Source organism: Micromonospora sp. NPDC051924 (assembly GCF_055586005.1).
The window spans coordinates 1-56801 of the sequence record NZ_JBVJJA010000019.1; the positions used below are offsets into that span (position 1 = coordinate 1).

51 protein-coding genes (1 of these 51 running past the window's edge) are annotated in these 56801 nt (G+C 73.0%); 19 read left to right on the forward strand and 32 right to left on the reverse strand.

Features of this window, described 5'->3' with window-relative positions; genetic code table 11:
* Nucleotides 1-165: 165 nt before the first annotated feature.
* The 3 genes from pulA to ACZ6S5_RS16890 form a co-directional block, all read right to left on the reverse strand.
* Complete coding sequence (pulA, locus tag ACZ6S5_RS16880) at nucleotides 166-5664, reverse strand: pullulanase-type alpha-1,6-glucosidase (RefSeq protein WP_466001293.1); 5499 nt, start codon at nucleotides 5662-5664, stop codon at nucleotides 166-168.
* 161 nt (nucleotides 5665-5825) lie between these two features.
* Complete coding sequence (locus tag ACZ6S5_RS16885) at nucleotides 5826-6476, reverse strand: cellulose binding domain-containing protein (protein ID WP_466001295.1); 651 nt, start codon at nucleotides 6474-6476, stop codon at nucleotides 5826-5828.
* A 97-nt stretch (nucleotides 6477-6573) separates the two neighbouring features.
* Complete coding sequence (locus ACZ6S5_RS16890; protein ID WP_466001297.1) at nucleotides 6574-7239, reverse strand: cellulose binding domain-containing protein; 666 nt, start codon at nucleotides 7237-7239, stop codon at nucleotides 6574-6576.
* 473 nt (nucleotides 7240-7712) lie between these two features.
* Between ACZ6S5_RS16890 and ACZ6S5_RS16895 the strand changes: the two genes are divergently transcribed.
* Entirely contained in the window at nucleotides 7713-9110 is a 1398-nt protein-coding gene (locus ACZ6S5_RS16895) for an APC family permease (RefSeq protein WP_466001299.1), read from the forward strand.
* A 57-nt stretch (nucleotides 9111-9167) separates the two neighbouring features.
* Here the strand turns inward: ACZ6S5_RS16895 and ACZ6S5_RS16900 are convergent, their stop codons facing one another.
* Complete coding sequence (locus ACZ6S5_RS16900) at nucleotides 9168-10592, reverse strand: hypothetical protein (RefSeq protein WP_466001301.1); 1425 nt, start codon at nucleotides 10590-10592, stop codon at nucleotides 9168-9170.
* A gap of 290 nt (nucleotides 10593-10882) precedes the next feature.
* Here ACZ6S5_RS16900 and ACZ6S5_RS16905 point away from each other — a divergent pair, with 290 nt between their 5' ends.
* Nucleotides 10883-12139: a histidine decarboxylase gene (locus ACZ6S5_RS16905; RefSeq protein ID WP_466001303.1), complete on the forward strand. Its 1257-nt coding sequence runs from the start codon at nucleotides 10883-10885 to the stop codon at nucleotides 12137-12139.
* Between the two features lie 85 nt (nucleotides 12140-12224).
* Here the strand turns inward: ACZ6S5_RS16905 and ACZ6S5_RS16910 are convergent, their stop codons facing one another.
* The gene (locus ACZ6S5_RS16910; RefSeq protein WP_466001305.1) at nucleotides 12225-12614 is read right to left on the reverse strand and encodes a hypothetical protein; all 390 of its coding nucleotides are present in this window, start codon (nucleotides 12612-12614) and stop codon (nucleotides 12225-12227) included.
* A gap of 40 nt (nucleotides 12615-12654) precedes the next feature.
* Nucleotides 12655-13314, reverse strand: coding sequence for a hypothetical protein (locus ACZ6S5_RS16915; protein WP_466001307.1), 660 nt, complete (start codon nucleotides 13312-13314; stop codon nucleotides 12655-12657).
* Between ACZ6S5_RS16915 and ACZ6S5_RS16920 the strand changes: the two genes are divergently transcribed.
* On the forward strand, nucleotides 13313-13525 hold the full coding sequence (locus tag ACZ6S5_RS16920; protein ID WP_466001309.1) for a hypothetical protein: 213 nt from the start codon (nucleotides 13313-13315) through the stop codon (nucleotides 13523-13525). The two genes, ACZ6S5_RS16915 and ACZ6S5_RS16920, sit on opposite strands and share 2 nt — an antisense overlap.
* A 174-nt stretch (nucleotides 13526-13699) precedes the next feature.
* Here the strand turns inward: ACZ6S5_RS16920 and ACZ6S5_RS16925 are convergent, their stop codons facing one another.
* Nucleotides 13700-14068 carry an ArsC/Spx/MgsR family protein gene (locus ACZ6S5_RS16925; RefSeq protein ID WP_466001311.1) on the reverse strand — a complete coding sequence of 123 codons (369 nt, stop codon included), beginning with the start codon at nucleotides 14066-14068 and terminating at the stop codon, nucleotides 13700-13702.
* Between the two features lie 143 nt (nucleotides 14069-14211).
* On the opposite strand from ACZ6S5_RS16925, the gene ACZ6S5_RS16930 reads away from it, so the two are divergent.
* Together ACZ6S5_RS16930 and ACZ6S5_RS16935 are read left to right on the forward strand one after the other, a co-directional pair.
* A complete protein-coding gene (locus ACZ6S5_RS16930; RefSeq protein ID WP_466001313.1) occupies nucleotides 14212-14883 on the forward strand; it encodes a dienelactone hydrolase family protein in 672 nt (223 codons plus the stop codon).
* A gap of 599 nt (nucleotides 14884-15482) precedes the next feature.
* Nucleotides 15483-16142, forward strand: coding sequence for a C39 family peptidase (locus tag ACZ6S5_RS16935; RefSeq protein ID WP_466001315.1), 660 nt, complete (start codon nucleotides 15483-15485; stop codon nucleotides 16140-16142).
* A 59-nt stretch (nucleotides 16143-16201) separates the two neighbouring features.
* Here ACZ6S5_RS16935 and ACZ6S5_RS16940 read toward each other — a convergent pair whose 3' ends face one another.
* Both ACZ6S5_RS16940 and ACZ6S5_RS16945 read right to left on the reverse strand, forming a co-directional pair.
* The gene (locus tag ACZ6S5_RS16940; protein ID WP_466001317.1) at nucleotides 16202-16855 is read right to left on the reverse strand and encodes a DedA family protein; all 654 of its coding nucleotides are present in this window, start codon (nucleotides 16853-16855) and stop codon (nucleotides 16202-16204) included.
* A gap of 60 nt (nucleotides 16856-16915) precedes the next feature.
* The gene (locus ACZ6S5_RS16945; RefSeq protein WP_466001319.1) at nucleotides 16916-17278 is read right to left on the reverse strand and encodes a VOC family protein; all 363 of its coding nucleotides are present in this window, start codon (nucleotides 17276-17278) and stop codon (nucleotides 16916-16918) included.
* 157 nt (nucleotides 17279-17435) lie between these two features.
* Here ACZ6S5_RS16945 and ACZ6S5_RS16950 point away from each other — a divergent pair, with 157 nt between their 5' ends.
* Entirely contained in the window at nucleotides 17436-20288 is a 2853-nt protein-coding gene (locus ACZ6S5_RS16950) for an aconitate hydratase (protein ID WP_466001321.1), read from the forward strand.
* Nucleotides 20289-20419: 131 nt separating this feature from the next.
* Nucleotides 20420-21316 carry an aminoglycoside phosphotransferase family protein gene (locus tag ACZ6S5_RS16955; RefSeq protein ID WP_466001492.1) on the forward strand — a complete coding sequence of 299 codons (897 nt, stop codon included), beginning with the start codon at nucleotides 20420-20422 and terminating at the stop codon, nucleotides 21314-21316.
* 34 nt (nucleotides 21317-21350) lie between these two features.
* Here ACZ6S5_RS16955 and ACZ6S5_RS16960 read toward each other — a convergent pair whose 3' ends face one another.
* The 7 genes from ACZ6S5_RS16960 to ACZ6S5_RS16990 all read right to left on the reverse strand — a co-directional run bounded on the left by ACZ6S5_RS16960 (nucleotide 21351) and on the right by ACZ6S5_RS16990 (nucleotide 29171).
* Nucleotides 21351-21959, reverse strand: coding sequence for a GTP-binding protein (locus tag ACZ6S5_RS16960; RefSeq protein WP_466001323.1), 609 nt, complete (start codon nucleotides 21957-21959; stop codon nucleotides 21351-21353).
* Nucleotides 21940-22329: a DUF742 domain-containing protein gene (locus ACZ6S5_RS16965; RefSeq protein WP_466001324.1), complete on the reverse strand. Its 390-nt coding sequence runs from the start codon at nucleotides 22327-22329 to the stop codon at nucleotides 21940-21942. The genes ACZ6S5_RS16960 and ACZ6S5_RS16965 overlap by 20 nt, the downstream gene beginning before the upstream one ends.
* Complete coding sequence (locus ACZ6S5_RS16970) at nucleotides 22326-22751, reverse strand: roadblock/LC7 domain-containing protein (protein ID WP_466001326.1); 426 nt, start codon at nucleotides 22749-22751, stop codon at nucleotides 22326-22328. Before ACZ6S5_RS16970 ends, ACZ6S5_RS16965 begins: the two co-directional genes overlap by 4 nt.
* Nucleotides 22752-22817: 66 nt before the next feature.
* The gene (locus ACZ6S5_RS16975; protein ID WP_466001328.1) at nucleotides 22818-25256 is read right to left on the reverse strand and encodes a sensor histidine kinase; all 2439 of its coding nucleotides are present in this window, start codon (nucleotides 25254-25256) and stop codon (nucleotides 22818-22820) included.
* A gap of 92 nt (nucleotides 25257-25348) precedes the next feature.
* Complete coding sequence (locus ACZ6S5_RS16980) at nucleotides 25349-26968, reverse strand: prenyltransferase/squalene oxidase repeat-containing protein (RefSeq protein WP_466001330.1); 1620 nt, start codon at nucleotides 26966-26968, stop codon at nucleotides 25349-25351.
* Entirely contained in the window at nucleotides 26965-27861 is an 897-nt protein-coding gene (locus ACZ6S5_RS16985) for a terpene synthase family protein (RefSeq protein ID WP_466001332.1), read from the reverse strand. Before ACZ6S5_RS16985 ends, ACZ6S5_RS16980 begins: the two co-directional genes overlap by 4 nt.
* Entirely contained in the window at nucleotides 27858-29171 is a 1314-nt protein-coding gene (locus ACZ6S5_RS16990; protein WP_466001494.1) for a cytochrome P450, read from the reverse strand. Before ACZ6S5_RS16990 ends, ACZ6S5_RS16985 begins: the two co-directional genes overlap by 4 nt.
* Nucleotides 29172-29616: 445 nt before the next feature.
* Between ACZ6S5_RS16990 and ACZ6S5_RS16995 the strand changes: the two genes are divergently transcribed.
* Nucleotides 29617-29865, forward strand: a complete 249-nt coding sequence (locus tag ACZ6S5_RS16995; protein ID WP_466001334.1) for a DUF2630 family protein — start codon at nucleotides 29617-29619, stop codon at nucleotides 29863-29865.
* A gap of 78 nt (nucleotides 29866-29943) precedes the next feature.
* Here ACZ6S5_RS16995 and ACZ6S5_RS17000 read toward each other — a convergent pair whose 3' ends face one another.
* From ACZ6S5_RS17000 to ACZ6S5_RS17010, 3 genes are all read right to left on the reverse strand, one after another.
* Entirely contained in the window at nucleotides 29944-30873 is a 930-nt protein-coding gene (locus ACZ6S5_RS17000) for a serine protein kinase RIO (RefSeq protein WP_466001336.1), read from the reverse strand.
* Between the two features lie 154 nt (nucleotides 30874-31027).
* Nucleotides 31028-31672 carry an HAD-IA family hydrolase gene (locus tag ACZ6S5_RS17005; protein ID WP_466001338.1) on the reverse strand — a complete coding sequence of 215 codons (645 nt, stop codon included), beginning with the start codon at nucleotides 31670-31672 and terminating at the stop codon, nucleotides 31028-31030.
* 61 nt (nucleotides 31673-31733) lie between these two features.
* On the reverse strand, nucleotides 31734-32588 hold the full coding sequence (locus ACZ6S5_RS17010; RefSeq protein ID WP_466001340.1) for a carbon-nitrogen hydrolase family protein: 855 nt from the start codon (nucleotides 32586-32588) through the stop codon (nucleotides 31734-31736).
* 106 nt (nucleotides 32589-32694) lie between these two features.
* Between ACZ6S5_RS17010 and ACZ6S5_RS17015 the strand changes: the two genes are divergently transcribed.
* From ACZ6S5_RS17015 to eccCb, 8 genes are all read left to right on the forward strand, one after another.
* The gene (locus tag ACZ6S5_RS17015) at nucleotides 32695-33267 is read left to right on the forward strand and encodes a TetR/AcrR family transcriptional regulator (protein WP_466001342.1); all 573 of its coding nucleotides are present in this window, start codon (nucleotides 32695-32697) and stop codon (nucleotides 33265-33267) included.
* Nucleotides 33268-33367: 100 nt separating this feature from the next.
* Nucleotides 33368-34294, forward strand: coding sequence for a TIGR04222 domain-containing membrane protein (locus ACZ6S5_RS17020; RefSeq protein ID WP_466001344.1), 927 nt, complete (start codon nucleotides 33368-33370; stop codon nucleotides 34292-34294).
* Complete coding sequence (locus tag ACZ6S5_RS17025; protein WP_466001346.1) at nucleotides 34291-35166, forward strand: MbnB/TglH/ChrH family RiPP precursor modification enzyme; 876 nt, start codon at nucleotides 34291-34293, stop codon at nucleotides 35164-35166. Before ACZ6S5_RS17020 ends, ACZ6S5_RS17025 begins: the two co-directional genes overlap by 4 nt.
* Entirely contained in the window at nucleotides 35163-35690 is a 528-nt protein-coding gene (locus ACZ6S5_RS17030; RefSeq protein WP_466001348.1) for an SCO6045 C-terminal-like domain-containing protein, read from the forward strand. Before ACZ6S5_RS17025 ends, ACZ6S5_RS17030 begins: the two co-directional genes overlap by 4 nt.
* A 68-nt stretch (nucleotides 35691-35758) precedes the next feature.
* Complete coding sequence (locus ACZ6S5_RS17035) at nucleotides 35759-36520, forward strand: SDR family oxidoreductase (RefSeq protein ID WP_466001350.1); 762 nt, start codon at nucleotides 35759-35761, stop codon at nucleotides 36518-36520.
* A gap of 179 nt (nucleotides 36521-36699) precedes the next feature.
* Nucleotides 36700-37197, forward strand: coding sequence for a G/U mismatch-specific DNA glycosylase (mug, locus tag ACZ6S5_RS17040; RefSeq protein ID WP_466001496.1), 498 nt, complete (start codon nucleotides 36700-36702; stop codon nucleotides 37195-37197).
* 39 nt (nucleotides 37198-37236) lie between these two features.
* Entirely contained in the window at nucleotides 37237-37674 is a 438-nt protein-coding gene (locus ACZ6S5_RS17045) for a hypothetical protein (RefSeq protein WP_466001351.1), read from the forward strand.
* A 2-nt stretch (nucleotides 37675-37676) separates the two neighbouring features.
* On the forward strand, nucleotides 37677-42017 hold the full coding sequence (eccCb, locus tag ACZ6S5_RS17050; RefSeq protein WP_466001353.1) for a type VII secretion protein EccCb: 4341 nt from the start codon (nucleotides 37677-37679) through the stop codon (nucleotides 42015-42017).
* A gap of 45 nt (nucleotides 42018-42062) precedes the next feature.
* Here eccCb and ACZ6S5_RS17055 read toward each other — a convergent pair whose 3' ends face one another.
* The 3 genes from ACZ6S5_RS17055 to ACZ6S5_RS17065 all read right to left on the reverse strand — a co-directional run bounded on the left by ACZ6S5_RS17055 (nucleotide 42063) and on the right by ACZ6S5_RS17065 (nucleotide 45202).
* Complete coding sequence (locus tag ACZ6S5_RS17055) at nucleotides 42063-44045, reverse strand: ABC transporter ATP-binding protein (RefSeq protein WP_466001498.1); 1983 nt, start codon at nucleotides 44043-44045, stop codon at nucleotides 42063-42065.
* 115 nt (nucleotides 44046-44160) lie between these two features.
* Nucleotides 44161-44928, reverse strand: coding sequence for an enoyl-CoA hydratase/isomerase family protein (locus ACZ6S5_RS17060; protein WP_466001355.1), 768 nt, complete (start codon nucleotides 44926-44928; stop codon nucleotides 44161-44163).
* 46 nt (nucleotides 44929-44974) lie between these two features.
* Nucleotides 44975-45202, reverse strand: coding sequence for a helix-turn-helix domain-containing protein (locus ACZ6S5_RS17065; RefSeq protein WP_302763103.1), 228 nt, complete (start codon nucleotides 45200-45202; stop codon nucleotides 44975-44977).
* Between the two features lie 213 nt (nucleotides 45203-45415).
* Here ACZ6S5_RS17065 and ACZ6S5_RS17070 point away from each other — a divergent pair, with 213 nt between their 5' ends.
* Nucleotides 45416-46018 (forward strand): cadmium resistance transporter, encoded by a 603-nt coding sequence (locus ACZ6S5_RS17070; protein ID WP_466001357.1) that lies wholly within the window; start codon nucleotides 45416-45418, stop codon nucleotides 46016-46018.
* A gap of 19 nt (nucleotides 46019-46037) precedes the next feature.
* Here the strand turns inward: ACZ6S5_RS17070 and ACZ6S5_RS17075 are convergent, their stop codons facing one another.
* A complete protein-coding gene (locus tag ACZ6S5_RS17075) occupies nucleotides 46038-47645 on the reverse strand; it encodes an ABC-F family ATP-binding cassette domain-containing protein (protein ID WP_466001359.1) in 1608 nt (535 codons plus the stop codon).
* Between the two features lie 248 nt (nucleotides 47646-47893).
* On the opposite strand from ACZ6S5_RS17075, the gene ypfJ reads away from it, so the two are divergent.
* On the forward strand, nucleotides 47894-48808 hold the full coding sequence (gene ypfJ, locus ACZ6S5_RS17080; RefSeq protein ID WP_466001500.1) for a KPN_02809 family neutral zinc metallopeptidase: 915 nt from the start codon (nucleotides 47894-47896) through the stop codon (nucleotides 48806-48808).
* A gap of 104 nt (nucleotides 48809-48912) precedes the next feature.
* Nucleotides 48913-49347, forward strand: a complete 435-nt coding sequence (locus ACZ6S5_RS17085) for an NUDIX hydrolase (protein WP_466001361.1) — start codon at nucleotides 48913-48915, stop codon at nucleotides 49345-49347.
* A gap of 332 nt (nucleotides 49348-49679) precedes the next feature.
* Here ACZ6S5_RS17085 and ACZ6S5_RS17090 read toward each other — a convergent pair whose 3' ends face one another.
* The 9 genes from ACZ6S5_RS17090 to sufB all read right to left on the reverse strand — a co-directional run.
* Entirely contained in the window at nucleotides 49680-50342 is a 663-nt protein-coding gene (locus ACZ6S5_RS17090) for an acVLRF1 family peptidyl-tRNA hydrolase (RefSeq protein WP_466001363.1), read from the reverse strand.
* A 48-nt stretch (nucleotides 50343-50390) separates the two neighbouring features.
* Nucleotides 50391-51023 (reverse strand): LysE family transporter, encoded by a 633-nt coding sequence (locus ACZ6S5_RS17095; RefSeq protein ID WP_466001365.1) that lies wholly within the window; start codon nucleotides 51021-51023, stop codon nucleotides 50391-50393.
* A 210-nt stretch (nucleotides 51024-51233) separates the two neighbouring features.
* The gene (locus tag ACZ6S5_RS17100) at nucleotides 51234-51596 is read right to left on the reverse strand and encodes a metal-sulfur cluster assembly factor (RefSeq protein WP_466001367.1); all 363 of its coding nucleotides are present in this window, start codon (nucleotides 51594-51596) and stop codon (nucleotides 51234-51236) included.
* Nucleotides 51593-52069 carry a Fe-S cluster assembly sulfur transfer protein SufU gene (gene sufU, locus ACZ6S5_RS17105; RefSeq protein WP_466001369.1) on the reverse strand — a complete coding sequence of 159 codons (477 nt, stop codon included), beginning with the start codon at nucleotides 52067-52069 and terminating at the stop codon, nucleotides 51593-51595. The genes ACZ6S5_RS17100 and sufU overlap by 4 nt, the downstream gene beginning before the upstream one ends.
* A complete protein-coding gene (locus ACZ6S5_RS17110) occupies nucleotides 52069-53373 on the reverse strand; it encodes a cysteine desulfurase (RefSeq protein ID WP_466001371.1) in 1305 nt (434 codons plus the stop codon). Before ACZ6S5_RS17110 ends, sufU begins: the two co-directional genes overlap by 1 nt.
* Nucleotides 53374-53384: 11 nt before the next feature.
* Complete coding sequence (gene sufC, locus ACZ6S5_RS17115; RefSeq protein WP_466001373.1) at nucleotides 53385-54158, reverse strand: Fe-S cluster assembly ATPase SufC; 774 nt, start codon at nucleotides 54156-54158, stop codon at nucleotides 53385-53387.
* Nucleotides 54158-54484 carry a non-heme iron oxygenase ferredoxin subunit gene (locus tag ACZ6S5_RS17120; protein ID WP_466001375.1) on the reverse strand — a complete coding sequence of 109 codons (327 nt, stop codon included), beginning with the start codon at nucleotides 54482-54484 and terminating at the stop codon, nucleotides 54158-54160. The genes sufC and ACZ6S5_RS17120 overlap by 1 nt, the downstream gene beginning before the upstream one ends.
* Nucleotides 54484-55626 carry a Fe-S cluster assembly protein SufD gene (sufD, locus tag ACZ6S5_RS17125; protein WP_466001376.1) on the reverse strand — a complete coding sequence of 381 codons (1143 nt, stop codon included), beginning with the start codon at nucleotides 55624-55626 and terminating at the stop codon, nucleotides 54484-54486. The genes ACZ6S5_RS17120 and sufD overlap by 1 nt, the downstream gene beginning before the upstream one ends.
* Before the next feature lie 94 nt (nucleotides 55627-55720).
* Nucleotides 55721-56801 carry the 3' portion of a Fe-S cluster assembly protein SufB gene (gene sufB, locus ACZ6S5_RS17130; protein WP_154227702.1) on the reverse strand. It continues 350 nt past the right edge of the window, so the window shows 1081 of its 1431 coding nt (coding positions 351-1431); its start codon lies beyond the right edge, outside the window; its stop codon occupies nucleotides 55721-55723.

Here is a 56801-nt window from a genome sequence, read left to right on the forward strand (position 1 = left end):
ACAACGACGGCAAGGTCACCCTCGACGACGAATCCACCATCACCGACAACGACCCCACCAACTGCGCCAACACCGTCGACGACTGCTTCGACTGACAGCGAACAGCCGGATGGAAAAGGTCGGCCCCCTGCCACCAACGGTGGCAGGGGGCCGACCCCGCGCAAACTACTCCTGGACGAAGACCGCCACGCTCCGGGCCGGCACGGTGAACGTGCCGCCGGCCTTGTCGAACGAGGCCGTACGCAGCACCGGGTCGGCGGAGTTGCGCAGCACCGGGTGCAGCTCGACGTTCGCCCCGCGCAGGCTGGTCACCGTCTGCGTCGCCGCCTCCGGGGTGGCGTTGAAGACCACGGTCACCGACCTCCACTCTCCGCCCAGGCCCCGGGCGTCCAGGGTCATGGTGATCACGCCCGGGGTCTCCTGCTCCCCGGAGAGCGGGAAGGCCACCCGCTGCTGCACCTGGTCGGCGGTGGTCAGCCCGAACACCGGCGAGGACTGCCGGATCCGCACCAGCTCCGCGTACCGGGCGTCGGCCAGGTCGACCGCCGCACAGTCCGGCACCAGCTTCGGGTCGGCCAGCAGCGGCTTGGCGTACGCCCACTTGCTCTCGTTGTCCGCCGCCGGCGGGAGACCGGCGCCGAACCCGTTGCCCTGGGCGCAGTCCCAGCGGATCTGGTTGAACCAGTCACCGGAGTTGAACGAGTTGCGGTCCAGCGACTTCGACCGCAGCCGCTCCGAGCCGGCGGTGACGAAGCCGGGGCCCTGCCCGAGCGCGGTGGCCGACAGCGCGAGCACCTGCATCCGCGCCCGGTCCTGCGCCGAGGTGCCCTGCGGCAGCTTGTACGCCAGCGCGTCGTAGAGGATCTCGTTGTCGTGCGCGTCGACGTAGGTGACCGCCTCGCCCGGCGCGGCCGTGTAGCCGGCCGGCGCGCCGTTGTAGTCGACCTGGGCGCCGGTGACCACCTTGCCGGCGGAGTCGGTGAACCGGTAACCGCGCAGGTTGCCGGTCAGGCCCACCTTGATCAGGTCCTGCTGGTGCAGCAGCCGGGCCTTCTGCTCCGCCGCCGAACCGTTGACGGCGTCCCCGTTCGGGTCGGTGTAGAGCCCCGACGCGAAGCCCTGCAGCCGCGGGTTGCCGTCGAACGGGCCGCCGCCGCGGACCGCGTCGCGCAGCCGGTCGTTGAACGTGCCGATCCCGGTGCCGGCCATGTTGGCCTGGGTGGCCTGCACGAACCGGGCGTCGTTGGCGACCTCGCCGAAGTTCCAGCCCTCCCCGTAGAGCAGGATCTTCTTCCCGTCCACCCCGTCGCGGGCGACGGTGAGCTGGTCCAGGGCGGCCCGGACGGCCAGGATGTTCGCCTTCGGGTGGTGCCCCATCAGGTCGAACCGGAAGCCGTCCACCTTGTACTGCCTGGCCCAGGTGACCAGGGAGTCCACCACGAGCTTGCCCATCATGGCGTGCTCCGGGGCGGTGTTGGCGCAGCAGGTCGAGTTGGCGACGCTGCCGTCCTCCAGCAGCCGCTGGTAGTAGCCCGGCACCACCTGGTCCAGCACCGACTTCGGGTCGACGCCGGCGGCCGAGGTGTGGTTGTAGACCACGTCCATGACCACCCGCAGGCCGGCCTGGTTGATCCCGGCGACCATCTGCCGGAACTCGGCGGTCCGCTCCGCACCGGCCGGGTCGACGGCGTAGCCGCCCTCCGGCACCGTGTAGTGCAGCGGGTCGTAGCCCCAGTTGTAGCCGTCCTTGTCGGCCACCGCCGCGACGCACTTCTGCTGCTGGTCGGAGTCCGGCGGCAGCGCGGCCAGGTCGCAGTCGGGCCGGGCCTGGTCGGCCCGCTGCTCGGGGATGGTGGCGAAGTCGAACGCCGGGAGCAGGTGCAGGTAGTTGACCCCGGCGCCGCCGAGCGCCGTCAGGTGCTTCATCCCGGCGGTGCCGGGGTCGGTGAAGGCGAGGTACGTGCCACGCCGCTCGGCCGGCACGGTGCTGTCGGCGATGGAGAAGTCGCGGACCGACAGCTCCTGGATCTGCGCCTTGGACGACGGCACCGCCGCCGGCTTGCGCAGGTTCGCCCAGCCGGCCGGGGCCAGCGCCGGGTCGTTCAGGTCGACGATCTGGCTGTGCGTCGAGTCCGGCGCGAGCGCCACCGAGTACGGGTCGGTCACCGAGGCGGTGACCATCTTCTGCACCGCCGGCTGCCAGGCTTCGACCCGGTAGCGGTAGTACTTGCCGTTCCACGCCTTCGTACCGCGCACCGACCAGACGCCGGTGCGGTCGTTACGGCTCATCGACACCGTCCTCGGCTCGGCCGTCGGCGAGTCGAAGAGCTGGAGCGACACCGTGCGGGCGGTCGGCGCCCAGACCGCCAGGGTGGGCACCCGGCCGGCGAACGTCGGGCCCAGCCGGGCCGAGGTGGCGGCCTGGTAGACGTCGTCGAGCACGCCCGGGATCTGCACCCCGGTGGCGCCGAGCAGGTGCCCTTCGGCGTCCCGCTCGGTCACCACGAGCTGGCTGCGCAGCGCCGCCGGCACCTTGGCCAGGTCGGTCCGGTCCAGGCTGAAGGCCTGGTAGGCCCAGAGCTGCGGGTACGCCTGCCGCTGGGCCTCGGTGAGCCCGTTGCGCTGCGCCCGCAGCGGCAGCATGGTGTACGTCCCCGCCAGCTCCCCGTCGGCGATGCTCAGCCCGCCGGTCGGGGCGGCGACCAGGTCGTACCGCTTGCCGTCGGTCGGGCCGGTCTGCCAGGCGACGGTGGACCGGTCGATCCACTGCGCCTTCTGCTTGGTGATGTCCAGGTCCTTCGCGGCGCCGGAGGTGGTCGCCGGCAGCAGCCGCCCCTTGACCCCGGCCAGCAGCCAGATCTCGTGTCCGGCGGTGGCGAGGTCGAGCCGCTGGTCGTCGGGCTGGTCCTTGGTGTCGCCGTTGTGGACGATGTAGCTCAGCCCGGTGGCGCCGGCGGCCAGGGGCACCCGGAACACCGCGCCGTACGAGTCGATCTTCTCCGGCTTGAGCGGGTTGCCCCAGTCGGTGGGATTGGCCGCGCCGTCCCAGAGGTGCAGGCCCCAGCCGTCGTAGTTGCCGTCCGCCTTGCGCCAGTGGATGACCGCGGTGCTCTGGTCCACCGGCGGGTCGGGCTCGCCGGTGGCGGCCTGCCTGGTCGGGTAGAGCGTCGGGTCGCCCTGCTTGACCCAGACCTCACCGGTCTGCGTCACGTCGATGGTGCGGTCGTTCGGGACGTCCTTGGTCCCGTCCTTGTCGACCACGAGGAAGCCGACGGACTTGGCGCCCGGCTTCAGCTTGACCCAGGCGAACCGGCCGAAGGAGTCCTCACCCGCGAACGGCTGCCCTTTGGGCCAGTCGGTCTGGTACGCCGGGTCGATGTCGCCCCAGGTGTAGAGGCCCCAGTCGGCGTAACCGCCGGCCGGGCGCTGGTAGTGCACGATCGCCCAGTCCCGCGAGGCGCTCTGCGCCGGGGTGCCGACGGTGCCGGTGGACCGGGCCTCGGCGATCCGGCCCTTGCCGTCCCGGACGACGGCCTTGTACTCCACCTTCGTCCCGCCGGCCAGGCCGGTCAGGTCGTGGTAGACGGTGTACGGGGCCTGGTGCGCGCTGCCCAGCAGGGTCCACTTGCCGCCGGGGACCCGGGCGGCGAAGGTGACGGTCGCCAGCGGGTCACCGGTGACCTGCGCGGTGACGGCGACCTTGGTGGGGACCGGGGCGTCGCCGGGCTCCGTGATGGTGACCTGCGGGGCGGCGTCGGCCTGCGGGATCGGCGTACCGGCCCGGAGGACCACCGCGGACATCGCCGGCACGGTCAGCGACAGCTTGCCGTCGGCACCGGCCACCGTGGTGGCCGAACCGCCGTAGATGCCGGTGAAGGTGGCGCCGGGCGACCAGGTGTCCACGGTGACAGTCTGCGCGGTGCCGGCGTTGTTCACCGCCACCACGTACTCGGTGCGGTCCTGCGGCAGGATCCGGGAGAAGGCGAAGGCGCCGGGGCCGTCGGCCGCGTACCGGGTGACCTGGATGCCGTCCCGCAGCGCCGGGTGGGCCTGCCGCAGCCGGCCCAGCTCGGCGATGGTGCGGTAGAGCGGGTGGGTGGTGTCGTACTGGTCGCTGGCGTGGGTACGGGTGGTGCCGATCAGGTCGTCGTCCAGGTAGTCCGCCGTCTTCGTGGCGAACATGTCCTGCCGGGCGTCCTTGTCGCCGCCGGGGCCGGTGAAGCCCTGTTCGTCGCCGGAGTAGACGACGGGCTGGCCGCGGGTGAGGAACATCAGCTGGTGGGCGAGCTGGTCCCGGCGCAACTGGCCGGCGTCGTCCCCGCCGGCCGCCGCGATGAACGAGCCGATCCGGCCCATGTCGTGGTTGCCGAGGAAGGTGGTCAGCCGGTTGGCGTCGGTGTTCCGGGCCGAGTACAGGTCGTCCTTGGCGTACACGTCGGCGAGCGCCTTGGCCGAGCCGTCGGCGGCGGTGTAGCTGCGAGCGGCCTCCTGGAAGGAGAAGTCGAGGGTGGCCGGCAGCCCGCCGCGCCGCACGTACGTCGACTCGATCTCCTGGTCGGCGCTGTAGACCTCGCCGAACATGAAGAAGTCCGGCTTGCCGGCCTTGGCGGCGGCGGCGTTGATGCCCTGGGTGAACTGCGGCCAGAACTCAAGGTTGGCGTGCTTGACGGTGTCCAGCCGGAAGCCGTCGACCCCGGCCTTGCCGATCCACTGCCCGTAGATGTCGGTCATGCCGCGGACCACCTCGGGCCGCTCGGTCCAGAGGTCGTCGAGGCCGTAGAAGTCGCCGTACTCGCTGTTCTCGCCGGCGAAGGTGGAGTCGCCGCGGTTGTGGTACATGGTCGGGTCGTTCAGCCACGCCGGGACCTTGACCTTCGCGTCCGCGAGGGTGGCGAACGTCGGGGTGTACGGGAACGACTTCTCGTTGACCTGGGGGAAGTCACGGGTGCCGTCGGCGTAGTTGCGGTCCTCGAAGGCCCGGCCCTGCGCGTCGCGGTACGGCGCGGTCTTCTTGTCGACGTAGCCGTACTTGTTCTCGGCGTACCGGATGACGTCCGCGGTGTGGTTGACGATGATGTCGAGGTAGACCTTGATGCCCCGCCGGTGGGCGAGGTCGACCAGCTTCTTCAGCTCCTCGTTCGTGCCGAAATGCGGGTCGACCTGGGTGAAGTCGGTGATCCAGTACCCGTGGTAGCCGGCGGAGGCGTCCGCGCCGGTGCCCTGCACGGGCCGGTTCTTGAAGATCGGCGCGAGCCAGATGGCGGTGGTGCCGAGGCCCTGGACGTAGTCCAGCTTGTCGATGACGCCCTTGAGGTCACCGCCGTGGTAGAAGCCCTTGTCCGTCGGGTCCAGGCCGGTGGTGAGCCGGTCGCCGGTCAGCCCGCCGGTGTCGTTTCGCTTGTCGCCGTTGGCGAAGCGGTCCGGCAGCACGAAGTAGAACTGCTCGGCCCGGGCGCTGGTGCTGCCGGCCTTGAGCAGCGTCTCGGCGGACGGCTCCTGGCCCCACTGCGGGGCGCCCGCGGCCGCGAGCACGTCGGGGGTGGCGGAGCGGTCGGCGGCGTCGGCGCCCAGTTGGTGGATGGCCACCGGCACGCCGACGAGGGTGAGCACGAGCGAGGAGACCAAGGCGAGCAGCGCCTTGCGAGATATCGGCGGGGGTTTCATCGACGGCCTTTCTCTGGTCGCTGATTCGCCCGCACGCTAGCCCTTGCCGAAACATTCTGCAATACCTTGCAAACCGAGTCGCAACAAAGCAGTTGTCTTGCGAAACATGACAGCACCGATCGGCGTACCCGGCCGTCGCCCAGGGTGACGGCGCGTCGGGCTCAGCGGCCGGAGCAGGCCGATCCGTCGACCGTGCAGCTGGCCGGCCGGGTGGTCCCGGTGCCCTCGAAGTGGAACCGCAAGGCCACCGACGCTCCCGGCCGCACGTCCACCCCGCTGCGGTAGGTGAAGACACCGCCGGTGAAATCGCCGCTGCCCTGCTCGGCACTCTCCACCCAGGACGCGGCTAGGCGTCCGCGCGGGAAGGTCAGCCGCACCGTCCAGCCCTGGGCCGCGGCGGCGGCGTTGACCAGCCGCACCTCACCGATGAAACCGCCGTCGAAGGTGTTCACCACCGCGCACCGCCCGGTCATCGGGGACGCCGGCGACGGGGACGGCCGCCCGCCGTTAACCACGGCGCCCGACCGGGTGGGCGTCGGCCGGCTGGGCAGCAGGGTGGACCGGGGTGACAGCCCGGGCGCCGCCGGGGCGGCGGACGTCGGGGTGCCGCCCGACGTGGTGGGCGGCAGCCCGGGCAACGACATCGTCGGGGCCGGCGGCGGCACATCGGCGTAGGTCCTGCGGCCCCGGGCCGCGCTCAGCGCCACGACCAGCAGCGCCACCATGACGATCACGCCGATCGAGACCACTATCCAGGGCGACGAGGCGATGGCGGCGCCGGGCGACCGGCGGACACGACGCGTGCCGGACATGTCCCTCCCCTGTCGGTCCCGGTGAGCGTATCGATCGGGAACAGTGCCGGAAAGTGTCCGACCCGTCACCCGGCGCCACCACCGGCGCGGTGCGCGCTCAGGCGATGACGCAGTTCGCCCCGTTGACCGTGCACTGGCCCGGCCGGTCGCCGGTGCCGGTACGGGTGAACCGCATCGAGACCACGGCGGAATCGCCGGACGGCAGCGACCCGGTGCCGCGCAGCACGAACACCCCGCTGCCCTGGGTGCTGACCGACGCCCCCGACGCCTGGATGCTCTTCACGTTGCCGGTGAAGTACAGCTGCACCTCCCAGCTCTGGCTACGGCCGGAGCCGTTGGTCACCGTGAGTCGGGCCTCGAACCAGTCCCGCTCGCTCGCGGTCGCCTGGTAACGGGCCGTGACCGTGCCGGTCCGGGGCGCGCCGGGGGCGACGAGCGTGGACGCCGCGGGCGCCGCGGAGCTGGCCTTCGCCGACGGGGTGGCGCCGGGCGAGCTGGCGGACGGCGACGGCGTGTCGTCGACCAGCGGGGCGTCGCTCGGCGGGGCGGAGGTGGGGGTGTTCACCCCGATCGTCGGCAGGTAGATCGGCGGGTCGAGGGCCGCCGGTACGGCCCCGCTCTCCTTCGGGCGCGCGGAGAACAGAGCAAAGACCAGCAAGCCGGCCAGCAGACCGACGCCGAGCATCACCACGATCCACGGCACCGAGGTCAGCATCCGCGGTGCTGACCGCGCCTCGGCCGGCCGCCCCTGCTCGTCACTCATCAAATTCCCCCTCGCCCCAGCCCCGACGGGCCAGCGTAGCCAGGGTTCCGGCGATTCGCAGCGCGACCGTCGCGTTCCGCCCGTCCGGTCAACGGGACGCGCAGAACGGCTGAGCAAACGCGGCGGTTCGGCCCCCGGGCCGCCCCGGTCCGACGCGGAATCCCCGACACGAGGCGCGCTTGAACGAACGCGGGGCGTCGTCGGCTAGTCTGTCCGGGCTCATCGATTGGAGTTCCTAAATGGCTCAGAACTGGGCAATGCCGCTCAAGATCCTTGAAGCGGTCCATGGTGGAGGTCCCGTCGCCGAGCGCCACCCACCACGCCACGACCACTGAACGGGGACCGCGCCGAGCCGCGTCCACCCGTCCCAGTCCACCCTCAGCCCCTCACCCCGACTCGGAGCACCCTCCATGCAGATTGCCAGTGCGCCAACCGGGCTCATCCGAAAGTCCCTCGGGACCGGTGCCCTGTTGGTGTTCAGCGCGACCGCCTCCTCCCCGATGGCCGTGCTCGCCGGTGCGATCGTCGCCACGTACGCCTCGACCGGCGTCACCGGCACGCCGCTCGGCTTCGTCGTGATCGCGGCCGCGTTGCTCTTCTTCTCCGTCGGTTACCTGGCGATGGCCCGCTACGTGTCCAGCGCGGGCGTCTTCTACGCCGCCCTCGCGGCCGGCTTCGGGCGCTTCTGGGGAGTGGTCGCCGCCCCCGTCGTGCTGCTGGGCTACAACGCCATCCAGATCTGCCTGTACGGGCTGCTCGGGGCGGTGGTCAGCAGCAGCATCGGCGGCACCTGGTGGGTCTGGTCCCTGGTGGCCTGGGCCGCCGTCGCGTCGGTGGGCGTGCTGAAGGCCCGGATCAGCGTCGGTCTGCTCGGCGCGGTGCTGGCCGTCGAGGTCGCGGTGATCCTGCTGTTCATCGTCATCTCGTTCACCCACCCGGCCGGCGGCTCGGTGAGCTTCGCGCCGTTGAACCCGGGCAACCTGCTGGTGCCCGGCATCGGCGGTGTGGTCGCCTTCTGCGCGGCGTCCTTCGTCGGGTACGAGTCCGCCGCGGTCTACTCCGAGGAGTCCCGCTCCCAGCAGGCGGTGTCGAAGGCCGCCTATTCGGCGCTGATCCTGCTCGGCGTCCTCTACGCGCTCGCCGCCTGGGCGATGGCCGTGGCCGTCGGCCCGAACCGGGTGGTGGACCAGTCCCGTGACCCGTCGACCGGCCTGCCGTTCTCCATCCTCGAGACGTACGCCAGCCCCCTGCTCGGCGGCGTCGCGACCACCCTCGTGGTGACCAGTGTCTTCGCCGCGATGGTCAGCTTCCACAACTCGATCGCCCGGTACACCTTCAGCCTGGGCCGGGAGCGGGTGCTGCCCGCGGTGTTCGAGAGGATCGGCCGGGGCGGCGCGCCGGTTGCCGGCTCGGTGCTCCAGTCGGCCATCGCACTGCCGGTGATCCTGGTCTTCGCGCTGAGCGGAGCGGACCCGGTCGCCATCATGTTCAGCTGGCTCTCCGGCGTCGCGGCCATCGCGGTGCTGCTGATGATGGCCGTCACGTCGCTGGCCGCGATCGCCTTCTTCCGCAAGGGCGGGGGCACCACCGAGACCGCGTGGCAGCGGACGGTCGCCCCGCTGATCGGCGCGGTGCTGGTCGGCGCGGCCCTGCTGACCACCCTGCTCAACCTGTCCGCCGTGCTCGGCGCGCCGGAGGACTCGACGACGAAGTGGCTGGTCCCCGGGGCGGTGCTGGCCGCGGCGGTGGTCGGCCTGATCTGGGCGGCGGTGCTGAAGGCCAGCCGCCCCGAGGTGCTGGAGAACGTCGGCCAGGGACAGCCGCGTCCGCTCGCCGTGATCGAGCAGGACCTGATCGGGCGCGCGCTCTAGGTTCTCCGCGCGACACGACGGCCCGCCCCCGCACCCGGGGACGGGCCGTCGTCCGTCTCAGCGGCGGCGCCGGCCGCCATTCGTGGCCGCCGCGGCCGCCCCGGCCTTGCGCTCCTGGCCGGTCATCACCAGCTGGTTGAGGTGCTGCAACCAGCGCCAGGCCGGATCCGTCTGCTGCTCCGGGCTGAACGACCGCCAGCTGCGGTACTCCACCCCACCGCCACTGGTGTACGGGAAGGTGGAGTAGACCTCGACCTGCTCGTGCGCGCGCGCCGGCCGCTCGACCACCAGGAGGTTGTTGTCCGCGAGGACCACCAGGGCGCGGCCGGGAATGCCCATACCGCCGACGGCGGCCATCGGATCGTCGCCGACCTCCTCGGCCCCGCCGAGCAGGGTGGACACGGCGACCCCCACGTACCTCGCCTCGGCGGGCATCTCGTCGGCCGACTGGGTCATCTGGGCCACCGGGTCGAAGACCCGGCCGTCGGCGAGGTAGCCCTTGGCGATCTCGGTCAACTCGTGCAGCAGGGCCGGCAGGTCCTGCACGTCGCCGCCGTCCCGGAACAGCCGGGACGCCGCCTTGATCTCGTAGTACGGGCGGCGCGGGTCGGAGAACCTCGGGTCCAGGCCGGCGTACATGAAGACCAGGGCGTGCGGCCCCACCGGCTTGGACCGGCGCAGGTCCCAGTAGTGCGAGGCGTGCAGGGCGTTGGCGTACTGCACCCGGTGCACGACCGCCTGCCGGATCTGGTTCTGCACGGCCTGGCTGGAGTAGCCGTCGGCGGCCGGCTCGGCCCCGCCGGCGACCGGGTGCCCGCCGACCGGCTGCTGGCCGCTCGGGGCGGGCGACTGCCAGGGCGTCGGGCCCCCGTGCCCGGCGGTCTCCGGGGCGGCGCCGTAGCGCGGCGCCTCCCGGAGGCGGTAACCGGTGTTCTCCGGCGCGGGGTGGGCCGGAACGTTCGGCGCCGGGAAGGTCGGGGTCTCCGGGACGCCGTAGCGGGGCGCCTCCCGCCCGGGGTACGCGGAGGTGTCCGACCCGGCGTACCCGGCCGCGGACTGCACGGGAAAGCCGGAGGTGTCCGACCCGGCGTACCCGGACGCGGCCTGGGCGGGGTGACCGGGGCCCTCCGTCCCGGCGTACCCGGGCCGCCCGGCCGGGACCCCGTACGCCTCGGCGGGCGGTGCCCCCAGCGGGGACGTCGGCGTCGGGACGCCGTAGCGGGGCACCTCCGCGCCGGCCAGCCCGGCGGCGCCCGGCGCGGTGCCGTAGCCGGGCGCCTCCGTGGCGCCGTAGCCGGGCGCGGCGTAGCCGTGCTCCGGGTTGCCGACCGTCGGGAATGGCTGACCACCGGTGCCGGCCCAGCGTGCCGGCGGCCTGACCGGTGACGCCGTCGGCGGGTAGCTGGGCCCGTTGGCCGCGCCGTGGTCACGGGGGTCCTCGTAGGACGGGCGTGACAACGGCGATCGGTGATCCTGCGACACGTGGTAGCTCCTGGCTAGCTGGAATTCGCCCGGCCGATGATTTCACTGTGTGCACGGGTTATCAACCGTCCGCACACAATGCCCAGGCCGGAGCGATCTGACTCACAACTCAGCAACGGCCGCCGGTGTCGAGTGTGGTCGGAAGGCTCGCCACCCGGCCAGCTCAGGGCAGGCGGCACGTCGATTGTGGACATTTGGTGGCCAAGTTCGTAACGCTTGCCTGCTCTCCGTGACTCATGGTCCACTCTTTGCGCCCGTGCACCGTGCACCGGATGATGAGGAGCGTCGCGTTGTCAGCCGACCCGTGTCATGACGGTTCCGTCGCCGATCCGGAGGACCTCCTCGCCGAACTCGCCGCGGTACGCGCGGCCGCCGCGGCCGGCCGTGCGACACACGTCGGCTTCCCGGTCGCCACCGACATCGACTACAGCCCGCTCGCCCCCCTCTTCGGCACCCTGCTGAACAACATCGGCGATCCGTGGACCGACCCGGCCGGGGCCAACCACACCAAGCGCTACGAGCGGGAGGTGCTGAACTGGTTCGGGGACCTGTTCCAGGCACCGGCCGACGACCGGTGGGGCTACCTCACCTCCGGCGGCACCGAGGGCAACCTCTACGCCCTCTACCTGGCCCGCGCCCGGTTCCCCAAGGGGCTGGTCTACCACTCCGCCGACGCGCACTACTCGCTGCCGAAGTGCGTCGACATCCTCGGCATGGACTCGGTGGTGATCCGCAGCGACGAGCGCGGGGAGATCGACTACGACGATCTCGCCCGAATGATCGACCAGCACCGGGACCGGCCGGCGATCGTCGTGGCCACCTGCGGCACCACGATGACCGAGGCGGCCGACGACGTGCCGCGCATCCGGGGCATCCTGGCGCGCGCCGCGGTCCGGCACCACCTGCACGTCGACGGGGCGCTGGCCGGCGCACCGCTGGCCCTCGCCGACGGCCGGAGCACCCTGCGGCTGGACTCGACCGTCGACAGCATCTCCATCTCCGGTTACAAGTTCCTCGGCACCCCCGTCCCGTGCGGCGTGGTGCTCACCCGTCGCACCCTTCAGCAACAGCTCGGCCAGACACCCAACTACACCGCCACGGTGGACACCACGATCAGCGGCTCGCGCAGCGGCCACCTCGCCCTGCTGCTCTGGTACGCGATCCGCACCCTCGGTCACGCCGGCCTGCGGGAGCGCGCGGACCGGGCCCGCGAGCTGGCCGCGTACACGGTGGACCGGCTCAACGAGGTCAACTGGCCGGCCTGGCGGCACGACCACGCCTTCACCGTGGTCTTTCCCACCCCGCCGGCCGAGGTGACCGCGAAGTGGGTGCTGGCCAGCAGCGCCGGGCGCAGCCACCTGATCTGCATGCCCGGGGTGACCAAGGAGGTCGTCGACGAGTTCGTCGCGGACCTGGCCGCCGCCGTCGACCCGCGCCCCCGGACGCGCGGACGACGGGCCCCGGTGCAGCGGGCCCGGCGGCCGGCGGACGGGACGTCCCCCACGCCGTCGGCCGACGTGGTCTACTCGGCACCGTGCCCGAGCTGATCGCGCCCACCGAACGGGTACGTACCAGCTTCCTCGCCGAGATGGCCGAGTTCCGCGCCGAGGGGCGGGGACCCGACCGCAGCCGTCAGGCGGTCCGGATGACGGTGCAGATGGCCGGGCCGTCGTCGGTGGCTCGCAGCAGGTAGCGGTAGCGCTCCCCGGGCACCGCACCGCCCTGGCTGTCCAGGAACTCCCACCGCACGGCGACCTCGGTGAGCAGCGCGGAGAGCTGCTGCACGTCCTCGATCTGCGCGTTGGCCGCGACCAGTTCCCGCTCCTGGTAGTCGGGGGCCGCCCCGACGAAGCTGAGCGCCACCGCGGCGGGGGAGGTGAACGAGAAGCTGTAGGTGTCGGCGACCACCAGCCCGGGCAGGGCGTAGCAGGCGGCGATCGCGGGCACGTCGCCGGTGGTCAGGGCGACGCCGTACCGGTCGAAGAAGTCCGTCAGCGCGTCGAGATCCGTGGAAGCCGTCACAGCGCTCTCCTTTGCCGCGCCGGCGGCCCGGCAAACCTGCTCAGCGCGGTGGGATCCGCACCTCGATCTCGGCGCCGAGCTGGGCCCCACCGGCCAGGGCGAGGTCGTCGCCGCTCCAGAACCGGCCCGGGTCGTACCAGTTGGGCCGGCGGCCGGCGGGCAGCAGCCCCATCGCCTCGTAGGTCACCGCCACCACCTCGGCGCAGTACGCGGTCTCCAGCGCCCGGTCGCGCACCGGCACACCCCCACCGTCCGGGGTGGACCGGCGCCGGCGCAGGTCGGGCACCCGGCCCCGGGCCCACCGCCAGGCGAGCTGGGCGGTGGACGGGAACGGGGTGCCGTCGAGGCGCGCCACGGTACGCAGCACCGACTCCTCCATCGCCGTGTCCACCGGCGGTTCCAGCTGGCGCAGCCAGGCCCGCTGGCCGTACCGGTTGGCCCAGACGCAGACCGCGTCCCGCAGGTCGTGCAACTGGACGCCGCGCTGGTGGGTGCCGGTCCACATGTCCGGCAGCGAACGGCCCAGCTCGGCGTGCCACATCAACGGAGGCATGTCGTCCAGCACCAGCGCCATGCCGACGTGGTTGACCGGACTGTTCGTGGTGAACTGGATCGCCCGGTCGGGCACGCTGCGCCCCCGGAACACCCACACGTCGCCGGTCCGGGTCAGCTCCACGGCCTCGTCCAGGCTGATGCTCATGAAGGACTACCCTAAGCCGATGCGGCAACGGATGCGGTGGTGGAAGGTGCTCGGACTGGCCGGCCTCGCCGGCGTCGCGGCGACCGGGGTGGTCGTGGCCCGGGCGGAGCGGCGCCGCCGGGCGTACGCCCCGGAGGAGATCCGCGACCGGTTGCGCGAGCGGCACGCGCGGGCCGCCGGGGATGCCCCGTCCGCCGACGACCGCTCCTGATCCCTCTCGGTCACCGGGCCCCGCTGCCGTCCGGCTCGCGGCAGCGCGGGTCGACGTAGGACAGCCGGCCACGACGACCGCGAGCCCGGGTGGCGGCGGCCCGGGCGCGTCCGCGGCGGCGTCGAGCTGCCCCGTCCGCGGTGGGAGCGGGCCCGCTCGCCACGCCGCGCCGCCTCACCGGTCGGTGCGGCGCACCGCCTCGTCCAGGGCCCCGGGGGTACGCCCGACCAGCGCACCGCCGTCGTCCAGCAGCAGGATCGGCCGCTGGATCAGTTCCGGGTCCGCGACCATCGCCGCGATCCAGCGAGGTTCACTCTCGTCGTCGCGCGGCCAGTCGGCCATGCCGAGGGCGGCGGCGGCTGGCTCGCTGGTACGGCAGATGTCCCAGGCCCGGGCACCCAACCGGCGCAGCACCTCGGTCATCTCCGCCGCGCTCGGCGGCTCGGTCAGGTACGCCCGCAGCCGGTACGGCACCCGCGCCTCGTCCAACGTGCTCCGGGCGGTGGCGCACTTCGAACAGGCCGGGTTGTCCCAGATCTCCATGCCCGCCATGGTGGCAGACCGGCCTCGGCCTCCAACGCGGACGGTCACCGGGGCAGCGGGCTTCCCGATCGGCGCCTATGATGCGTACCATGGGAAACAGTTTCTGGGAGACACAGTTTGTTCTGTCCCCGCCCGGAGGGCCGATGGAACGGCACGACCAGGTCGACCTCTACCCACCGGCGCGGGCCGGCCGGCGCCCGGCCGTCGTCGTGGCGCACGGCATCCCGCTTCCGCCGGACGCCCCCGATCCCCGGGACTGGCTGCTCTACCGGGGCTACGGCGCGCTCCTCGCCGAGCAGGGCGTGGTCGCGGCGCTGGCCCGGCTCACCGTCGACTCCCCCGCGGGCCTGGCGGAAACGGCCGCGCAACTGGCGAAGGCCGTGGACCTGGTCCGCGCCGATCCGCGGGTGGACCCGGACCGGGTGGTCCTCTGGTTCTTCTCCGGCAGCGGCCTGCTGCTGGGCGACTGGCTGCGGGACCCGCCGCCGTGGCTGCGCGGCCTGGCGGCGACGTACCCGCTGCTCGCCCCGCTGCCCGGCTGGGCGGTGGAGTCGCGCTTCCGCCCGGTCGAGGCGCTCGCCGACGCCAAGCACGCGCCGCCGCTCGTACTCACCCGCGCGGGCCATGAGCGGCCGGAGGTCGCTGCCAGCGCCGAGGAGTTCACCGCCGAAGCGGCACGTCGGGGTACGCCGGTGCAGCTCATCGACGTACCGGACGGCAGGCACGGCTTCGACGCCCTGGACCACACCGACCAGTCCCGCGCGGCCGTACGCGCCGCCCGCGACGCCGTCCTCGCCCTCCTCACCACCCCCTGACCCGCCCGCCACTCCTGGCGCCCGCAACGTCAGGGAAGTTGCTGCCTCCCCGCCAGCGGAGGCAGCAACTTCGGCGAAGTTGTGTGGATCGATCGTCTCCGGATGCCGCAAACGGCGGCATCCGGGCCGGTGGACACGCCCGTATGCCGCAGCGCGAGCTGATCACCTACCCGACCGGCCGCGCCGCATGCGTCGAATGTCCGGATCGCCGGGGCGGGGATGTCCTCCGTCGACCCCGGATGGGCGGTTCGTGGGCGGGTGTCGCGTGGTCGGGGCCACCCGCACGGCGGAATCATGCCGGGGGCGGGGTCGTTGAACATGGCAGACCGCGCGGCAACCCCCGCCGCCACGGGCCGGCGGGCCGCCGGTCGGAATGACCGGCCACCGGCCGTCGTTACCTCCCCCGGACCGCGAACACTGGTCCCGCCGGTGAGGCCACCGGGAATCACTCCCGGCCCCCGGTCGTTACACCCCCGGGCCACCCGAGCAGGTCACCCCCGACCGCCGGGCCCGCCCCTCCCAAGACCTTTTCACGCGGCACCACCGCACCCCCCTTTCGCGGCCGCCGCGAAACCCCCGAATGGAAGGCGTGACTCATCATGGCCACCACTCTGCTTCGCAAGACCGTCCTGACCGCTGCCGGCTTCGCCGCCACCGCCGGCGGAATCGCCGGCCCCGCCATCGCCGCCCAGGCCACCCCCGCCGAAAAGGCCGCCTCCTCGGTCACCACCGACCGCAAGCCCGGCGGCGAGCGGGAACTCAACGTCCGCTACGAGGCCCAGCCGAACTTCTACTACTGCGGCCCCGCCGCCACCCGCAACGCCCTCTCCGTCCAGGGCAAGAACATCGACGTCGACGCCATGGCCAAGGAAATGGGCACCACCGAGAACGGCACCAACAGCATCAACGACATCACCCCGGTCCTGAACAAGGAAACCGGCAAGAAGGACGCCTACCACTCGGTGGAGATCAGCACCCCCAAGGCCGACGACAAGCAGACCGACAAGCTGCGCACCGACATCGTCCGCACCATCGACGACGGCCGCGCCGTGGTCGCCAACATCGCCGGCACCACCACCGACACCGACGGCAACACCCACTCCTTCGAAGGCGGCCACTACATCAGCGTCGTCGGCTACCGCGACGGTGGCAAGACCGTCACCATCGCCGACTCCGCCGACCCGAACATGGCCTCCTACCGCATCAGCGTCGACAACCTCGCCGACTGGATCGCCACCCGCGGCTACACCGCCTCCTGACGACCCCCAGCACCACAAAAGGGCCCGACCCCCACCAGGGGTCGGGCCCTTTCGGCGTCTCAGCGGTCGCCGGCAGCCACCGGCTCGGCCTCGTCGGGCACCTCCACCGCCCCCAGTCGCCGGGCCCGGCGGCGCAGCCACCACGTGCTGACCAGGCCGGCGACGACGGCCAGCGCCAGGCCGGCCCAGGAGATGTCCTTGAGCCAGTGCTCGGCGGCCCGGCCCACGGTGAAGAGCAGGTACGTGGTGCCGAACGCCCAGACCAGGCCGCCGGCCGCGTTGGCCAGCAGAAACCGGCGGTACGGCACGTGCAGTGCGCCCGCCAGCGGCCCGGCGAGGATCCGCAGCAGGGCCACGAACCGGCCGAAGAAGACGGCCCAGACGCCGTGCCGGGCGAAGCTCTCCTCGGCGCGGGCCAGGTGTGCGGGTCCGAGGTGCTTCGGGAAGCGCCGGCCGAGGCGTTCCAGCAGAGGTCGTCCCCCGCGCCGGCCGATGGCGTATCCGACGGAGTCGCCGACGATGGCGCCGGCCGCGGCGGCGGTGGCCACCCACTCCGGCTCGACCACCCCGGTCGCCGCGAGCAGGGCGGAGCTGACCAGCACGATCTCGCCGGGCAGCGGCACGCCCATGCTCTCCACGCCGATCACCCCGGCGACGATCAGGTAGACCACGCCGGGGGGAAGCGCGGAGAGCCAGTGCTGTACGTCGACCACGCCCACCCCTTCCGGTCCGACCTGGAACCCTACCCGGCAGCGGGCGGCGGAACCCTCCCGTCAGCCGGCGGTCACCGGGGCGAGGAACTCCAGCCGGTTGCCGTGCGGGTCGCGGGTGTGGAACCGGCGCATGCCGGGGATCTCCTCGTCACCCCAGGTGACGGGGTGACCGCCGGCGGCCAGCCGGGCCGCGAGCGCGTCGAGGTCGGGGCGGAGCAGCGCCGGGTGCGCCTTGCGGGCCGGGCTGAAGTCGTCCTCGACCCCCAGGTGCAGCTCGGCGTCGTACCCGGTGAACCAGCAACCACCGCGGGCGGCGAGCGCCGGCGGCTTGGCCTTTTCGGTCATGCCGAGCAGGTCGACGTAGAAGGAGCGGGACAGCTCCTCGGAGCCGCGTGGGCAGGCGAGCAGGACGTGATGGATCATGGTCGACACCTCCTCGTCCCGAACCCTGACATGAGGTTGCGCGAATAGCAAGACGGACGTACGGTTTTGTTGAGCCCGACGCAGGTAAGTGTTGCCTAAGCACGGCAACGCCCCCGCCGGTGCGACAGACTGCTCAGGACTACTCACGGTCGCTGGTGTGAAGGAGTACGACGTGGCGAGCCTCGACACCTTCGGTGCGAAGACCCAGCTACGCGTCGGAGACGCGAGCTACGAGATTTTCAAGATCGACAAGGTGGAGGGCCACGACCGGCTGCCCTACAGCTTGAAGATCCTGCTGGAGAACCTGCTGCGGACCGAGGACGGCGCGAACATCACCGCCGACCACATCCAGCAGCTCGGCGCGTGGGACTCCGCGGCCGACCCGAGCGTGGAGATCCAGTTCACCCCGGCCCGGGTGCTGATGCAGGACTTCACCGGCGTGCCCTGCGTCGTTGACCTGGCCACCATGCGGGAGGCCGTCCGCGACCTCGGCGGCGACGCCACCAAGGTGAACCCGCTCGCCCCGGCCGAGCTGGTCATCGACCACTCCGTCATCGCCGACCTCTTCGGCCGCGAGGACGCCTTCCAGCGCAACGTCGAGCTGGAGTACGAGCGCAACAAGGAGCGCTACCAGTTCCTGCGCTGGGGCCAGACCGCGTTCAACGAGTTCAAGGTCGTCCCGCCCGGCACCGGCATCGTGCACCAGGTCAACATCGAGTACCTGGCCCGCACGGTCATGGAGCGCAACGGCCAGGCATACCCGGACACCGTGGTCGGCACCGATTCGCACACCACGATGGTCAACGGCCTGGGCGTGCTGGGCTGGGGCGTCGGCGGCATCGAGGCCGAGGCTGCGATGCTCGGCCAGCCGGTCAGCATGCTGATCCCGCGGGTCGTCGGCTTCAAGCTCTCCGGCGAGATGCCGGCCGGCACCACCGCCACCGACCTGGTGCTCACCATCACCGAGATGCTGCGCAAGCACGGCGTGGTCGGCAAGTTCGTCGAGTTCTACGGCCCGGGCGTGAGCGCCGTGCCGCTGGCCAACCGGGCCACCATCGGCAACATGTCTCCCGAGTACGGCTCCACCGTCGCGATCTTCCCGATCGACGCCGAGACCGTCCGCTACCTGGAGCTGACCGGCCGCGACCCGCAGCAGGTCGCGCTGGTCGAGGCGTACGCCAAGGAGCAGGGCCTCTGGCACGACCCGAACCACGAGCCGGAGTACTCGGAGCGGCTGGAGCTGGACCTCAGCACCATCGAGCCGTCCCTGGCCGGCCCGAAGCGCCCGCAGGACCGGGTGCCGCTGGGCGCTGCCAAGACGCTGTTCCGCTCGGCGCTGACCGACTACGTCGCCGCCGACGTCGCCGGTGAGCGTGACCTGAAGCCGAGCGTCGCCCGCGAGCAGCTGCCCCGGGGCGCGAACGGCCCGGCCGACGAGGCCAGCGCCGAGTCCTTCCCGGCCAGCGACCCGCCGGCCAACGAGTTCAGCGACCCGGCCGACGAGCCGCGTGACCTGGAGACCGCGGCGGCGGGCGCCGGTGGGCGCGCCAGCAACCCGGTCCGGGTGACCGGCGCCGACGGCGTCGAGTACGAGCTGGACCACGGCGCGGTGGTGATCGCCGCGATCACCTCCTGCACCAACACGTCCAACCCCCAGGTCATGATCGGCGCCGCGCTGCTGGCCCGCAACGCGGTGGACAAGGGCCTGGCCCGCAAGCCGTGGGTGAAGACCACGCTGGCCCCCGGCTCCAAGGTCGTCATGGACTACTACGACCGCGCCGGCCTCACCCCGTACCTGGAGAAGCTCGGCTTCAACCTGGTCGGCTACGGCTGCACCACCTGCATCGGCAACTCCGGCCCGCTGCCGGAGGAGGTCTCCGCCGCGGTCAACGAGGGCGACCTCGCCGTCGTCTCGGTGCTCTCCGGCAACCGGAACTTCGAGGGCCGGATCAACCCGGACGTCAAGATGAACTACCTGGCGTCCCCGCCGCTGGTGGTCGCGTACGCGCTCGCCGGCACCATGGACATCGACCTGGCGAACGAGCCGATCGGCGAGGACGCCGAGGGCAACCCGGTGTTCCTGCGGGACATCTGGCCGAACAGCGCCGAGATCCAGGACGTCATCGCCTCCGCGATCGGCGCCACCGGGTTCAGCTCCGCGTACGCCGACGTGTTCGCCGGCGACGAGCGCTGGCAGTCGCTGCCGACCCCGACCGGTGACACCTTCTCCTGGGCCGACGAGTCCACCTACGTCCGCAAGCCCCCGTACTTCGAGGGCATGGAGCGCCTGCCGGCGCCTGTGTCCGATATCGGTCCAGCTCGGGTGCTGGCCAAGCTCGGCGACTCGGTGACCACCGACCACATCTCCCCGGCCGGTTCGATCAAGGCGGACTCCCCCGCCGGCAAGTACCTGGCCGAGCACGGCGTGGCCCGGCACGAGTTCAACTCGTACGGCTCCCGCCGCGGCAACCACGAGGTGATGATCCGGGGCACCTTCGCCAACATCCGGCTGCGCAACCAGCTCGTGCCGGGCGTCGAGGGCGGCTTCACGGTCAACCACCTGACCGGCGAGCAGACCTCGATCTACGACGCCTCGATGGCGTACCAGGAGGCGGGCGTCCCGCTGGTCATCCTGGCCGGCAAGGAGTACGGCTCCGGCTCGTCCCGCGACTGGGCGGCCAAGGGCACCATGCTGCTCGGGGTCAAGGCGGTCATCGCCGAGTCGTACGAGCGGATCCACCGCTCGAACCTGATCGGCATGGGCGTCCTGCCGCTGCAGTTCCCCGTCGACACCACCGCCGAGTCGCTGGGCCTGACCGGCACGGAGACCTTCTCCATCAGCGGCGTCACCGCGCTGAACGAGGGTGAGACCCCGCGTACGGTGAAGGTCACCACCGACACCGGCGTGGAGTTCGACGCCGTGGTCCGGATCGACACCCCCGGTGAGGCCGACTACTACCGGCACGGCGGCATCCTGCAGTACGTGCTGCGTCGCATGATCGCCAGCTGACGTCGTATCCCCGACAGGGCCCCTTCCCGCGACCGGCGGGGAGGGGCCCTGCGGTGTTTCGGGCGGTCGGTGGTGGGCTCCTAATCGGCTGGCATCACGCCGGCCGGCCGCACTACCGTCCAGCCGTGCCGATGCATGACGACGAGGTCCGCGCCACGGTCGAGCAGGTGCGCCGACTGGTGGCGGCCCAGTGCCCGCAGTGGGCCGATCTTCCCGTGACGCCCCTGCCCGACGAGGTGGAGGGCACCGACCACGTGCTCTTCCGGATCGGCACCGAACTCGCCGCCCGGATGCCCAAGATCGCCAGGGCGGTCGACCAGGCCGACACCGACGCGCGGTGGCTGCCCTTGCTGGCGTCCCACCTGCCGGTGCGGATTCCGGTGCCGCGGTACAGCGGCGAGCCGGGCGCGGGGTACCCGTGGCGGTGGACCGTGGTGCCGTGGGTCGCGGGGAGCACGCCGCCCCGGCTCGGCTGCGACGACGTACCCCTGGCCCGCGACGTGGCAGCCTTCGTACGCGCCCTGCACCGGGTGGATCCGGCCGGAGGACCGGTCAAACCACCGGGTTCCCGCGGGTCGGCCCTGCGCCACGTCGACGACAGCGTCCGCCGGGTGCTCCCCCGGCTCGCCGAGCATGACGACGGCTTCGACGTGGCCGCGGCCGAGGCGGCCTGGGACGCCTGCCTGGCTGCTCCCGGCTGGGGCAGGGAGCCCGTCTGGATCCACGGCGATCTGCAGCCGGGCAACCTGATCACCGACGCCGGCCGACTGGCCGCGGTCATCGACTTCGGCGCACTCGGTGTCGGCGATCCGGCACCGGACGTGGCTCCGGCGCTGTGGACCTTCACCGGCGCGGCCCGGGACGCCTACCGGGAGGCGATCGGGTACGACGACGCCACCTGGCGCCGCGCCTGCGGCTGGGCCCTCGGACCGTCGCTGACCGGCATCGACTACTACCGGCACACCTTCCCACGGATGGCCGAGCACGGCCGCCGGATGGCCCGCGCGGTGATCGCCGACCTGGCGTGAGGAGCGCCGAGCCGAGTGGCCACCGGCCCGCCCGTCACTCCGCGGCGGCCCGGTGGCGCTCCTCACGCTGCTTCATGGCGTGCTCCAGCAGCGTGATCAGCACCTCCTTGACCGAGTCCCGCTCGCGCGCGTCGCAGAGCGCCACCGGTACGCCGGGGTCCAGGTCGAGCGCCGCCTGCACCTCGTCCACCCGGTAGCGCCTGGCCCCCTCGAAGCAGTTCACCGCCACCACGAACGGGGTGCCCCGCTCCTCGAAGTAGTCGATGGACGGGAAGCAGTCGGCCAACCGCCGGGTGTCGGCGAGCACCACCGCGCCGATCGCGCCGAGCGCCAGCTCGTCCCAGACGAACCAGAACCGGTCCTGGCCGGGGGTGCCGAACAAATAGAGCACCAGGTCGTCGCTGATGGTGATCCGGCCGAAGTCCATCGCCACGGTGGTGGTGGTCTTCTGCTCGACACCCGAGAGGTCGTCGACGCCTACCCCGGTCTCGGTCAGCACCTCCTCCGTCCGCAGCGGACGGGTCTCGCTGACCGCGCCGACCAGGGTGGTCTTGCCGACACCGAAGCCACCGGCGATGAGGATCTTGACCCCGGTGGGCACCGGTGCCGCGCCCACCGGCCGCTCAGAGCGCCCGTAGTCCATTGAGTACCGCCTCGAAAACACTGTCGTCGGGAAGGCCGGCGGGGTTGGCGCTCGGCTCACGGACCTGCACCAGGCTGCGGGCCACCAGGTCACCGAGGAGGACCCGGACGGAGCCCACCGGCAGGTCGAGGTGGGCGGCGATCTCGGCCACGGACAGCACCCGCTGGCAGAGGCCGACGATCGTCACGTGCTCCGGCCCGAGCCCGGACTCCGACCCCACGTCCGTCCGGGTCGAGGTGACCAGGGAGATCAGGTCGAACGTGCCGGTCACCGGGCGCGCCCGGCCACCGGTCACCGCGTACGGGCGGACCACCGGACCCGCGTGGTCGTCCACCCACTCGTGCGCCGCGGGCTCCCCCTGGCCGGTCATCGCGCCGGATTCTCGCCGGCGGAATGTTCGCGGGTGGGCGAGGCGACGAAGCGCCCGACCCGGGTGACCAGCATCGCCATCTCGTAGGCGATCAGGCCGACGTCGGCGTCCTGACCGGCCAGCACGGCCAGGCAGGCGTTGCGCCCGGCCGCCGTCACGAAGAGGAACGACGACTGCATCTCGATGATCGTCTGCTGCACCTGGCCGCCACCGAAGCGTTTGCCCGCGCCGCGGGCCAGGCTCTGGATGCCGGCCGCCATCGCCGCCAGGTGCTCGCCGTCGTCTCGGCTCAGACCTCGGGAGGCGGCCATCAGCAGGCCGTCGGTGCTGAGGGCCACGGCGTGTTCCGCCTGCTTCACCCGGCCGACCAGGTCATCCAGCAGCCACGTCAGGTCTGCGCTCGAAGCCGTTTTCTGCCCCACTCGTCGTCCTCTTCTCCCCCGGCTGGTGTCGCCGTTGCTCGTCTGGGATCCGCCGCCTCGGCGTGCTCAGGTCGCCTGCTCGTCCCCGGCGTCGGGCTCGCCGGCCGGCTCGTGCGCGCCGCCGAGCAGCCGCGCCGCGTCGGTCCGGCCCCGCCTGGTACCGCTCTGGAAGGCGGTCATCATCCGTCTCACCTGCTCCGGCGGGCGTACCGCCTCGTCGTCGGCGTCGTCGTCCACAGCGGACGCCTCGGGGCGCAGCTCGGGCGCGAGGCTGGCCTGGCGGACCCGCACGGGCAGCCGGGACTCGCTCCGGGGCGCCGCATCCTCGTCGGTCGCCGGGCCGGGCTCGGCGGCGGCCACCGCGGGCGGCGCGGTCGTGGTCGCACCGGCCGGCTCCGCCGCCATCGACGGCCGCTTCCGGGTACGCGCCGGCAGCCCGGAGGGGGTGACCCGCGCCGCCTCCGTGGCCGTCGCCGGCACCGGCTCGGCCGTCTCCCCGGCCGCCGGCGTGGTCGTCGTCGCCGCTGGTTCGGATCGGGCGTCCGGCCCGGCGTCGGGCGGCACCGGGCCGCCGGAGGTGACGGGGCTGCCGGTGCCCGCCCGGAAGCCGCCCGAGACCGTCGGGTCGTCCTCGCCGAGCAGGTCGGACGGGATCAGCACCACCGCCGTGGTGCCGCCGTACGCGGACTCCTTGAGCTGCGCCTTCACGCCGTGCCGCTCGGTGAGCCGGCTGACCACGAACAGGCCCAGCCGGGCGGCGTCGGCCAGGTTCAGCTCGGACCGGTCGACGATCCGGTGGTTCGCGGCGGCCAGTTCCTCCGCGCTCATGCCGAGGCCCCGGTCCTCGATCTCGATGGCGAAGCCGTTGGCGACCAGCTGGCCGCGTACCTCGACGGTGGTGTGCGGGGGCGAGAAGGACAGCCCGTTCTCGATCAGCTCGGCCAGCAGGTGGATGACGTCGCCGACCGCTCGGCCGCTGAGCGACACCGGACCCAGCGGCAGCACGTTGACCCGGGTGTAGTCCTCGACCTCGGCCACCGCCCCCCGGACCACGTCCACCATCGGCACGTTCCGCCGCCAGGACCGGCCCGGCGTGGAGCCGGAGAGGACGATCAGGTTCTCCGCGTTGCGCCGCATCCGGGTGGCCAGGTGGTCGACCCGGAACAGGTCCTCCAGCTCCTCGGCGTCGTGCTCCCGGCGTTCCATCGCGTCGAGCAGGGTGAGCTGGCGGTGCACCAGCGCCTGTGTACGCCGGGCCAGGCTGAGGAAGACCTCCCGGACGCTGCGGCGCAGCTCGGCCTGCTCGACGGCGGTCCGGAGCGCGGTCTCCTGCACGGCGTTGAACGCCCGGCCCACCTGGCCGATCTCGTCGTCGCCGACCTGGAGCGGCGGCGCCTCCCGGGCGACGTCGACCTCCTCGCCGCGGCCGAGCCGCTCCACCACGGCGGGCAGCCGCTCGTCGGCCAGCCGGAACGCGGCGTCACGCAGCCGTTCGAGCTGGCGCAGGAGCGCCCGGGCGGTGGAGACGGAGACCACGACCGAGGCGATGACGGCGAGCAGGCCGAGGCCGGCGGCCAGCACCAGCCGGACGATGACGCCGACGGCCACCGGGGTCGCCCGGGAGACGATGTCCTCACCGCCGGCGAGGATCACCCCGCGTAGGGCCTCCATCGCCTGCTGGGCGGCGGCCCGCCAGGCGGCCACCGCCACCGGTGGCCGGACGTCGCCGCCACGGGCCGCCAGCACCCGGTCCTGCAGGCCACGCAACTGCTGGAAGGTGTTGCCCGCCACCATCTGCTGGTAGCGGCTGCGGTCGGTGGGGGCCAGCTCCCGGGCCGTCCGCTCGGCGAGATACCACTGCGCGCCCACGAGCCGGGCGAAGGCGGCCTGCTCCGCCCCGGTCATCCGGTTGGCCGCGAGCACGCCGGTCAGCAGCGCGTCCTGTTGGGACAGCAGCTCCCGGGCGCGGTTCAGGTCGATCAGCGCGGCGGTGTCCCGGGCGATCTCCTGGTCGTCCAGACCGCCGAGCGCGTCGAAGACCCCGAAGATCGCCTCGATCGCCTCGTTGTAGGCGGCCTGCGTCGCGGTCCGGTCGATGGTCTTGCGTCCGACCTCCGCCCGGACGCCGCCGAGCTGGTCGATCTCCGTGCGGAGCTCGGTGATGCGCTGTTCGAGCTGGTCGCTCGCGGCCAACCCGGTACGCCAGTCCCGGGCCGACCGCCACAGCGCCGCGGCGGTCTCGTCGGTGTGCCGCTGCTGGTCGACCAGTGCCTGGAGCTGGTCCGGATCGGACTGCCCCAGGTACGCCAGCGACAGTCGCCGCTCGGTCTGCAACTGCAGCAGCAGCGGGTCGCTCGGTTCGAAGACCCGGGCGTTGAGAGTCTGGACGCCGAGCAGGTTGAAGCCGTCCCGGACGGTCACCCACGCCGCGAAGGCCCAGAGCGCGGCCAGCGAGACGAGCAGGGCGACGATCTTGGTACGGAGATTCGTACTGCGGGAGCCCATCACACCGTCCTGGCCGGATTTTCGGTCACGTACCCGAGATCGGGTCGTTGAGTATCGATCCCGGCGCACGCTAGCAGCGTCCAGAAGTTCACTCAAGCGATCCTGATCATGGTGGGTGCCGGCCGGGGCGCCCCGTCGTCGCACCACAGCGCCGCCAGGACCGCTGAGCGAATGATCAGCGTCGGACGGTACAGGTCCTTGTCGTGCCACAATGCCGGCGCGTCGTCCCGACCGTCCCACCCGGACAGTCGACGCCGGCCGGCGGCCAGCGCGGCGGCCACCCGGGCGTCGGACGGGTCACCGGCGCTCCGCAGGGCCAGCACCGCGTACGCGGTCTCCTCCGCCGTCCCGCCCCACCGGCCCCAGGAGCCGTCCGGCCGGCGGTTGTCCAGCAGCCACGCCACGGCCCTGGCGAGCGCCTGGCGGGCCGCGACGCCGCGCGCGTGGTCGGCCAGGGCCAGCACCGCGCAGCAGGTGGCGTAGTAGGGCGAGGCGTGCCAGCGGTCCCACCACCGGCCGTCCGCCTCCTGACGGGACACCAGCCAGCCGGCGACACGGTCCGCGACCGCCGCCACCCGGGGAGACGCGGCCGGGCCGGCCTGCGCGAGCTGGAGGCCGAGGGCGTCCAGCACGTGGGCGTTGGTGGTCACCGAGGCCCCGTCCTCCCCGGGCCAGGTGCAGAAGTGGGCGCCGGTGTCGTAGCCCAGAAGGCCGGCCGGATCAAGCGGCACGCCCAGCCGGGCGAGGGCGTACAGGGCGACCGAGGTGGTGTCGGCGTCGGCCGGCAGGCCGGGGCCGGTCGCGGCGCCGGCCGGCCCGACGGCGGCCCGCAGCTCGGCCACCAGGGCGGCGGGCACGGTCACCGGCACCCCGGCGCGGGTGAGGGTGGCGAGCACCCAGGCGCGTTCGAAGACGGCGACCGGGGTGGCGCAGGGCACCGGGCCGCCCCGGCCGACGCGGCGCAGGTAGTCCCAGGTGGCATCCCCGTCGTCGGGGCCGCCGAGCCAGGCGGCGGTCGCCGCGGGCGACGCCCCGACCGCACCCGGCCCGCTGGGCGTGACGCCGGCCGCCCGGCGGGCCAGCTCGCCGCCCACCTCCAGGGCGTGCGCCAGCTTCTCGGGGACTGAACGGCCGGCGCGCAGCAGGTGGCGTACCCGGTCCAGCCGGCCGGGGTCCAGGCCGTCGGGCAGGGGCAACCGGGGCCGGCCGTGCCAGTCGGCCAGCCCCGCCGGCGCGCCGTGCGGATCGTTCAGCCGCCCGTCGATCGACTCCACCAGCGCCGGCACGATCAGGTCGGTGGCGGGCAGGTCCGGGAGCGCGGGCGCGGCCGGGTCACCGAGGCGGCCGGTCACGAACCGGAGCGCCCGCTCCGCGGCCCGGGCCAACGCCGCGCCGTGCTGCCCCCGGCGCGCCGCGGCGAGCAGGGCGTCCGTCGCGCTCAGGCTGGGCACCAGCGCGTAGCCGTCCGGGCCACCCCAGCCGCCGTCGGGTCGCTGCCGGTCCAGCAGCCAGCCGATCCGTGCCTCGTGACCGGGCAACCAGGGGGCCAGGGCGACCAGGCGGGCGGTCTCGTAAACCGACGCCGAGGTCCGCCCGGACGGGTCGCGCACCATCGCCGCGACCAGGTCCCGGACCTGGCCGGCATGGGCGGCGGGTCCGCCCGCGCCGTCGTCGGCTCCTCGGCAGGCGTGCGCGGCGGCGGCCACGGTCACCGGGTGCCCCAGAAGTCGGCGAGGCGGTAGAAGCCGCTGGCGAAGCCGAGCTGCCGGGACAGGTAGTCGGCTTCCCGGGGATGGTCGACCGCCAGCTCGGCCAGCAGCCGCCGGCAGCGATCGGCCTGGTCCGCCGCCCGCCGCTCGACCTCCGCCCGGTCGCCGACCAGCATGATCGCGTTGAGGTCCCCCCAGTCGCGGTCCCGCCCCTCCGTGCCCAGGTCGTTGACCAGGCGCAGGGCCCGTTGCACCTCGTCGCTCGCCGCGACCAGCCGGGGCAGGTCCCGGTGCGTCGCGGCGGTGCCGGTGTGGATCCAGTGGGCGACGTTGACCACGGTCGCGGCCAGGTTGTCGGCGTTCGCGAGGTACTCGGCCAGGGTGGGCAGCGCGCCCGCGCCGTCCCGGGCGGCGGTCTTCCACGCCCACTCCCGGGCCATCGCGTCGAGGGTCCGGGCGATCTCCTCCCGCCACAGGCGCCGCAGCCCGGCGAAGGCCGGGGTGGCGGACAGGTCGTCGCGCAGCTCGGCGGTGAACCGCCCCAACGGGTCGTCGGTCCCGGCGCCGTCGGCCACCGCCAGGCAGGTCTCCGCGATCCGGTCGATCTCCGCCCGGGACGTCGCCAGGTGGTCCACCTGCCAGTCGACCGCGAAGCCCCAGAGCACCGCCCGGCCGGCGAGGCCCAGCTCCTCGGCGGTGCACCAGGGCGCGCTGAACGCCATGGCCAGCGCGACGCTGCCGAACAGGGCCGGGTCGAAGGGCCGGGCCGGGAAGAGGTCGGGATGGGCGGCGGCCCGCCGCTGCAGCTCCCGCTGCCCACGGGCGGCGAGCGCGCAGGTCCGTCCCTGCTCGACCGCCGAGGCGAAGGGGTCCGTGGGCAGGTCCACGGTGGTCACGCCGGCTCCGCGAGGGGTCGGGCCGCCGACAGGGTCAGCCGCACCCGGTCCCGCGGCCGCAGCGCCGCGGCCAGCCGCAGGCCGGGTACGCCGGGGCGGGCCAGTCGGAACCGGTAGCGGCTGAGCATGGTGGCGACGATGAGCTGCGCCTCCAGATAGAACAGGTACATCCCAAGGCACTGGTGCGGGCCGCCGCCGAACGGGAAGTGGGCGTAGCGGTGCCGGTCGCGGACCCGCTCCGGCCGGAACCGTTCGGGGTCGAACTCCTCGGGCCGGTCCCAGAACTCCGCCATCCGCTGGGTGACCAGCGGGCTCGCCACCACGGTCGCGCCGGCCTCCACCCGTACGCCGTCGATGACGTCCGCCGCGACGGCCCGGCGCGGGATGATCCAGCCGATCGGGTACAGCCGCAGCAGTTCGTCCAGGACCATCCGGGTGTACGTGAGGTCCCGCAGGTGCTCGCGGCGGACCGGCTCGTCCCCCACCACCCGGTCGATCTCGGCGTAGAGCCGCTCGGCGACGTCGGGCCGCTGGTCCAGGTGGGGCCAGAGCCAGGTGAGCACGTTGATCGTGGTCTCGGTGGTGGCGGCGAACATGGCCACGGTGTCGTTGCGGACCTGCCCCTCGTCGAGCTGGTGGCCGTCCTCGGTCCGGGCCCGCCACAGCGTGGAGATGACGTCGTCGCCGTCCTCGGCCACCGCTCGGGTCCGCCGGACGACGGGGACCAGCACCTCGTCCACGACGCGCTTGGCCCGCCGGAACGGACGGTCACCGGGCATCGGCAGGGAGAGCGGGGCGAACGGCACGATGATCCGGGGGATCACCGCGGTGGCGATGACGTCCTGGGCGTCGATCACCCGCATCGCGTCCGGTACGGAGATCTTGTCGGCGAAGAGCACCCGCATGATCGCCCGGCACACGATCCGGGCCTGCTCGACGCCGATGTCGACGGCCCGCCCCGCCCGGGACGGCGCCTCGAGTTCGTCGACGGCCTCCCGGATGGCCGTCGCCATCCCGTCGACCAGCGCCTCGACCCGCTTGGCGGTGAACATCGGCTGGAGCATCCGGCGGCTGGCCGACCAGATCCGGCCCTCACCGAGGATCCCCTCGCCGAACAACCGCTTGACCGGCCGCCAGAACAGCCCGTCCCCGGCGCGTTCGTAGTTCTCCGCCCGGTCGCGCAGGACGTGCTGGACGTGCCGGGGATGGGTGACCAGGTAGGGGCGGAACGAGCCGAGGTTGAGCCGGACGACCGCGCCCCCGGTCGAGTTGCCGACGTCGACCAGCGCGCGGGCGGGGTCGCGGAGCATGCCGGGCAGGATCCGGCGCAGCGGGACGGTACGGAGGCGTCCGGGGAGCGGGTCTGGCTGATCCACGTGACGGCTCCCCCTCCTGGGTCGACGCAGCGTCGCGATGCGGTCATGACCCGTGATGTCGCCGCAGAGCATGCCAGGCGGAAAGGGTCAGCAACAGACGGGAAGGGAAAATATTTCACCAACGAACATTCCCGCCGTCGACAATGGACCCGCGCGGGAACCGCTCAGCCGGAAAGATTGCGCAGGTAACGCCGCTGCGCGCCGTCCCGGCCCGGCTCGGCGCGTCCGGCGCCACGACCCGCTCCGGAGCCGTCGACGCCGAGCAGTCGGGGACCTGGCGGCGGGCGACCCCTTTTCCGCCGCGCGGCAGAACGGATCGGACGCGGCCGACGCGGAAGAATCCGGGCGCGCCACCGCCCCCTGTGCCAAGCTTCGGGGCATGGACGACAAGACCATCCTGAACCGGATCTCCGAGCTCGTCGACGAGGAGCACCGGCTGCGCTCGGCCGCGCAGGAGCACGAGGCCGGCACCGACGACGCGGCGCGGGAGCGGCTGCGCGCGCTGGAGGAGTCCCTCGACCAGTGCTGGGACCTGCTGCGCCGGCGGCGGGCGGCCCGCCAGGCGCACGGCGACCCGGACGCCCAGGGCGAGCGACCCCTGTCGGAGGTCGAGCGTTACCTCCAGTGACCTGCGGTCCCCCGGCACCGGCCGGTGGACCACGTGCCGGCGTCCCGGGCGGCGTTCCCCGCCCGGGACGCGGCGCGCTCAGCGGATCCCGGCCTCCCGCAGCAGCAGCCCGGTCAGCTCGGCCGGGTCGGCGCCCGACGTGGGCAGGCCCCGGGCGGCGAACCAGGTGCCGACCACCCGGACGTCCCGGGCGAGGAAGTCCGGCCCCTGCGGGTTGGCCACCAGGTCGACCACCTGCGGCAGGTCGATCATGACCAGCCGTCCCCGGTGCACCAGCAGGTTGTACGGAGACAGGTCGCCGTGCGCGTAGCCGGCCCGGGCCAGCACGGCCAGGGCGTCGACCAGTTGCGCCCACAGATCGCGCAGCTCGGCGCCCTCGGGACGGAGCTGGGCCAGCCGAGGCGCGGCCTGCCCCTCCCCGGCGTCGCCGATGAACTCCAGCATCAGCTCGGTGCCGAGCAACTGCACCGGGTACGGGACGGCGATCCGCCCGGAGGCGGCGCCGATCTCCCAGAGCCGGGACAGGGCGGCGAACTCGGCCGCCGCCCACTGTCCGGCGATCATCTGCCGCCCGAACGTGGTCCGCCCGGCCATCGCCCGCATCTCCCGGGACCGGCGGACCCGGCGTCCCTCAAGGTAGCCGGCGTCCCGGTGGAAGAGCCGGTGCTGGGGGTCCCGGTAGCGCTTGGCCGCCAGCAGGCAGGAACGGTCGGTGTCCGGCACGGCCCGGCGGACCAGGTGGACGTCCGCCTCCTTGCCGGTCTTGAGCACACCGAGCTCGGTGTCCCGGGCGGCCAGCTCGGTCACCAGCCAGTCGGGATGGGGTTCGGGCCCGTGCACGGCCTCGTCCCAGGAGGACCAGACGTCCTCGGGTTCGGGCTCGTCGTCGGGTTCGCTCAAGACCGGCTCGGCGTGCCGGCCCCGCTTCAGGAAGTACGGTTCGTCGTCGTCGAAGCGGCTCTTGCCGCGGCCACGGCGCTGCGGCGCCGGGAGGTCGTGTTCGCGCACGGGTGGGTTGATCCTTCGATCGAGGCTGGTGGAGGCAGGTGGAACGACCCCGCAAAGACGGCCATGACCGACCTCCTCTCCTCGACCGGGCTCCGCCCGGCTGCGCCCTCGCGCGGCCCCATGTTCACCGGGCCGGGCGGGCGGGTCAACCGAATTACCCCGCCAGCACCGTGGCCACCGCCGCGATCAGGCCGTCGACGGTACGGGTCGGCGCGAACCGGGTGTCCGCCCAGCGGCGTCCCCGGTGCAGCCAGACACTGGGCAGGCCGACGGCGCTCGCCCCGCCGATGTCGGCCTCCGGGCTGTCCCCCACCACCCAGGCGCCGCGCAGCGGCATCCGGACCCGCTGGGCGGCGAGCGCGAAGATCCGCGGGTTGGGCTTGCTGACCCCGGCCTCCTCGGAGATCACCCAGTCGGCGACGTACCGGTCCAGGCCGGTGCGGCGGATCTTCGCCTCCTGCTGGCGTACCACGCCGTTGGTGACCACCACCGGCACCCAGCCGGCGTCGTCGGCGATCCGCAGCGCGCAGGCGACCAGCGGGTCCAGCCGGGTGTTCGCCACCACCCCGTCGTGCAGCTCCTCGACCAGGTCGATGGAGGGGACGCGCAGCGCGTACCGGTCCCGGATCGCGTCCGCCACGTCCCACCGGTCGGTGAGGCCGTCGGCGTCGACGGAGAGCAGCCAGTCGATGTCGACGGGCGGCGCGCCGATGCCCGCCAGGAACCGCTCACCCCAGGCACGGAACGGCCCCTCGCGGTCGAGCAGGGTGTTGTCCAGGTCGAGCAGGAGCAGCGGCACTCGGGCACCTTACGGGACTGAGGTGCACGACCGACAGGGCCGAGGGACCGGGCGCCGTCCGTCAGGCCGGCACGGTCGTTCGGGGGAGGCCCTGGTCGGGCAGGCGGTCGGCGAGCATGGTGTGCGCGGCCCGGGTGGCCGCCAGGGCGGCCGGGTCCAGCGTGGCCATCAGCACGTCCTCCCCGGTGTCCGCGCCGCGGGCCAGCGGACGCCCCTCCGGGTCGTACACGGCGGCGCCGCCGTTGAAGCGCCACGGGTCGGCGCCGTCGACGGCGTTGGCGAAGACCACGTACATGGTGTTGTCCAGGGCGCGGGCGGCATAGTAGAGGTCGCGGCGGTGCGCCGAGCCGGCCAGGTAGCCGCTCGGGCAGAGGTAGCCGTGCGCCTGGTCGTCGGCGGCGGCGCGGCCGTGCTCCGGGAAGCAGCCGTCGTAGCAGATGCCGAGGCCGAGCCGCCAGCCGTCGACCACCAGGGTGGCGCCCCGCCGGCCGGCGTCGAACAGCTCGCGCTCGCCGCTCCAGAGCTGCTGCTTGTCGTACCCGACGCACACGGCGCCGGTCGGGTCGACCACCAGGGCGGAGATGGTGCGCCGCCCGTCCGGGTGCCGGACCGCCGCGCCCACCAACACGGTCGTCCCGCCGTCCCGGGCGGCCGTGCGCACCGGGTCCAGCCGCGGGTCGTCGACCCGGCGGTCCCCGTCGGCGGCCAGGTCGGTGCCGGCCGGGTCGGCGGCCAGGGTCGGCGGGTGGTACGCCGGCAGGTACAGCTCGGGCAGCACCACCACCCGGGCGCCGGCGGCCCGGCCGACCAGCCGGGCGGCGGAGGCGGCGTTCCCGGCCACGTCGCCGGGGACCGGGGTGGCCTGCACGGCGGCCACGGTCAGCGGGTGGGCGGGAAGCGGCGCGGCCTGGGTCACCGGCCGATCCTAACCGGATCCTCACCGCGGCGTGATCATGCGAAAACCGCATCTCAAGCCGTACGTACGGTTTGCATCCGTCGGGGTGGCCTGCGACGATCGGTGCGTGCCCAGAGTAAGCCAGGACCAGCTCGACGCGCGCCGGCAGGAGATCCTGGCCGCCGCGCGGGCCTGTTTCGCCCGACACGGCTACGAGGGCGCCACCGTCCGTCGCCTGGAGGAGGCCACCGGCCTCTCCCGCGGCGCGATCTTCCACCACTTCCGGGACAAGGATTCGCTCTTCCTCGCCGTCGCCGAGGACGACGCGGCGGTCATGGTGGAGACCGTCGCGCGCAACGGCCTGGTCCAGGTGATGCGGGACCTGCTCGCCCGGGCGATCTCCCCGGACACCACCGGCTGGCTCGGCAGCCAGCTGGAGGTGTCCCGGCGGCTGCGCACCGATCCGGCGTTCGCCAAGCGCTGGGCGGAACGCTCGGCGGCCATCGCCGAGGCCACCCGGGAGCGCCTGCTGCGCCAGCGGGAGGCCGGGGTGCTGCGCGACGACGTGCCGATCGACGTGCTGGCCCAGTTCCTGGAGCTGGCGTACGACGGGTTGGTGCTGCACCTGGCGATGGGCCGCCCGGCCGGTGACCTGGGCCGGGTGCTGGACCTGGTCGAGGAGGCCGTACGCCGGCACTGACCGGCCGCGTCTCGGTCCGGTAACTGGCCCGACGGGCCCGATCGGCACTGGCGGGGCTGCTCCACAATGGGCCGCGATCCCCTCGCGACAGGAGCAGAGCATGACCGTCCTCGCCGCAGGAAGCGACACCTGGGGCATCCCCGGCCCGGTCTTCCTGCGCTGGTACCTCCTGGCCGCGGCCCTGCTGGTCGTCGGCACCGTCATCCACCGGATCCGCGGGCTGTCCGGCACCTCGGTCGGCACCGGCGGGCAGCTCGGGCCGCAGCAGGTCGCGTACCTCAACGGGGGCGACCAGCTCGCCGTCTGGACGGCGCTCGGCGGGCTGCGCCGGGCCGGCGCGGTCGACGTGGCGCCCGACCGGCGGATCGTCCCCGGCGGCCCGATGCCGGCCGGCGCCACCCCGTTGGACCAGGCGATCTATAACGCCTCCGGCCGGGGCGCGCACTCCCGGGAGCTGCGCCGCGACGAGTGGGTGGTCCGCGCCGTCGACCAGCTCCGCGACGGCCTCGAGCAGCGCGGGCTGGCGCTGAGCAAGGCCCGACGGGCGGCGCTGCGGCGCGGGCCGGCGCTGCTCGGCGCGCTGCTGGCGCTCGGCGTGATCCGGGCCTTCGTCGGCCTGTCCAACGGCCACCCCGCCGGCTATCTGCTGCTCACCATGGTCCCGCTCTTCATCGCGTTCCTGCTGCTCAACCGGGTGCCGTGGCGCACCCGGGCGGCCGACCGAGCGCTGCGCGACCTGCGCCGCCAGCACACCTGGCTGCGCCCCTCCGCCGCCCCGGCGTACGCCACCTACGGCCCGTTCGACGCGGCGATGGGGGTGGCGCTGTTCGGTACCGCCACCATCTGGGCCATGGACCCCGGCTTCGCCGAGCAGGCCGAGATCCAGCGGCAGGCGATCAGCGCGAGCGGCGGCTCCTCGGGCAGCTCGTGCGGGGGCGGAAGCTCCTGCGGCGGCGGCAGTTCCTGCGGGGGTGGCAGCTCGTGCGGAGGCGGCGGCTGCGGCGGGGGCGGCGGGTGCGGCGGATGACCGGCCCGGCGAAGCGACCCACCCCGACCGGCCCGGCGACGCCGGACCGGTCGGGGGCCGGGCCGGCCGGCGTCGGCATCGGCTGGCGGCCGGAGATCGCCGGCTTCGTGGCCGGCCTGCCCGGACTGCGCTTCGTCGAGGTGGTGGCGGAGACCGTGGCCCCGCGCGGTCCGCTCCCCGACGGGCTCGCCGACCTGCGCGGGCGCGGCGTCACCGTCGTACCCCACGGGGTGAAGCTCTCCCTCGGCGGCGCGGAACCGGTCGAGGAGGCCCGGGTGGCGCACCTGGCGGGGGTGGCCGCGGCGGTGGGCGCGCCGCTGGTCAGCGAGCACATCGCGTTCGTCCGCGCCGGCGGCGTGGAGGCCGGCCACCTGCTGCCGCTCCCCCGCAGCCGGGAGGCGGTCGCCGCGGTGGTGGCGAACGTGCGGCGGGCCCAGGCGGAGCTGCCCGTGCCGCTGGCGCTGGAACCGATCGCCGCGCTCTTCGACTGGCCGGACGACGAGCTGGACGAGGCCGACTTCCTCACCGAGATCCTCGACGCCACCGGGGCGCTGCTCCTGCTCGACATCGCCAACGTGCACGCCAACGCCCGCAACCGGGGCGGCGATCCGCTCGCGCTGCTGGACCGGCTGCCGCTGGACCGGGTCGCCTACGTGCACGTGGCCGGCGGCGCCGAGCACGGCGGCTTCTACCACGACACGCACACCGACCCGGTCCCCGCCGAGGTGCTCGACCTGGTCCGCGAGCTGTGCGCCCGGCACCGGCCGCCGGCGCTGCTGTTGGAGCGCGACGGGCACTACCCGCCCGCCGCCGAGCTGCGCGGGGAGCTGGACGCGCTGGCCGCCGCGTCCGGCTACCCGGTGGTCACGTGACCGGCCCGGCGCCGTCCGGGCCGCCGTCCTCCGCCGCGACCGGGGACGGCCCGGCGGCCCGGTCGCCGTCCGCCGCCGACGGGGGCGGCCTCGCCGCGCGGCAGGCGGAGCTGGTCGCCACGTTGGTGGCCGGTGGCCCGCTGCCGCCCGGCTTCGCCCCGGCGCCGGTGGCCGCGGCCCGCCAGGCGTTGTTGTGCAAGCGGGCCGGCGACGTGGCGCGCCACTGGCCGCTGCTCGCCGCCGGCCTCGGCCCGGCCTGGGCGACGACCTTCGCCGGCTGGGCGGCGGGACGCCCCACCAACGGGTCGCTGCGCGACGGCTGGGACCTGGCCCGGCGCCTGCGGGACCGGGGCACGCTGCCACCGCTGGGCGCCGAGGAACTGGCCGCCCGCGACGCCACCGCCCGCTACGACGGCCGTACCACGCCCCGGCCGCGCCGGCTGCCGGCCGTCGCCCGCGCCGGTGGCGCCGTCGCGGTGCAGGTCGCCGGTCGGGTACGCCTGCTCCGCCCCGCCGACCGCTAGGGCGGGTGGCAACGTCCTCGGCCGAGCCGAGGTGGCGGCCCCATCCGGGGTACGGCAGGATCGGGCCCATGGATCTCGGACTCGCCGACCGGGTGTACGTGCTGACGGGCGCCTCCCGCGGCCTCGGCCTCGCCACCGCTCAGGCCCTCGTCGCCGACGGCGCCCGGGTGGTGATCTCGGCCCGGTTACCCGAACGGGTGGCCGAGGCGGTCGAGGTGCTCGGTGGCCCCGAGCGGGCGATCGGGCTGACCGCCGACCTGACGGACCCGGGCACCCCGGAGCGCCTCGTCGCGGCGGCACGGGAGCAGTTCGGCCGGCTCGACGGCGCGCTGATCTCGGTCGGCGGCCCGCCCCGGGGCACCGCCGCCCAGGTCACCGACGAGCAGTGGCGGGAGTCGTTCGAGACGGTGTTCCTGGGCACCGTCCGCGCCGCCCGTACGGTGGCCGCCGCGCTCACCGAGGGCGGCGCGATCGGGCTGGTCCTCTCCACCTCGGCGCGGGGGCCGGTGCCCGGGCTCGGCATCTCCAACGGCCTGCGGCCCGGCCTGACCGGGGTGGCCAAGGACATGGCCGACGAGTACGGCCCGCGTGGCGTACGGGTGGTCAGCCTGCTGCCCGGGCGGATCCTCACCGACCGGAACCGGGAGCTGTTCGCGGCCACCGGCGACCCGGAACGGGCCCGGACCGAGGCGGAGGCGGCCATCCCGCTGGGCCGCGTCGGTGACCCGGACGAGTTCGGTCGGGTGGCCGCCTTCCTGCTCTCCCCCGCCGCGAGCTACCTCACCGGGGTGACCGTGCCGGTCGACGGCGGCGCGCTGCGCGGCCTGTGACGCCGGACAACGGCGGCCCGCCGACCCCGCGCCGGCGCACCTCCCGACCCACGTCGGAGGGCGCGACGGGGCCGGCCCGCGCCGCCCAGGCGGCCGCCACCGGCGGAGGCACGACGGAGGAGGTCCGGCGGCATCCCCGCCCGACCAGGGAGCAGCTCGCGGCGGCGGCCGACACGCTCCTGCCGGACGTCATCGCGCCCGGACTCGACGTGCTCTTCGTCGGGATCAACCCCGGGCTGTGGTCGGCGGCGACCGGCTGGCACTTCGCCCGGCCCGGCAACCGGTTCTGGCCGGCGCTGCACCGGGGCGGCTTCACCCCACGCCGGCTGCACCCGAGCGAGCAGGACGAGCTGCCCGCCCTCGGGCTGGGCATCACCAACATGGTGGCCCGGGCCAGCGCCCGCGCCGACGAGCTGTCGGCTGCGGAGCTGGTGGCCGGCGCGGAAACGCTGGCCGGCAAGGTCGAGCGGTACCGGCCGCGCTGGGTGGCGGTGGTCGGGGTGACCGCGTACCGGATCGGTTTCGCCCGACCGAAGGCGGGCTTCGGCCCGCAACCGGAGCGGCTCGGCCCGGCCCGGCTCTGGGTGCTGCCGAACCCGAGCGGCCTGAACGCCCACTTCACCCCGGAGACGCTCGGCGCCGCCTTCGCCGAGCTGCGCTCGGCAGTGGCCGCTTAGTGGTGTTGAATGTAGACACTCGCACTGCCGGAGGTGACTGTGCCCGAGCTTTCCCTGCTGATCGAGCCATCCACCGCGCTCCCCGCCGAGCGGGTCGACGCCCTGGCCACCGGGCTCGCCGAGGACCTGCGGTCGGTCCGGGGCCTGCACGTCGCGCACGCCCAGTCCCCCGCCGTGGGGCACGGCAAGTCGCAGCAAGCGTGGGAGCTGGGCATGCTCATCGTCGGCGGCCTCTTCTCGGCGACCACCATGCGCGCCCTCGCCCAGATCGCGATCGCCTACGCGGACCGCGTCAAGGCCCGTTCGATCACGCTGCGCAGCGGCGACGCCGAACTGGTGATCACCGGGTCGACCCGGGTGGACCAGCAGCTCGTTGACCAGCTGGCGCGTCTCATGGTGCCGAGGTCTGCCGAGCCGGCGGCGGGCAGCGCGCTACCCGCCACCGCCGGTGACGGTGGGGGGACCTTCGGTAGCTGATCGTGGGACTGCGACGGGCGCTGCTGATCGCCAATGACCGGTACATCGACGACTCACTGGCCGACCTCTACGCCCCCCGCGAGGAGGCCCGGGACCTGCTCAGCCTGCTGGCCGACACGGACGTGGGCGCGTTCGACCAGTACCGGCTGCTGGAGAACGAGTCGAAGAGCGCCATCGAACGGGAGATCGAGTCGATGCTGCGGGCGGCGGGCCCGGAGGATCTGGTTCTGCTCTACTTCTCAGGCCACGGCGTACGCAGCAGCAAACGGGGGCGGTTGCACCTGGCGGTCGCCAACACCGAGGTCGATCACCTCTCCTCCACGGCGATCTCCGCCTCGTTCATCCGCGAGCTGCTCGACGAGTCCGACGCCGCCAGCTCGGTCCTCCTGCTCGACTGCTGCTACAGCGGCGCCTTCGAGGGGCTCGGCCTGAAGACGACGGACGATCTCGCCCTCGACGGCGAGCTGCGGACCGGGTACGGCCGCTACGTCATCACCGCCACCAACTCGGTGGAACGGGCCGACGACGGACGGCCGGCCAGCGGCACGGAGCCCAGGGTGAGGTCCGCCTTCACGGAAACCCTCATCCAGGGGCTGAGCACCGGCGCGGCGGACATCACCGGGCAGGGCCGGATCACCCCGGACGACCTGTGGCGGTACGTCCACATGGAGCTGCCGAGGCGGTCGACGCAGACGCCGTGCCAGTTCGGCAGCGCCAGCGACGAGATCCACATCGCCCTGTCCCGGGAGGGGCAGCACCGTCAGCGCCGGCAACGGGACCAGCGGGATCCCCGCCTCGGCGATCTGCTGGGCCCATTGGAGCCGGCGGGCGACGTGCGGCTCTGCGCGACCGACTGGCGCCGGCGCGGGCTGCTGAAGGTGCCGGTCGGCCAGGCACACCGGATCGACCAACCCGCCGGCGAGCCGGTCTGGCTGGACCTGGCCTCCGCCGACGGCCATCTGCTCGTCGTCGGCCGGGCCGGCACCGGCAAGACGACCCTGCTGCGGACCATCATCGCTGGACTGGCACTCACCCACTCCGACGGGGAGGTGGCGATCCACTGCCTGGAGTCGGGCGGGAACTGGCTGGGGCCGATGCGGCGGCTGCCACACGTCCGCACCGTGCTCGGCGACGACCAGCTGGGCGAGGTCGGCACGCTGCTCGACCGCCTGGAACACGACGTGCTCGACCGGAAGCAGCTCTTCCGCCGGCACGAACTGGAATCGCCGGCCGGCCTGCGCGCCCGGCGAGGAAGCCTGGATGCCGGGTCCTGCCCGGACGTCTTCCTGGTCGTGGACCGCTGGCAGGACTTCGCCACCCTGCTGGACAACTTCACCCCCCGGGTGGTCGATCTCGCCAACAAGGGCCTCGGGTACGGGTTCCACGTGGTGGTGCTCGACCGGAGTTGGCGGAGCATCCCGGAGGAACTGCGGGAGCTGCCGCAGACCCGGATCGAGACCCGGTTGTCCCAGCCGCACGAGTCGCTGGTGAATCCGGACCAGGCGGCACGCCTGCCCCTGAACATGCCCGGCTGGGCCGTCCACGGGCGGCGTACCTTCCGGATCGCGCTGCCCGAACTGGCGCTCGGGGAGCACGACCTCAAGGCGGAGGCCGAGGCCGGCACGCCGGAGGGAGCCGGTGGGCTGGTGGCGGTGATCGCCGAGGCATGGGGGATGCCCCAGGTGATCCCGGGTTCGGGGACGTTCCGGCCGACCGACGAGGCACTGCGGGACGAGATGTTGGCCCTGCTCGACCTGCCCGATCACACCGCGTTCTGGACCTTCGAGGGCCACCGGACGCCCGCCGGACCGGAATACCTGCGGATACCCATCGGGGTCGACGAGACCGGCGGACGGGTCGACCTCGACCTCAAGGAATCGGCCCAGGGCGGCATGGGTCCGCACGGGCTGCTGGTGGGGGCGACCGGGTCGGGCAAGAGCGAACTGCTCCGGACGATCGTGGTGGGGCTGGCGGCCCGCCACTCGTCCAGTGACCTCAACTTCGTCATGTTGGACTTCAAGGGCGGCGCCACGTTCACCTCGCTGGACCATCTGCCGCACACCAGCGCGGTCGTCACCAACCTCGCGGGCGACCTGACGATGATCGACCGGCTCGAGGACGCGCTCTTCGGCGAGCTGGTCCGCCGCCAGGAGCTGCTGCGCACGGCTGGGAACCACCCGAACCGTTCGGCGTACGAGGCGGCGCGGGCGGCCGGGGCGCCCTTGGAGCCACTCCCCAGCCTGCTGGTGATCTGCGACGAGTTCACCGAGCTGCTCGCTGCCCGGCCGGACTTCATCGACCTGTTCGTGATGATCGGCCGGCTGGGGCGGTCCGTCGGGGTGCACCTGCTTCTCGCCGCTCAGCGGCTGGAGGAAGGGAAGCTGCGCGGACTGGAGAGTCACCTGTCGTATCGGATCAGCCTGCGGACCTTCTCCGCTCCGGAAAGCCGGGTGGTGCTGGGCGTGCCGGACGCCTACGAACTGCCGAACGCCCCGGGACACGGCTACCTGAAGGACGGCACCCGCATGCGCCGCTTCCGGGCGACGTACGTGTCCGGAGCGCCGGTCCTGACCGGAGCGGAGGCCGTCGCGGCCATGCCACCCGAGCTGGCCGGGCGCAGCGTCCTCGACATCGTGGTGGACCGGCTGCACGGCAGGGGCCCGGCCGCCCACCAGGTCTGGTTGCCACCGTTGGACTCCCCGCCCAGCCTGGACCAGCTCCTGCCGCCGTTGGCGCAGCACCCGGACCGGGGCCTCACCGTGCCCGGCGCTCCGATTCCGCTGACCGCCCCGGTGGGTCTGGTGGACAGGCTACGGGAGCAGCGACGGGCGCCCCTGCTGCTCGACCTGTCGGGTGTCGGCGGCAACGTCGCCGTGGTGGGCGCGCCGCGATCCGGCAAGAGCACCTTGCTGCGCACCCTCGTAGCGGCCCTGGCGCTCACCCACACGCCCCGGGAGGTGCAGTTCTTCTGCCTCGACCTCGGTGGCGGCGCGATGAGTGGCCTGGAGCGGCTGCCGCACATGTCGGGTGTCGCCGGCCGGCGGGAGACCGAAGCGGTACGGCGTACGGTCGCCGAGGTGGTCGCGGTCCTTGGGGCGCGGGAGGCCCGGTTCGCCGAGCACGGCATCGACTCGATGGCGACCTACCGCCGCCGGCGGGCGGGCGGGGAGTTCGTCGACGACCAGTTCGGTGACGTCTTCCTGGTGGTCGACGGCTGGAACACGCTGCGCCAGGAGGACGAGGATCTGGAGCAGACCATCACCAACCTGGCCGACCGGGGGCTGGGTTTCGGCGTTCACGTGGTGATCACGGCCGTGCGGTGGGCGGAGATCCGGATCAACATGCGGGATCTCCTGGGCACCAAGCTGGAGTTGCGGCTCGGCGATCCGGCCGAGTCGGAGATCGACCGCCGGGCCGCGCAGAACGTGCCGACGGGTTCGCCCGGACGTGGGCTGACCCGCGACAAACTGCACTTCCTGGCCGCGCTGGCCCGGATCGACGGGCAACGCGGTGCCGACGACCTGAGCGACGCGACGGGCGCCCTCGCCGACCAGGTCGCGGCGGCCTGGCCCGGACGTCCAGCACCCCCGGTACGACTGCTGCCGCGCCAGTTGTCGGTGGCCGAACTCAACGAGCGAAGTGACCCGTCCGCCACCGGCCTGCCGATCGGCGTCGACGAGGCGGCCCTCGCTCCCGTCTACCTCGACCTGGACGCCGAACCGCACCTGACGGTCTTCGGCGACGCGGAGTGCGGCAAGAGCAATCTGCTGCGGCTCGTCGCCCGTCAGCTCGTGGCCCGCCGCACCCCGGCACAGGCGCGGCTGATGGTCGCCGACTACCGCCGCAGTCTGCTCGACGTGGTGCAGGGCGAGCACCTGCTGGGGTACGTGACGTCCAACCAGGTCTTCACCGAGCTGCTCGCCTCGGTGCGCGAAGTGATGCTGAACCGGCTCCCCGGTCCCGGCGTGACTCCCGTGCAGCTGCGGGACCGCAATTGGTGGCAGGGCCCGGACCTCTACATCCTGGTGGACGACTACGACCTGGTGGCCACCGGCGGCGCCAATCCGCTCAGCGTGCTGCACGAGCTGCTGCCGCAGGCCCGGGACATCGGCCTGCATCTGATCACCACGCGCCGGATGGGGGGCGTGAGCCGGGCCCTCTACGAGCCCGTGCTGCAACGCCTGCGCGAGCTGGACTCGCCCGGCCTGCTGATGTCCGGCAGCCGGGAGGAGGGACCGGTCCTCGGTGGGCTGCGGCCCGAGCGGATGCCGTCTGGTCGCGGCACGCTGGTACGCCGGCGCGACGGTGCCCGGCTGATGCAGACCGCGTGGTCGGAACCGTGACCCGGCCGGGCCGCGGTGATAGCCGCCGGTCGGCCCGTCCCTGGCCTAGTTGGCGGCGGCGGGCGGCAGCGCCTCCTGGGCGACGTACGTGCCGAGCGGCACGGTGGTCACGACCGGCTCCGGCTGCTCCGGCTCGACGTACGGGGCGGGCGAGTCGGCGACCGCGAACTGGGTGCGGTAGAGCTCGGCGTACAGGCCACCGACGGCGACCAGCTCCTCGTGCCGGCCGCGCTCGACGATCCGCCCCTCGTCGAGGACGAGGATCTGATCGGCGTCCCGGACCGTGGAGAGCCGGTGCGCGATGACCAGCGCGGTACGCCCGGTCAGCGCCACCGACAGCGCCCGCTGCACCGCCGCCTCGCTCTCCGAGTCCAGGTGCGCGGTGGCCTCGTCGAGGATGACGATCGACGGGGCCTTGAGCAGCAGCCGGGCGATGGCGATGCGCTGCTTCTCACCGCCGGAGAAGCGGTAGCCCCGCTCGCCGACGGTGGTGTCGAGCCCGTCGGGCAGCGCCCGGACCAGGTCGGCGACCTGCGCGCCCGCCAGCGCCGCCCAGATCTCGTCGTCGGTGGCGTCCGGCTTGGCGTAGCGCAGGTTCTCCCGGATGGTCTCGTGGAACAGGTGGGAGTCCTGGGTGACCACGCCGATCTCGTCGCGCAGCGAGGCGAGGGTGGCGTCCCGGACGTCGACGCCGCCGACCAGCACCCGCCCGTCGGTCACGTCGTAGATCCGGGAGATCAGCATGGACAGCGTCGACTTGCCGGCGCCGGAGGGGCCGACCAGGGCCACCATCTGCCCCGGATCGACGGTGAACGAGACGCCCTTGAGCACCGGCTCGTTGACCGTACGGTCCAGCGCGGCGACCTCCTCCAGGGAGGCCAGCGACACCTCGGCGGCGCTCGGGTAGCGGAACCGCGCGTCGCGGAACTCGACCCGACCGTTGCCCCGGGGCACCGGAACCGCGTCCGGCTTCTCGGCGATGCCGGGACGCAGGTCGAGCACCTCGAAGACCCGGTCGAACGAGACCAGCGCGCTCATCACGTCCACCCGGACGTTGGACAGCGCGGTGAGCGGGCCGTACAGACGGGTGAGCAGCAGCGCGAGCTTGACCACCGTGCCCGCGCTGACCGCGCCGGTGACGGCGAGCCAACCGCCCAGGCCGTAGGTGAGTGCCTGGGCGAGGGAGGCGACCAGCAGCATGGCGACGAAGAAGGTGCGCGAGTACATGGCGGACTGGATGCCGATGTCGCGGACCCGCTCGGCCCGGCGGGCGAACCGGTCCGCCTCCACCTCGGGCGAGCCGAAGAGCTTGACCAGCAGCGCGCCGGCGACGCCGAACCGCTCGGTCATGGTGGCGTTCATCTTGGCGTCGAGGTTGTACGACTCGCGGGTGATCTCGGCCAGCCGCCGGCCGACCCGGCGGGCCGGGATGATGAAGATCGGCAGCAGCACCAGCGCCAACAGGGTGATCTGCCAGGACAGGATCAACATCGCGCCGGCGGTGAGCACCAGCTGGATGACGTTGCTGACCACGCCGGACAGGGTCGAGGTGAAGGCCCGCTGGGCGCCGAGCACGTCGTTGTTGAGCCGGCTGACCAGCGCGCCGGTCTGGGTGCGGGTGAAGAACTGCAGCGGCATCCGCTGCACGTGGTCGTAGACCCGGGTGCGCAGGTCGAGGATGATGCCCTCGCCGATCCGCGCCGAATACCAGCGCTGGGCCAGCGAGAAGAGCGCGTCGGCGACGGCCAGCGCGCCGATGACCAGGGCGAGCTTGACCACGGTGGCGCCGGCGCCGGGGCCGCCGCCGGCGATCGCGTCGATGACGTCACCGGCGAGCAGCGGGGTGGCCACCCCGATCACCGCGGCGATCACCACGGTGATCAGGAAGACGGCGATGTCCCGTCGGTAGGGCCGGGCGAACGCGACGATCCGCTTGGCGGTGCCGCGCTTGAGCTGATGGGTGGAGACCTCGTCCTGGTTGCGCATCGACCGGAGCATGCTCCAGCCGGCCATGCCGCCACCGGCCATGTGGTTGGACACTCGTCACCTCCGGGTCGTCGGGCAGCGCCGGACCGTCGGGTCAATTCTCCCGACGACTACGACAACCTCGCGAGTAACCCGGATCTTCCCGAACGGTCCTTACTTATTCTGCCCGCCCGGCCAGATCGCGCAGCCGCCGGGTCTGCGCCTCGCGCTCGGCGCGCTGCTGCTCGGCGTGGGTACGCCCGGCCGCCCCGGCGAGCAGCGCCTTGATCTCCACGATCGCGTCCCGGTTGTTGGCCAGCAGGCCGGCGGCCAGGTCCCGCACCGCGGCGTCCAGCTCGGCGGTGGGCACGACCAGGGTGGCCAGGCCGATCCGGTCCGCCTCGGTGGCGTCCATCCGGCGGCCGGTGGCGCAGATCTCCAGGGCGCGGGAATAGCCGACCAGCTCCACGAGGCGCTTGGTGCCGGCCAGATCGGGCACCAGGCCGAGCGTCACCTCGGCCATGGAGAGCTTGGCGTCCTCGGCGAGCACCCGCAGGTCGCAGGCGAGGGCGAGCTGGAAGCCGGCGCCGATGGCGTGGCCCCGCACCGCGGCGATCGAGATCACGTCGGGGCGGTGCAGCCAGGTGAAACCGCCCTGGTACTCGGCGATCCGGTCCGCGGACTCCTGCTCGGACAAGGTGGACAGCTCGGCGAACGAGCCCGGGCCGGACGCACCCGCCACCGACAGGTCGAGGCCGGCGGAAAAGGCCCGCCCCTCGCCGCGCACGACGACGACGCGGACGTCGCCGGGCAGATCCCGGGAGAAGTCGCTCATCGCGCGCCACATCGCCGGGGTCTGGGCATTGAGCACGTCGGGCCGGCACAACGTGACCGTCGCGACCGGCCCGTCGCAGTCGAGTCGCACCCCGGTCGTCTCGGCGGTCACCGGACCGCCCGGGGCGCGGTGCTGATGGACGACGCTGGTGGGCGGGTCACGCCTTCTTGCGGCGCCGGGCGCCGCCACGCTGCCGCAGCTGTACGCCGGACTCGGTGAGCACCCGGTGGATGAACCCGTAGGAGCGGCCGGTCGAGGCCGCGAGCGAACGGATGCTCTCACCCGCGGTGTACCGCTTTACCAGGTCCTTGGCGAGCGTCTGACGCTCGGCTCCGACGATCCGGCGACCCTTCTCAGTGCTGGTGGCTGTGCCAGTGGCTGCCATGCTGATTCCTCACGTCCCAGACTGTGCGGTTCGGATACGGTCCCACCTATTAGACCGTCTCGAACGATCATGCGCCAGATATCAACTCTTCGCCAACCGACACGCTATGCAATGTCAGCTTCCCGATAGAGTGATCCTTCTGACCGGTCAGTCCGCCCCGGCCGGGTGGATCATGGCGAGCCGGCCGGCCGGCCGAGCCGTACCCTCCCTCGGGTGACCGAACCGCTCGCCGCCGCGGCCGCCGCCGCCCTGGTCTTCGCCGCCACCAACATCGACGACATCGTCGTGCTCACCGTGTTCTTCGTGGCGGCCCGCGGCACCGGCCGGCCCCGCCCCCGGGACATCGTGGTCGGGCAGTACCTGGGCATCGGCGCGCTGGTGGCCGCCGCCGTGGTGGCCGCCGCCGGGCTGCTGGTCGTACCCGATCCGTGGACCGGCCTGCTCGGCCTGCTCCCGATCGCGCTTGGGATCCGCGCGCTGCTGGCCCGCTCCGCCGACGACGAGCCGCCGGCCGTGGTCGGCGGCCTGCTCGGCGTGGCCGGGGTGACGATCGCCAACGGCGCCGACAACATCGCCGTGTACGTGCCGTTGTTCCGCTCCCTCGACCCCGCCGCCGGCGTGGTCTGGCTGCTGGTCTTCGCCGTGCTGGTGGCGGTCTGGTGCGCGGTCGCCGCCCTGCTCGGCGGGCACCCCCGGGTGGTGGGCCTGGTCGGCCGGGCCGGCCACTGGCTGGTCCCGGGCGTCTTCGTCGTCATCGGCGCGACCATCCTGGTCACCTCCGGCGTCCTCCCCCGCCTGGCGACCCTGCTCACCTGACCGGCGATCCACCCGACGCTCAGGCGAGTTCGACGAGTTCGAGGAGGTCGTCGCTCCAGGCGTCCTCGTCACCGTCGGGGAGCAGGATGGCGCGGTCGGGCTTGAGCGCGGTGACCGCACCGGGGTCGTGGGTGACCAGCACGATCGCGCCCGGGTAGCGGGCGATCGCGTCCAGCACCTGCTCCCGGCTGACCGGGTCGAGGTTGTTCGTCGGCTCGTCCAGCAGCAGCACGTTGGCGCCCGAGCAGACCAGGGTGGCCAGCGCCAACCGGGTCTTCTCCCCACCGGAGAGCACCCCGGCCGGCTTGTCCACGTCCTCGCCGGAGAACAGGAACGCGCCGAGGATCTTGCGCAGGTCGGTGTCGGTCTGCTCCGAGGCGGCGCTGCGCATGTGCTCCAGGATCGTCCGGTCCACGTCCAGGGTCTCGTGCTCCTGGGCGTAGTAGCCGAGGCGCAGGCCGTGGCCGGGGCGCACCTCGCCGGTGTCCGGTTCGAGGAGGCCGCCGAGCATCCGCAGCAGGGTGGTCTTGCCGGCGCCGTTCAGGCCGAGGATGGCCACCCGGGAGCCCCGGTCCACCGCCACGTCGACGTCGGTGAAGATCTCCAGCGACCCGTACGACTTGGACAGGCCGGAGGCGGTGAGCGGGGTCTTGCCGCACGGCGCCGGGTTGGGGAACCGGACCTTCGCCACCTTGTCCGCGACCCGAACCTCCTCCAGACCGGAGAGCAGCTTCTCGGCCCGGCGGGCCATGTTCTGCGCGGCGACGGTCTTGGTGGCCTTGGCCCGCATCTTGTCCGCCTGGGCCATCAGCGCGCCGGCCTTCTTCTCGGCGTTGGCCCGCTCCCGGCGGCGACGCCGCTCGTCGGTCTCCCGCGCCTCCAGGTACGCCTTCCAGCCCAGGTTGTAGACGTCGACCACGGAACGGGTGGCATCCAGGAACCAGACCTTGTTGACCACCGCCTCCAGCAGCGAGGCGTCGTGGGAGATCACGATCAGGCCGCCCTTGTGGTTGGCCAGGAAGCCCCGCAGCCAGGTGATCGAGTCCGCGTCGAGGTGGTTGGTGGGCTCGTCGAGCAGCAGGATGCCGCCGCCGTTCTCCCCCGCGTCCCGGAACAGGATCCGGGCCAGCTCGATCCGGCGGCGCTGGCCGCCGGAGAGGGTGCCGATGGTCTGCGCCAGCGCGCGGTCGGGCAGCCCGAGGTTGGCGCAGATCCGGGCCGCCTCGGCCTCGGCCGCGTACCCGCCGAGGGAGGCGAACTGGTCCTCCAGCGCGCCGTAGCGGCGGACCAGCCGCTCGTCGTCGGCGCCCTCGGCGAGCTTCGCCTCCAGCTCTGTCATCTGCGCCATGAGCACGTCCAGCCCGCGGGCGGAGAGCACCCGGTCCCGCCCGGTGACCTCCAGGTCACCGGTGCGCGGGTCCTGCGGGAGGTAGCCGATCGCGCTGCGCCGGTCGAGCTGCCCGGCGTACGGCTGCCCCTCCCCGGCGAGGACCTTCAGGGTGGTGGTCTTGCCGGCGCCGTTGCGGCCGACCAGGCCGATCCGGTCGCCCGGCTGCACCCGCAGGGTGGTGTCGGACAGCAGGATCCGGGAACCGGCGCGCAGTTCCAGGCCGGTGGCAGTGATCATTTCGAGGTACTCGCTCTCGGGGTCCGGAAAGGCTGACTCAGGGCACGCGAAAGCGCCGGCGGGTCATCAGTTCCCGTCGGCGCGGGGCGGTTCAGCCTTCGCAGCGCAGCACGCGGCCAAGTGTACCGGGCCGCCCCTGGTGGTCCCCCCGGATTACCCGACAAGATCATCGGGTACCGAAAACGTCGTCCGGACCCGGTCCGGTACCGCAACCACCACACATGGACTAATCGGTGATCGGGGTCAACATGGAGCTGAACGAGAACGCGCGGATCGACACCAGCCAGGTGGATGATCGGCGAGGGTCCGGCGGAGGCGGCGGGATGGGCATTCCGATCCCGATCGGCGGCGGCCGGGGCGGGATCGTGGGCATCATCATCGCCGTGCTCGTCGCCCTGGTCGGCGGCGGCTTCGGACTGAACGCGATGAGCGGGGGCGGCGGCTCCGACCAGGGTGACAACACCTCCCTGGAGCAGAAGTGCTCCGCCAATGACAGGTTGCAGCAGCTGGACTGCCGTAACACCCTCTACGTGAACTCGATCCAGGCGTACTGGCGCAAGGCCATGCCGGAGGTCTTCGGCGAGCAGTACCAGCCGGCCAAGACGGTCTTCTTCAGCCAGAACGTGAACACCGGCTGCGGCGCGGCCGACTCCGGCGTCGGGCCGTTCTACTGCCCGGCCGACGACCTGGTCTACATCGACCTCACCTTCTACCGTCTGCTCGCCGACCAGCTCGGCGCGGAGGGCGAGTTCGCCCAGCCGTACGTGCTGGCCCACGAATACGGCCACCACGTGCAGGACCTGCTCGGCACCGAGGCGCAGATGCGCCGGCAGCAGCAGCGCGACCCGAACAGCGCCAACGCGCTCTCGGTGAAGCTGGAGCTGCAGGCGGACTGCTACGCCGGCGCCTGGGCGAAGAACGCCACCGGCACCGCCGATGAGCAGGGCCAGAAGATCTTCAAGAGCATCACGGAGCAGGACATCCAGCAGGCGATCGACACCGCCGAGAAGATCGGTGACGACGCCATCCAGAAGCGCGCCGGCCGCCCGGTGAACCCGGACGAGTTCACCCACGGCACCTCCGAGCAGCGCAAGCAGTGGTTCACCAAGGGCTACTCGACCGGCGACCCGAAGGCCTGCGACACCTTCGGCGGCAGCCTCTGACCCGCTCCCCGGGTCGGCATCGGGACCCCGGCGACGCTCCGTCGCCGGGGTCCCGCCCTGTCCAGGGGCAGCGGGCGAGGGCGGCGCCGGGGCAGGATGACCCGATGACCGCACCCCGGCTCCGGGTCGCCGCGTACGTGGTCCGACCCGGCACGCACGGCCCCGAGCTGCTCGTCTTCGACCACCTCGACTTCCCCGAGGCCGGCACCCAGGTCCCCGCCGGCGGGCTGGAGCCGGGTGAGACGCCGGCCGACGCCGCGGTCCGGGAGGTGGCCGAGGAGACCGGGCTGACCGGCGTCGAGGTGGTCGCCGAGTTGGGCGTGAGCGAACGCCCGCACCCGGTGACCGGCCGCGCCCGCCGGACCACGTACGTGCAGCTCCGGGCGACCGGCGGGCCGGCCGGCGAGTGGGCGCACGTCGTCGCCGGGGACGGCGAGGACGACGGCCTCCGATTCGCCTGCCGGTTCACCCCGCTGCCGCTGACCGCCCCGCTCGCCGACCAGCAGGACGAGTTCCTGGGTCGGCTCGACCCGGCCTGAGCGCCGGCCGCTTCCCGCAGGCGCGGCGACGCCGCGGTCGGTCGGACGAGGGCCGGCATGCCTTCGTTCCGCCTACGAACTTGATGACGTGCACGACTCAGCGCACCGGGTGTGACCGCGCGCCACCGCGGGCTCGGGCCGCGCCGGAATCGATCGACGCGAGTCGGCTACGTCATCAAGTTCGTAGCCTCTGCCACGAGATGAACGGCTCGTACGGCCGGCGGCCAGACGAGGACCGCCGGAGCACGGCCAGCCCGGCAAGGGCAGCCACGCACCAGACCTGGACGACGGCCGCGTCCGGACCCGAACCTCGGCCCGACGGTCCTGCCGGATCAGCCCAGGGCGTCGCGGTCGGGGTCGCGGACCAGGATGTGCACCGCGCGGGCGGCGGCGACCGCGCCGACCAGCACCGCGTGCCGGGGCTCCGGCACGTCGAGCAGCCGGTCCGCGCGCAGCGCGGCGAGCGGGGCCAACCGCCGGTCGGCCAGCACCGTGTCCACCGCCCGCCGGTCGCCGCCGCAGACCAGGGCCGCCAGGGTCGCCGCCTCCGGCAGCAGCAGGCGTACGGCCAGCTCCACCGCGTCACCCAGGGCCGCCTTCGCCTGGTTGTCCCGCCGGCGGGCGAACCGCTGCTGGGACCAGCCACCGGCGGCGGTGCGCCCCTGCACGTACCGGGTGTCCACCTTGGAGACGACGAGTTCGGTGCCGTCGGCCACCCCGACCGCCACCGCGCCCTTGCGGGCGAGCAGCAGGCCGAGCCGCCGGGGCGCCGCCGCCGCGGCCACGAATCCGGGTATGTCCGCGCTCTGCCGGGCGCCGGGCGGGGTGCGCAGCTCGGCGGTCGCGCCGTCCGGGGCGGCGAGCAGCAGACCGTACCCCTCGACGGTGCTGGTGGGCGGCCCGTGCCGGTCGGCGAAGCCCTCGACCCAGCGGGCGACGCGGGCCGGGTCGACCTCGACCCACCGGCCGCCCCCGGCCGCGGGTCGGCTGTTCATGGCACGACCGTACGACATGGCGGCCGTCGTCGGGCCGGCGGGCGTCGCTCAGCCGGGCAGCAGCGTGGCCACCGCGAGGGCGGCGATCAGGGCGCTGGAGACCAGGCCGGTGACCAGGCGCCCGCGTGGGCCGGCCAGCACCCGGCCGACCATGGTGCCGCCGCCGGCGACGACCAGTTGCCAGCTCGCCGAGGCCAGGAACGCCCCGGCCACGAAGAGCGCGGCGGCGGCCGGATCCGGATCGGCGGTGTCCTGGCGGCCGAGCACCAACGCGGCGAAGTAGACCACCGTCGCCGGGTTGAGCAGGGTCAGGCCCAGCAGCACCACGTAGGCCCGGCCGGGGCTGTTCAGCCCCCGTCCCGCAGCCGCCTCCGCGACCTCCCGGGTCCGCCGCGTGGACCAGGTCCGCCACAGCCCGTGGCCGGCGAGGCCGAGCAGCACCAGCGCGGCGACCACCCGCAGCGGCCCGGCGACCGGCGCGATGACCCCGGCCAGGCCGGCACCACCGAGCGCGGCGACCGCCGCGTAGAGGCCGTCGGCGGTGGCCACGGCGAGCGCCGCGGCCGCGCCGACCCGGAACCCGGTGCGGGCGCTGAGGCCGAGGATGAGGATCGCGATCGCGCCGACCGGCACGGCGACGCCGTAGCCGGCCACCAGACCGGCGAGGAACGCCCCGGTCACAACGGTGGGCGGCGGGTCGAGGCGGACCTGGGCGCGGTGCGCTGTCGACGCGCGGCGGTGGCCGCGCGGACAGGGACCTGCTTCGGGTACGCCTCGATCACCCGCTCATCCTGCCGCCCCGCCCGCGACCCCCGCCACCCGGTTTCCCCTGGAACGCGTCGAGCGCGACGCCCCGAGGGGTGTCGCGCTCGACGGGTGACCGGGTGCCGGTCAGACGTTGAAGCCGAGGGAGCGGAGCTGGTCGCGTCCCTCGTCGGTGATCTTGTCGGGACCCCACGGCGGCAGCCACACCCAGTTGATCCGGATGTCGTTGACCAGTCCCCCGCCGGGACCGGTGGTCAGCGCCTGCCGGGCCTGGTCCTCGATCACGTCGGTCAGCGGGCAGGCCGCCGAGGTCAGCGTCATGTCCAGCGTCGCCACGTTGTCGTCGTCGACGTGCACGCCGTACACGAGACCCAGGTCGACCACATTGATGCCCAGCTCGGGGTCGACGACGTCCTTCATCGCCTCCTCGATGTCGGCGACGGCGGCCTTGCCGCCGGCCGCCGGCGTGGTGGCGGTCTCCTCGCTCATGCCTTCACCTCCGTCGGGCTCACGCCCACCCCGGCGCGTGCCGCGGCGTCCTTGAACGCCATCCACGACAGCAACGCACACTTCACCCGGGCCGGATAGCGCGCGACACCCGCGAACGCCACCCCGTCTCCGAGCACGTCCTCGTCCGGCGTGACCTGGCCACGCCCGGACATCAACTCGACGAACGCCTCGTGCACCACCGCGGCGTCGTCCGCGGCCCGGCCGCGCAGCAGCTCGTGCAGCACGCTCGCCGACGCCTGGCTGATCGAGCAGCCCATCCCGTCGTACGAGATGTCGGTGAACACCTTGCCGTCGGTGGCCACCCGCACGGTGATCTCGTCGCCGCAGGTCGGGTTGACGTGGTGCGCCTCGCCGACCCGGGCGTCCGGGTCCCCCGCGTCCCGCAGGCCACGGCCGTGCGGGTGCTTGTAGTGGTCCAGGATGATCTCCTGGTAGAGCTGGTCGAGCTGCATCAGTCGAACACCTTCCGCACCTGCTCGAGACCGGCCACCAGCGCGTCGATCTCCTCCGTCGTGGTGTACAGGTAGAACGACGCCCGGGTCATTGCCGGAACGCCGAACCGGGTGCACACCGGCTTCGCGCAGTGGTGCCCGACCCGCACCTGCACCCCGAGCGAGTCGAGCACCTGCCCGACGTCGTGCGGGTGCACGTCACCGAGCGCGAACGAGATCGTCCCGCCCCGGCCGACCGGCACGTTCGGGCCGAAGATCCGCAGCCCGGGCACGGTGGCGAGGGCGTCCAGCGCGTACGCCGTCAGCTCCTTCTCGTGCCACTGGATGGCGCGCATCCCGACCCCGGTGAGGTAGTCCACGGCCGCGCCCAGCGCCACCGCCTCGGCGATCGGCGGGGTGCCCGCCTCGAACCGGGCCGGCGGTGCGGCGAACGTCGACCGTGCCATGGTCACCGTCTCGATCATCGAGCCGCCGCCCATGACCGGCGGCATCGCCGCCAGCAGCTCGGACCGGCCCCAGAGCACGCCGATGCCGGTCGGACCGCACATCTTGTGGCCGGTGAAGACGATGAAGTCGACGTCGTAGTCGACCACGTCCATCGGCATGTGCGGCACCGACTGCGAGCAGTCGAGCAGCAGCAGGGCACCCACCTCCCGGACCCGCTGGGTGATCCGCGCGGTGGCGTTGACCGTGCCGAGGATGTTGGAGGTGTGCACCAGCGAGACGATCTTCGTCCGCTCGGTGACCAGCTCCTCGAGCCCGGACTCGTCCAGCCGGCCGTGGTCGGTGACCGGGAACCAGCGCAGGGTCGCGCCGGTCCGCTCGGCGAGGAGCTGCCACGGGACGATGTTCGAGTGGTGCTCCATCTCGGAGATCACGATCTCGTCGCCGGGGCCGATCCGGAACCGCGGGTCGGCGTCAGGGCGCAGCGAGGCGTTGGAGAACGCGTACGCCACGATGTTGATCGCCTCGGTGGAGTTCTTGGTGAACACCACCTCGTCCACGCTCGGCGCGTTGATGAACGCGGCGACCTTCGCCCGCGCCCCCTCGTACGCCTCGGTCGCCTCGGTGCCCAGGGTGTGCACCGAGCGCGACACGTTGGCGTTGTGCCGGGCGTAGTGCTCGGCGAGCACGTCGAGCACCTGCCGCGGCTTGTGCGAGGTGTTGGCGCTGTCGAGGTAGACCAGCCGGTGCCCGTTGACCTCCCGGTCCAGGATCGGGAAGTCGGCCCGCACCCGCGCCACGTCGAAGCGGGGCACGTCGTCGTACTGCGGCATGCCCGCCGGGATCGCGATGGAGGTCATCGGGTGCTCGCTCAGGCCCGCGCCGAACCGGCCCCGGCGACGTACCGCTCGTAGCCCGCTTCCTCGAGCTTGTCGGCCAGCTCCGGGCCGCCCTGCTCGACGATCCGGCCGGCCACGAAGACGTGCACGAAGTCGGGCTTGATGTAGCGCAGGATGCGGGTGTAGTGGGTGATCAGCAGCAGGCCGGTGTCGCCGGTGTCGCGGACCCGGTTCACGCCCTCGCTGACCACACGCAGCGCGTCCACGTCGAGGCCGGAGTCGGTCTCGTCGAGGATGGCCATCTTCGGCTTGAGCAGCTCCAGCTGCACGATCTCGTGCCGCTTCTTCTCGCCGCCGGAGAAGCCCTCGTTGACGTTGCGCTGGGCGAACGCCGGGTCCATCTGGAGCTTCTCCATGGCGCCGCGCAGCTCGCCGGCCCAGGTGCGCAGCTTCGGCGCCTCGCCGTCGATGGCGGTCTTGGCGGTACGCAGGAAGTTGGCGACGGAGACGCCGGGCACCTCGACCGGGTACTGCATGGCCAGGAAGAGGCCGGCGCGGGCCCGCTCGTCGACGGACATGGCCAGCACGTCCTCGCCGTCGAGGGTCACCGAGCCGCCGGTGATCTCGTACTTTGGGTGACCGGCGATCGAGTACGCCAGGGTGGACTTGCCGGAGCCGTTCGGGCCCATGATGGCGTGGGTCTCGCCCGACTTCACGGTCAGGTCGACACCGGCCAGGATCGGCTTGAGCTCACCCTCGGGCAGCTTGACCGACACCTTCAGGTCGCGGATCTCCAGGGTGCTCATTATCGGGTCACTCCATTGCTCGGCGTCAGGCTGACGTAGATGTCGCCGTCGCGGACTTCGACGGGGTAGACGGGAACGGGTTCGGTCGCGGGCAGCCCGGTGGGCTCGCCGGTACGCAGGTCGAAACGGGATCCGTGCAGCCAGCATTCCAGCGTGCAGCCCTCGACCTCGCCCTCGGAGAGGGGCACGGCGGCGTGCGAGCACTCGTCGTAGACGGCGTAGAAGTTGTCGTCGTCGCCGTGCACGATCGCGAGCTGGGTGCCGTCGACGTCGGCACTGATCGCGGTGCCCTTCGGCACGTCCTCGACGGCGCAGATCCGGATCATCAGGCGCCGGCCTTGGTCAGGCGCGCCTCGATCGCGTCGCCGAGCCGCTCGCGCAGCTCCTCGACCGGGATCTTGTTGATCAGCTCGGCGAAGAAGCCGCGGACCACCAGGCGGCGAGCCTCCTCCGCCGGGATGCCGCGGGCCATCAGGTAGAAGAGCTGCTCGTCGTCGAAGCGGCCGGTCGCGCTCGCGTGCCCGGCGCCGGCGATCTCGCCGGTCTCGATCTCCAGGTTGGGTACGGAGTCCGCCCGCGCGCCGTCGGTCAGCAGCAGGTTCCGGTTGATCTCGTACGTGTCGGTGCCGGTGGCCTCGGCCCGGATCAGCACGTCACCGACCCAGACGGTGTGCGCGCTGTCGCCCTGCAGGGCGCCCCGGTAGCCGACGTAGCTGCGGCAGTCCGGCACGGTGTGGTCGACCAGCTGCCGATGCTCCAGGTGCTGCCCCGAGTCGGCGAAGTAGAGGCCGTACAGCTCGGCCTCGCCGCCGCGCTCGGCGTACTCCACCGAGGTGTACTGCCGGACCAGGTCACCGCCGAGGCTCACCTGCACGTGCACGACCTTGGCGTCGCGGCCCAGCTTCACCTTGAGGTGCTGCGCCTGGACGGCGTCCTCGGCCCAGTCGGCGATGGTGACCAGGGTCAGCTTCGCGCCGTCGGCCACCGCCACCTCGACGTTGTCGGCGAGGGTGGCGGAGCCGGCGTGCTCCAGCACCAGGGTCACCTCGGCGAACCGGCCCACCTCGACGAAGGTGTGGCCGAAGGCCAGCGCGTCGGCGCTCTCGCCGACCACCCGCAGGCTCACCGGCGCCTCGACCACGGCGTCCCGCGCGACCTGCACCAGCAGCGCCTGCTCGACCCCGCCGTACGCCAGTGCGCTGACCCGGTCGAACGGGGTGAGCACACTGCCCACCCGCGGGTCGTCCTTGCCGATCCGGTCGACGGTGACGCCCTCGGGCAGGTCGGCGTACTCGTGGCGGACCGCGCCGGTCGCGGCCTGCGTCCCACCGACCAGGCCGCGCAGGCGCTTGAGCGGGGTGAAACGCCACTCCTCCTCCAGGCCGGTCAGGGCCGGGAAGTCGGCGACGTCGTACGAGCGGAGCGCCTGCGACTTGGTGGCGGGCGGCGCGGAAGCCTGGGTAGTCATCTCTTCCTTGGTCTGTTCAGCGATTAATCGGAGGGTCGGTCGGGCTGGTCGCGACGCGGCGCGACGGGTCCGGGCCGCGCGAGGGCTGGCCGGGTCAGCCGACCGCGCCCTCCATCTGGAGCTCGATCAGGCGGTTGAGCTCGAGGGCGTACTCCATCGGGAGCTCCTTGGCGATCGGCTCGATGAAGCCGCGCACGATCATCGCCATCGCCTCGTCCTCGCTCAGCCCCCGGCTCATCAGGTAGAAGAGCTGGTCGTCGCTGATCTTGGAGACGGTCGCCTCGTGCCCCATCGACACGTCGTCCTCGCGGATGTCGACGTAGGGGTAGGTGTCGGAGCGGGAGATGGTGTCGACCAGCAGGGCGTCGCACTTGACCGTGCTCCGGCTGCTGTGCGAGCCCTCCAGCACCTGCACGAGACCCCGGTAGGAGGTGCGGCCGCCGCCCCGGGCGATCGACTTCGACACGATGGTCGAGGAGGTGTGCGGCGCGGCGTGCACCATCTTGGCGCCCGCGTCCTGGTGCTGGCCCTCGCCGGCCATGGCCACCGAGAGCACCTCGCCCTTGGCGTGCTCGCCGGTCATGTAGACCGCCGGGTACTTCATGGTGACCTTGGAGCCGATGTTGCCGTCGACCCACTCCATGGTGGCGCCCTCGTGGCAGACGGCGCGCTTGGTGACCAGGTTGTAGACGTTGTTCGACCAGTTCTGGATGGTCGTGTAGCGGCACCGGGCGTTCTTCTTGACGATGATCTCCACGACCGCGCTGTGCAGCGAGTCCGAGGAGTAGAGCGGCGCGGTGCAGCCCTCGACGTAGTGCACGTACGCGCCCTCGTCGACGATGATCAGCGTCCGCTCGAACTGGCCCATGTTCTCCGTGTTGATCCGGAAGTAGGCCTGCAGCGGGATCTCCACGTGCACGCCCTTCGGCACGTAGATGAACGAGCCACCGGACCAGACGGAGGTGTTCAGCGCGGCGAACTTGTTGTCGCCGACCGGGATCACCGTGCCGAAGTACTCCTTGAAGATGTCCTCGTGCTCGCGCAGCGCGGTGTCGGTGTCGAGGAAGATGACACCCTGCTCCTCGAGGTCCTCACGGATCTTGTGGTAGACGACCTCGGACTCGTACTGCGCCGCGACGCCGGCGACCAGCCGCTGCTTCTCCGCCTCGGGGATG

Bases quoted from the DNA above. Each gene is read 5' to 3' on its own strand.
- pulA (WP_466001293.1), bottom strand. From the start codon at position 5,664: ATGAAACCCCCGCCGATATCTCGCAAGGCGCTGCTCGCCTTGGTCTCC.
- ACZ6S5_RS16885 (WP_466001295.1), bottom strand. From the start codon at position 6,476: ATGTCCGGCACGCGTCGTGTCCGCCGGTCGCCCGGCGCCGCCATCGCC.
- ACZ6S5_RS16890 (WP_466001297.1), bottom strand. From the start codon at position 7,239: ATGAGTGACGAGCAGGGGCGGCCGGCCGAGGCGCGGTCAGCACCGCGG.
- ACZ6S5_RS16920 (WP_466001309.1), top strand. From the start codon at position 13,313: ATGAAGGACTACCCTAAGCCGATGCGGCAACGGATGCGGTGGTGGAAG.
- ACZ6S5_RS16915 (WP_466001307.1), bottom strand. From the start codon at position 13,314: ATGAGCATCAGCCTGGACGAGGCCGTGGAGCTGACCCGGACCGGCGAC.
- ACZ6S5_RS16925 (WP_466001311.1), bottom strand. From the start codon at position 14,068: ATGGAGATCTGGGACAACCCGGCCTGTTCGAAGTGCGCCACCGCCCGG.
- ACZ6S5_RS16930 (WP_466001313.1), top strand. From the start codon at position 14,212: ATGGAACGGCACGACCAGGTCGACCTCTACCCACCGGCGCGGGCCGGC.
- ACZ6S5_RS16935 (WP_466001315.1), top strand. From the start codon at position 15,483: ATGGCCACCACTCTGCTTCGCAAGACCGTCCTGACCGCTGCCGGCTTC.
- ACZ6S5_RS16945 (WP_466001319.1), bottom strand. From the start codon at position 17,278: ATGATCCATCACGTCCTGCTCGCCTGCCCACGCGGCTCCGAGGAGCTG.
- ACZ6S5_RS16955 (WP_466001492.1), top strand. From the start codon at position 20,420: ATGCATGACGACGAGGTCCGCGCCACGGTCGAGCAGGTGCGCCGACTG.
- ACZ6S5_RS16960 (WP_466001323.1), bottom strand. From the start codon at position 21,959: ATGGACTACGGGCGCTCTGAGCGGCCGGTGGGCGCGGCACCGGTGCCC.
- ACZ6S5_RS16965 (WP_466001324.1), bottom strand. From the start codon at position 22,329: ATGACCGGCCAGGGGGAGCCCGCGGCGCACGAGTGGGTGGACGACCAC.
- ACZ6S5_RS16975 (WP_466001328.1), bottom strand. From the start codon at position 25,256: ATGGGCTCCCGCAGTACGAATCTCCGTACCAAGATCGTCGCCCTGCTC.
- ACZ6S5_RS16990 (WP_466001494.1), bottom strand. From the start codon at position 29,171: ATGCTCCGCGACCCCGCCCGCGCGCTGGTCGACGTCGGCAACTCGACC.
- ACZ6S5_RS16995 (WP_466001334.1), top strand. From the start codon at position 29,617: ATGGACGACAAGACCATCCTGAACCGGATCTCCGAGCTCGTCGACGAG.
- ACZ6S5_RS17020 (WP_466001344.1), top strand. From the start codon at position 33,368: ATGACCGTCCTCGCCGCAGGAAGCGACACCTGGGGCATCCCCGGCCCG.
- ACZ6S5_RS17025 (WP_466001346.1), top strand. From the start codon at position 34,291: ATGACCGGCCCGGCGAAGCGACCCACCCCGACCGGCCCGGCGACGCCG.
- ACZ6S5_RS17035 (WP_466001350.1), top strand. From the start codon at position 35,759: ATGGATCTCGGACTCGCCGACCGGGTGTACGTGCTGACGGGCGCCTCC.
- ACZ6S5_RS17055 (WP_466001498.1), bottom strand. From the start codon at position 44,045: ATGGCCGGTGGCGGCATGGCCGGCTGGAGCATGCTCCGGTCGATGCGC.
- ACZ6S5_RS17065 (WP_302763103.1), bottom strand. From the start codon at position 45,202: ATGGCAGCCACTGGCACAGCCACCAGCACTGAGAAGGGTCGCCGGATC.
- ACZ6S5_RS17075 (WP_466001359.1), bottom strand. From the start codon at position 47,645: ATGATCACTGCCACCGGCCTGGAACTGCGCGCCGGTTCCCGGATCCTG.
- ypfJ (WP_466001500.1), top strand. From the start codon at position 47,894: ATGGAGCTGAACGAGAACGCGCGGATCGACACCAGCCAGGTGGATGAT.
- ACZ6S5_RS17085 (WP_466001361.1), top strand. From the start codon at position 48,913: ATGACCGCACCCCGGCTCCGGGTCGCCGCGTACGTGGTCCGACCCGGC.
- ACZ6S5_RS17090 (WP_466001363.1), bottom strand. From the start codon at position 50,342: ATGAACAGCCGACCCGCGGCCGGGGGCGGCCGGTGGGTCGAGGTCGAC.
- ACZ6S5_RS17100 (WP_466001367.1), bottom strand. From the start codon at position 51,596: ATGAGCGAGGAGACCGCCACCACGCCGGCGGCCGGCGGCAAGGCCGCC.
- sufU (WP_466001369.1), bottom strand. From the start codon at position 52,069: ATGCAGCTCGACCAGCTCTACCAGGAGATCATCCTGGACCACTACAAG.
- ACZ6S5_RS17110 (WP_466001371.1), bottom strand. From the start codon at position 53,373: ATGACCTCCATCGCGATCCCGGCGGGCATGCCGCAGTACGACGACGTG.
- sufC (WP_466001373.1), bottom strand. From the start codon at position 54,158: ATGAGCACCCTGGAGATCCGCGACCTGAAGGTGTCGGTCAAGCTGCCC.
- ACZ6S5_RS17120 (WP_466001375.1), bottom strand. From the start codon at position 54,484: ATGATCCGGATCTGCGCCGTCGAGGACGTGCCGAAGGGCACCGCGATC.
- sufD (WP_466001376.1), bottom strand. From the start codon at position 55,626: ATGACTACCCAGGCTTCCGCGCCGCCCGCCACCAAGTCGCAGGCGCTC.